Origin of the sequence: Aeromonas sp. 600774, assembly GCF_049175075.1 — a bacterium.
Classification (GTDB): domain Bacteria; phylum Pseudomonadota; class Gammaproteobacteria; order Enterobacterales; family Aeromonadaceae; genus Aeromonas; species Aeromonas veronii_A.
This window is the reverse complement of the sequence record NZ_JAAKUJ010000007.1, coordinates 173,015-225,095: the sequence shown is the minus strand read 5'-3', so window position 1 is coordinate 225,095 and position 52,081 is coordinate 173,015. Positions and strand designations below refer to the sequence as shown.

Here is a 52,081-nt window from a genome sequence, read left to right as displayed (position 1 = left end):
GAAGGATTCGAACCTTCGAAGGCAGAGCCGTCAGATTTACAGTCTGATCCCTTTGGCCGCTCGGGAACCCCTCCACAAGTGCGAGGCGCATACTAACAGATCTTCTGATTTTGGAAACCCCCAAGCAGGATTTTTCCATTAAAAGAATTGGATTTGTGGCCGATAACCAATGAAATCGCCATTTTCTAGAGTTATCTCATGCTGCCCAGTTCAATCCGTAATCACCTGCTCGTTGATGAGGGCCAGTTGGGGCAGCGCCTCAACCATGACCTGCAGCATGGTGATCGGGCGGATTTCCGGTTGCATCTGGCCCTGCTGACTGATGCGGTGGAGGAGCAGCCCTGGTTTGATGCCAAACCGGCGGCCAGTTCCCAGAGCCGTGACTGGCGTCTGCACTTTGCGCTGAGACCGGCCGAGGTGCTGGTGGCTGAAGGGGCGGGGAGTGACTGCAGTGCCATCAATGAGCGGTTGCAGCAAGGGGGAAGCATGGTGGATGTGCGGCTCTGGCTGGCGCTGCAAACACCGCCGCTGGCGGTCAAACAGCCACTGCTCGATGAGGCTGTCTACGACAACCTGTCACCGCTGGCGCGGGAGCGGTTGCAAGGAAAGCTGGCCGATATGCCACGCCAGGAGGATCCGCTGATATTGCTGCCGATCCTCGATCGTTTGCAAGAGGGGGTGGATACCCGGTTGCACTGGCTCAGTTGATGGCGCCTGTTCACTGGTGTAACGCGATGCTTGTCGGCAAATCACAGGCAACAAAAAGGCGGGTAACCCCGCCTTTATGCTCTTTAGAATTTTTAGCCTTGCGGCATGCTATCAAGCGTCAGCTTCATCCGGTTGCGGCTGCTCTTTGAGCGCGGCATTGGCACGACGGGCAATCGGCTTTTCGGTGTGACGGTTGAGTTGGCGCTCCAGTTTTTGCCCCAGTTCGTTGATGGCGGCGTAGAGATCCTCATGCTCTGCCTGAGCAAACAGTTTGCCGTTGGGGATGCCAGCACTGGCTTCGACAGTGAACATCAGACGCTCTTTGGAAACAATCACATGGGGTGTGATGAGAGGCACCTGAAGACGTTCGAGCTTTTCAAAACGGGATTCGATGCGCTCGCGGATAGCCGGGGTGATGTCGATGATTTTGCTGGTAATTTCGATTTTCATATTGGCCCCCTTCGGGTCGTCTTGCTTGTGTCTTCACCTTCAGATTACTCATTGGCAAAGATTGAAATGTGATCTATGTCACATAAGCTTCCCTTGGCTATTCAGCAACTTATAAATTGTGATCTTTTCCGGTTTCGTGCCAAAAACAGCTTGAGCTCCATGAAACTGGCAGGCAGTATGACGGGAATAGGATCGTTTCTGTCCCTTCTTGGCAGCACTTCGTGTCGACCTCATGTCCGGTTTTCACTGCTTGATATCGCATGTTTGTACTCTTCCCTCGCAACCTCTGCTCTGATGAGCGGATGCAGGGGGCGTTGCTATGCCTGATTGGACATCAAACGTGGTTGGTTGTTGTGTTGGAGTGGTAAATGAAGCAGCAAGCCACGCAAGTCATGTGGTTTTTCGATCGGCAACATGATCAGTGGAGTCTCTCTGATCAGGGGGCCTACCAGCAGTGGCAAGGGGAGGGCAATCATCCCTGGGCCGCTCGCCTGTTACCGGAAGATGAGGAAGGCTTTGCCGATTTTCTTGTCCGGCTTCATGAATCACATCTGCCTGAACAGTTCATCGGTCATCTGAAGGATGATCGGGGGCAGCTCAACCATGTGCTCTGGAGCGGGCAGTTTGTGCCCACCCAGCAGATCTGCTGTGGCTGGCTGGCCCCTCTTGATACCGCCAACAGTGCGGTCTCCTCTCTCAACCTCTCTTTGCCGTTGCTGCAAACCACCCTGCTAACCCAGTTGGCGCAGGCGCTCTCTGCCCGCACCGGGCTCGATTTCTTCAATACCCTGGTCAGTCAGCTGGCCCATATCCTCAAGGTGGATGCGGTCTGGGTGGGGGAGTTGTGCGGTGCCGACCGGGTCAAAGTGCTGGCTGCCGACGGGCTGACGCTTAAAGACTACCCGCTGGCGGGCTCCCCCTGTCAGGAGCTCTACAAGCAAGGGGCCATCTGTTTCGAGGTGATTGACGAGTCGCAGGAGTATCAACCCTGGCTGGCGGCCGGGCAGACTTATTATGGTCAGCCGCTATTTGATGCTAGAAGCCAACTTCTGGGCCATCTGGCGCTGCTCTATTCGGCCCCGGCAGATACCAGCAACCTCACCTCGGTGCTCAATACCTTCTCGGTACGGATGGTAGCCGAGCTGGAGCGACTGCAATCCGATGCCCAGATGCGCCTCTCTGCCGTTGCATTCGAGACCCACGAAGGGATCATCATCACGGATCCGGGGTTCAAGATCCTGCGGGTCAACAACGCCTTCAGCCAGATCACCGGTTTTGACAGCCACTCCGTACTGGGTCTGCAGCTGGAAGAGGATCTCTGGCCCAATCTTGGAGGGCTGGGCTACGAGCTCAACCCTCTCAACCGCTGGCAGGGAGAAACTCTGCGTCGTCATGCCGATGGTCACACCTACCCCCAGTGGGAGATAGTGACGCCGGTGCAGGATGAAAAAGGGGTGATCAGCCACTTTGTCATCTGCTTCGAGGATATCTCCGAGCGCAAGGCGGCCGAGCGACGCATTCAGGATCTCGCTTATTACGACGAGCTGACCGGGTTGCCCAATCGTCGTCAATTGCATGAAACCCTGGTACAGACGTTCAATGAGGCGATCCGAAACGGCCTGATTGGCGCGCTGCTCTTTATCGATCTCGATCACTTCAAGACCATCAACGACTCCCTCGGCCACGCCACCGGTGACTGGCTGCTCAAAGAGGTCGCCGCCCGTCTCAAACGGCTGGTGCGGCAAGGGGATTGCCTGGCGCGTCTCGGCGGTGACGAGTTTGTACTGCTGCTGCCATCGCTCTCTGCCAGCCCGCCCCAGGCAGAGATGCAGGCCGATATCATTGCCGAGCGTCTCATCACCGAGATTGCCGCTCCTTATACCTATGCAGGTCAGGTGCTGCACATCGGCGCCAGCGTCGGTATCACCCTGTTTCCGGATCGGGAGCAGGGGGTCGATGATCTGCTCAAGCAGGCAGATACTGCCATGTATCAGGCCAAGTCCGCTGGTCGCAAGACCCGTCGCTTCTTCGATGCCTCGATGCAGCAACAGGCGGATCGCCGTCTGCTTATTCACAACGAATTGCGCAACGCCCTCAGTCAGCAGGAGCTGACCCTTTACTATCAGCCGCAGCACATGGTGGACGGCGGTGACATCATTGGTGTCGAGGCGCTGATCCGCTGGCAACCTGCCGGTCGCTCGCTGGTCTCGCCAGCCGAGTTTATTCCCATCGCCGAGGAGACGGACCTGATTGTCGACATCGGCAACTGGGTGCTTTATGAGGCCTGCGCCCAGTATGTGCTGTGGGAAGAGAATGGTATCCACATTCCGCAGATCTCGGTCAACGTGAGCGCCAAGCAGTTCCACGCCACCGATTTTGTCGAGCGGATCCATGATGTGCTGGCGCAAACCGGCATGGATCCGGCCTGCCTCAATCTGGAGATCACCGAATCCGTGGTACTGGGTCATGCCGAGGACACCATCAGCAAGATGACCGAGCTCAAGGGACTCGGCATCAGCTTTGCCATCGACGATTTTGGTGCCGGCTACTCCTCCCTGAGCTACCTCAAGCGGCTGCCTGCCGATGAGCTCAAGATCGACCGCTCCTTCATTCAGGACATCCCGAAAGATGGTGACAACATGGCCATCGTTGAGGCGGTGATCGCCATGGCGCGACATATGGGGTTCAACGTCACGGCGGAAGGGGTGGAGTCCCGTCAGCAACTGGAGTTTCTCAAGGCGCAGGGGTGCAGTTTCTATCAGGGCTATCTCGCCTCCAAGCCGCTGCCGGTGCCCTATCTGGAGAAATATGTACAGCGGCTGACCAGACCGGAGCAACTGCGCGAAATGCAGCTGAGCGAGGCAGAAAAATAGTCCCTGCTCCCCGCTGTAGCGCTGCCCGGCAACGGGTAGAATGAGAGGCAGTAGACCCACCGCCAGCGGGCGGTGTATTGCCCTCAATGGAGATGTTCAGTGAAAGCTGTATGGGGAATTGTTTTGTCGGCGCTGTTCGTGCCGACCCTGATGGCGCAGACTGCCGACCAGACGCTCTACCGTCAGGCGTATGACGCCGTACGGGCCAATGACCAGGCCCGTTTCCAGCAAATTCGTGCCCGTTTGACCCATTATCCCTTGTTGCCCTATCTCGACTACTATCAGCTCGCCTTTCGTCCGGGGGCGGCGGATTACAACGATGTGACCCGCTTTATCCGCCAGCATGGGGATACTCCCCAGTCCAACCGGCTGGAGCGCAGTTATCTGACCTATCTGGCCCAGAGCCAGCAGTGGTCACAGTTCCTGCGCTTCTATCCGGCCAAGCCGAGCTCCACCGACCTGCTCTGCATGCACTATCAGGCGCTCTATTACACCGGCAAGCCGAAAGAGGCGTTGCAGGGGGCGGGCAAGATCTGGATGAGCGGCCAATCCCGTCCCGATGCCTGCTCACCGCTGTTCCAGCTGTGGCAGGCATCCGGTCAGCGTACCCAGGAGAAGATCTGGCAGCGGATGACGCTGGCGTTCGAGGCGGAAAATCCCAATCTAATCCGCCACCTTGGCGCGACCCTGGGTAGCGGCTTGCAGAGCTATGGCGATCAGATGGTGACCCTGTTCGAGCAGCCCGCCAAGGCGATGAACCCTGCCTATTTCAGCAGCAACCCCTATTCCCGCAAGCTGCTCTCCCTCGGTTTGACTCGCTACGCCAATCAGGAGCCGGAGTCGGTGCTGCGCCAGCTGGCGCTGTTTCGCAGCCGTTTTGGCCTGACCCAGGCCGAGGTGAAACCGGTAGAGCGTGCCATTGCCCGCCGCCTGCTGCTGGATCGCTCCATTGCCCAGCGCAGCTGGGTCGATAGCACGGTGAAAAAGCTGGCGGATCCCGACATTACCGAGCTGCGGGCGCGACTGGCCATCTGGGAGCAGGATTGGCGTGGCCTCTCCGGCTGGGTGAAGATGATGCCGATGGCCCGTCAGAAAGAGGATCGCTGGCGCTACTGGATGGCGCGCTCCCTTGAAGTGCAGGGGCAGCAAAAACCGGCGCGGGATCTCTATCTGGAGACCGCCAACCTGCGCGGTTTCTACGGTTTCATGGCAGCCCAGCGCACCGGGGTGCCTTATCGCATCAAGAACCAGAGCGTCAAGCATGTACCGGACTGGCGTACGGCCAGCCAGCGCTGGCCCTTCTTGTTGCGGGTGCGCGAGCTGCTGTCGATGAACGAGATTGCGGCGGCCCGCTCGGAGTGGATCCACAACATGGATCGCAATCCGGTGGCCCAGCGTATCGAGTTTGGTCATATCGCCCTCAATCAGGGGTGGCACGAGCTGGCCATTCTCGCCAGCATTCGCGCCGAAGCGTGGGATGCCCTCGACCTGCGCTTCCCGCTGCCGCTCAAGCGCACCTTCTCCCAGATGGCGCAAGAGCGCACCATGAACACCAGTTTGCTCTATGCCATTTCCCGTCAGGAGAGTGCCCTCTATCCGCTGGCCCAGTCGCCGGTGGGGGCGCGCGGTCTGATGCAGCTGATGCCGGCCACCGCCAAAGAGACTGCCGGCAAGCTGGGGGTGCCCTATCGTAACGAGCAGCAACTGTTTGATCCGACGATGAATATTCGTCTGGGGAGCGCCTATCTCAAGCGCTTGCTGGATGTCTATGACGGCAACCGGATCTTGGCGGCGGCCGCCTACAACGCCGGGCCGGGACGGGTAAAACGCTGGCGAGAGCAGAGTGACAACAAGCCGATGGATGTCTGGGTCGAGAGTATTCCCTACAAGGAGACCCGCAACTACGTGCAAAACGTGTTGTCGTTCGATCTCATTTATCAGCACAAGCTGCAGCAGCCGCTGCGCTTCATGTCAGAGCGGGAGCTCAATCACGCCTATTGAGTCGGGGGCCGCCAGCCGGCCCCTGTTTTCAAATTCCCCTGCCGCCGGGTATCATCGGGTAAGGTTTTGTTACCAAAGGAAACATGCCTGGTGACCTGGCTCCGGGAATTGCATCAGGCCGCAGGGTATACTCGGGCGTCGGCACCGACAGGTTCCCCCACAATAAAGGAATGGATAGTGGCAACGATTAAAGACGTTTCTCAGCTGGCAAATGTGTCTATCTCCACCGTGTCGCGGGTTATCAACAACACGGCACAGGTAGCACCGGAAAAGCGTGAGGCCGTACTGGCGGCCATGAAGGAACTGAATTTTCGACCCAACAGTTTTGCCCAGGCACTGGTCAGCAAGCGTTCCAACTGCATTGGCGTGCTGGTTGGCGACCTCTGCGGCGGCCCCTTCTTTGCCCAGATGATGCGTGGCATCGAAACCATGGTCGATCAGGCCAACAAGTTCACCATCGTCATGTCTGGCAACCACGATATCGCCCGCGAGCGTCACGCCATTCAGGCGCTGCTGCAGCGCCAGTGCGATGCGCTGATCCTCCACAGCAAGGCGCTTCCGGACGAGGAGCTGAGCGAGCTGGCGGCAGGCTCTACCCCCATCGTTTTCATCAACCGTCAGGTGCCGGGCTTTGAGGATCGCTGCGTCTGGCTCGATAACCAGGCGGGGATCACCACCGCGTGCCAGCACTTGCTGGATGCCGGTCATCGCAACATCGCCTTTATCACCTCCGATGATGAAGAGTTTGTCGATGGTCAGCAGCGGATGGCCGGTTACACCCAAACTCTGGCCAGAGCCGGGATCGCCTTTGATCCTGCACTCGTCAGCCGCGCCTATGCCGACGAAAATGGCGGCTATGTGGCGATGAGTGAACTGTTGGCCCGTGGTGTCGAGTTCACGGCCGTGCTCGGTTTCAACGACGGTATGGTGGCCGGCGCCATCTCTTGCCTGCTGGAGCGGGGTTACAAGATCCCGCAGCAGGTGTCGGTGGTGGGGTTCGACGATATCCCCTACGCCCGCTACATCTATCCCAAGCTCACCACGGTGCGCTACCCCATCGAGGAGATGGGCAGCCGCGCTGCCGAGCTGGCGCTGCGTCTGCTCGATCACAAGCCGGTGGACGGCCTGGCGCTCAAGTTTGAAGCCCAGCTGGTGGAGCGGGAGTCAGTCGCCTGACGAGTGTCAAACAGCGAACAACAAGGTGGCCCCATCGGGGCCACACTCTTTTCTGCGTTATCTGAATAATCCGCCATTTATCCCGCCAGGGCGATCCGCTGCTGACGGCGCGCCTCAACCCCTTCTGCCACCATATCGAGCAGTTGCCTTGTCTGTTCCCAGCCGATGCAGCTATCGGTGATCGACTGGCCGTAGCGCAGCGGTTTGCTGCCAATCTCCTGACGCCCTTCGCAGATAAAACTTTCCACCATGATGGCGGCGATGGCATGGCTACCAGCACCCAGCTGGTCGGCAATGTCACGGGCAACCAGCAGCTGGCGGGCATGTTGTTTCTGGCTGTTGCCGTGGCTGCAATCGATCATCAGCCGGGGTGACAGATGATGCTGGCGCAGCAGCTCGCCAGCCTCTGCCACATGACTGCTCTGATAGTTTGGCTGGCGGCCACCGCGTAGGATCAGGTGGCAGTCGGGGTTGCCATGGCTGCGCACCAGTGCCAGCTGGCCATCACCGGAAGGCTGGGTATAGAGGTGGGCCGCCCGGCTGGCGAGGATCGCCTCTACCGCGATCCGGATATTGCCATCGGTGCCGTTTTTAAAGCCGATGGGGCAGGGAAGGGCCGAGGCCAGCTGGCGGTGGAGCTGGGATTCGGTGGTGCGAGCGCCAATGGCACCCCAGCTGATGAGATCCCCCAGATAGAGCATGCTGGTGAGATCGAGAAATTCGGTGGCACAGGCGAGCCCTTCCTGTCCAAGGGCCAGAAGTAACTCCCGGGCCTGGGATAGGCCCTTTTCCAGTCGATCGCTGCCATCGAGGTCGGGATCGAAGATAAATCCTTTCCAGCCGAGCGTCGTGCGCGGCTTTTCGAAATAGGTGCGCATCACCAGTTGCAGCTGCTCCCCGTATTGGCCCTGCAGTTCAGCGAGCCGGCCACCATAGTCGCGGGCGGCTGCCGGATCGTGAATGGAGCAGGGGCCGATCACCAGCAGCAGGCGATCAGCCTCTCCCTGCAGAATATGGCGGGCTTGCTGGCGGCTGCGAGCGATCTGGCGAGTGAGCCGTGCCGGACAGGGTCTGGCCTTTAACATCTCGTCAGGGGTGGGCAGGGTGGCAAGGGGTGAAGCATTCAGAAGTGAGGTGAACATGAGCGATCCTGATGAAAATGGAAATCTGCATGCTCTTTGCTGTCCAGTGGGGATCTTCCCCTTATTCTCTTGGTTAACAGAGCGCGGGCATGGGCCCGCGCTCTGTTATATCGGCCTTGGCTACCTTAGAAGCGGGCTGAGCCGCTGACGTAGTAGCTGCGACCCGGTTCCACGTTCTGGAAGACAGTATCTTTCTCTTGCAGGCGCACGTCGGTCAGGTTGTTGATCCCCAGTCGCAGGTCAAAGTTCTCGGTGACCTTGAAGCCGGTGCCGAGATCGAAGGTCTGATAGCTGGGCAGCTTGTGCAGTACGACAACCTTGTTGACGGTCTGCTCGGCAAACTGGGTGCCGGTGTAGGTGGTGCCGACAAAGGCATTAACCCGCTCGGTGGCCTGCCAGGTGATCTTGGCATTGGCCTTGTGCTCAGGCCGCTCGGGCAGAGCCTGACCCTGATCGCCTTCAGCCTTGAGGTAGGTGTAGTTGGCGCCGAGGTTGATATCGTCGGTCAGATCGAGCTTGCCGGTCAGTTCCAGCCCCTTGGTAGTGGCTTTCTCCAGGTTGTACCAGGTGCGGTCAGTGGAGTTCGGCAACTGCTTGAAGGTGAGCATGTCGTCGATGTCGGAGTAGAACAGGGTGGCGCTGGTCTCCCAGATCCCTTCTCCTGCGATGACTCCCAGCTCGTAGTTGGTGCTGGTTTCCGGCTTGACCTTGTCGCTGCCATAGATGCGGCAGCTGCCGCCGCAGCTCTCGATGCTGTAGCCGTTGGAGTACTGGTGTGGTGCCGGAGCCTTGAAGGCCTGGCTGACCCCGCCCTTGACGGTCACCACATCGTTCATCTCATAGACCAGATAGCCGCGCGGGGTGAAGTGGCTGCCGTAGATCTCGTGGTGATCGTAACGGCCGCCCAGCGTGAAGGTCAGGCTGTCGGTCAGGCCGATCTCGTCCTGAGCGAACAGCGCCTCCTGGGAGTGACTCTCCTTGCCGCCGATATCCTTGTAGCTCACCGCATCCACCAGCTCCCGATCCAGATATTCACCACCCAGGGTCAGGTAGTGGTTGGCCAGCGCCAGGTTGGTATAGCCCTTGAGGGTCAAGGTGTTCTCTTCCAGCTCCCGCTGCTGTGGGGCAGAGTAGCTGGTGTTGAAGTCGTCGATCTGGGAGGTCTCGTAGTTGGCCATGACGGTGGTGTCACCCCAGCTCCAGTTCCCCTTGTGAGTCAGGCCAAACAGGTTGCGATCATTCTGCTGCTGGCGGCTGTGAACCTTGTTGCCGGTCTTGCGGAAGATATCGAGAGGCCGCTCATCCTGGTTGTAGAGATAGTCAAACTCGAAGCGTTGCTGCTCATCCACCAGCCAGCTCAGGGTGGAGGCAAAGTTACGGGTCTGTTTGGCTTCGATGAGGGGGATGCCGTCGGCCGCTTCGGGCGGAGTCCAGGCCTGACGGTCGTACACTTCGCCATTCATCCGGATCAGCAGGTTATCGGTCAGCGGGCCGGTAAAGCCCAGGTTGGTTCTGTGCTGATCGCCGCCATCCTTGCCTTCGATGGCCTTGAAGTCGGCATCGGCTGCCCCTTGCCAGGTTTTGCTCGGCTGCTTGGTGATGATGTTGATGACACCGCCGATGGCATCGGAGCCGTAAAGTGCCGACATGGGGCCGCGGATCACCTCGACCCGCTCGATCATACCAAGGGGCACGGGGGTGTTGTCGAAGTTGCCACCGCGCCACAGGGCATTGGAGGAGGAGAGGCGTTTGCCATCCACCAGCACCAGGGTGTATTTGCCCGACATGCCGCGAATGCCGATATCGCTGCGGCCATTGGTATCGGTCTCGGCCTGGATGCCCACTTCGTGGCGCAGCAGGTCGGCAAGGTCATTGACCGGTGCGGCCTTGATCTGTTCGGCACTGATAACCGAGATGGAGGCGGGGGCCGAGCGGGTATTGTGCGCCGTGGTGGTGACAGTGATCACCTCATCAGCTTGAGGGGCGTTGCTGGCGGCGATGGCTTGCTGGGTCAGCAGGGTGACTATGGTGGTGGCCAGCAGGCTGGGGGCAATAAAACGGGAGGTTGAGGATTTCATTATTTACATCTTCCATAACATTCAAATGATAAGCGTTATCATTATCAAATTGAATTTGCTCCGATCGCAACTCTTTTTTATCGGTGATGTTCGGTTTCGTTCGCCCCTCTCTTTTGACTAAAAAGAAGTTAATGAAATTGATTATCATTTGTATTGATCGTTTTTTCACTCCTTGTTAGGATGCCGCTCACTCTGCGACAGGGTGGGTCAAATGACTCACATTCTGTCGTTTCAGGTAGTGATTCATTCCAAGGAGTAGCACCGTCATGTGTGACCATGCACTGGAAGGAGAGTGGCCCGCCACTGCGGCCGGGCTGGATAAAGTGTGCTGTTTTGCCAGCGGTGACAGGGTACTGGTCGCTTCCGGTATCCACGACAGTTTTACCGGCATCCCACCGGAAAAACTGCTCGCCCATCTGCGTCAGTTGCGCCAGCAGGGGATGGTCAATCCCATCGCCATCGGCGCCATCCCGTTTGATACCCAATCCCCCTGGCATCTGGTGATCCCGGCGCAATCGCAGTGGGTCGCAAGGGATGCCCTGTTGCCCGCCCGCTGTTGCCAGCTCCATGGTGAGGTGAGTGAAGTGACCGGCGCTGCCCACTATCAGGGGGCGGTGCGGGCGGCGCTGCAGCAGTTCAGCGAGGGGCAGCTTGAGAAGGTGGTGCTGTCGCGCGCCATCGACGTGCAGAGCGCAGAGCAGAGCTCACCTGCACACGCCTTTGGCTCTCTGCTGGCCCAGAATCCGGGCGCATATGTGTTCCAGATCCCGCTGCCGGAGGGAGAGACCCTGCTTGGCGCCAGCCCCGAGCTGCTGGTATCACGCAGCGAGATGGCGGTGGTGAGCAATCCGCTGGCGGGCTCCCGTCCGCGCCACGCGTTTTCCGATCAACAGACGGCCAGTGCCGAACTGCTGGGGGCGCAAAAAGATCGCTATGAACATGCGCTGGTGGCCGATGCGGTCGCTGCGGCCCTCGCTCCCTTCTGCCGCGAGCTGGATGTCCCTCTGGAGCCGCAGGTGATCGCCACTCCTACCATGTGGCACCTCTCGACCCGTATCGCCGGGCGGCTCCATGAACCCTCTCCCGTGCTGGCACTGGCGCTGGCGTTGCACCCGACGCCGGCGGTATGCGGCACGCCGCTCTCGGCTGCGCGTCAGGCCATCTCCCGGCTTGAGGGGTACGATCGCCGCTTCTACTGTGGCGCCGTCGGCTGGATGGATGCCGATGGCAATGGCGAGTGGGTAGTCACCATTCGCTGTGGCGTGCTGGCCGGCAAGCAGCTGCGGCTCTATGCCGGTGCCGGGGTGGTGGTGGGCTCCTCGCCGGAAGCAGAGTGGCAAGAGACCGCCGCCAAGCTCGGCACCATGCTGCGCGCCTTCGGCCTCGAGAGCCGGGAGCCGGAGGTGACAACATGAAGCCGCTGGTGCCCTTTACTCCCTGGCCCGCCGAGCTGGCGGCCCACTACCGGGCACAAGGTTGGTGGCGCGGACAACCGCTCACCGCCCTGCTCGATGAATCTGCCGAACGTTATCCCGAGCGCACGGCCCTGATCTGCGGCGAACGCACCCTCAGTTATGGCCAGTTAAAGCGTGAGGTCGATGCGCTGGCGGCGCGGCTGGCAGCGCGCGGGCTGGGCCATGGCGATACCGCTCTGGTGCAGTTGCCCAACTGCGCCGAGTTCTATATCTGCTGGTTTGCCCTGATCCGCTGCGGAGTGGTGGCGGTGCATGCCCTCTACAGCCATCAGCGGCGCGAGCTGGTGGCCTTTGCCCGCCAGATTGAGCCCGCCTTGCTGGTACTCAGCTCCTCTCACCCCGGCTATGCCGGTGAAACGGGAAGCCTTGTGGCCCTTGATGAGCGGGTATCGCCTTCCTGCCAGACACTGCTGTTCGAGCAGGTTGAAGGCACCGATCTTCAGTCTGGATTTGCATGGCGTCGGCCTGACCCCATAGCTCGTGCTGATGGTTCGCCGCTGGCGGCCACTGCGCCAACTCCTACCCCAGCCGATCAGGTCGCCTTTTTCCAGCTCTCCGGCGGCAGTACCGGCACCCCCAAACTAATCCCCCGTACCCACGATGACTATGGCTACAGCGTGCGCCAGAGCGTGGCGGTGTGTGGTTGGGATGAGCGGGTGATCTATCTCTGCGCCCTGCCGGCGCCTCACAACTTTCCCCTGAGCTCCCCCGGGGCACTCGGGGTGTTTTATGCCGGTGGCTGCGTGGTGCTGGCAAAGGATCCTTCCGCGGCAACCTGTCTGCCGCTGGTGCAGCGCCATCAGGTTAACTGGGCGGCCCTGGTGCCACCGGCTCTGGCGCTCTGGCTGGAGGCGGCCAGTCACTATCCACAGACCTCTCTGGAGTGTGTGCAGGTGGGCGGTGCGCGCCTCAGCCCGGTTCACGCCGAGGCGGTAGCGAGCCGCCTTGGCTGCCGCTTGCAGCAGGTGTTCGGCATGGCCGAGGGGCTGGTCAACTACACCCGCATCGAGGATGACCAGTGGCACATCGTCAATACCCAGGGCCGTCCGATGAGCCCGGGCGACGAGGTGGAGGTACGGGATAGCGACGGGCGCCCCTTGCCCGATGGTGAGTGTGGAGAACTCTGGACGCGTGGTCCCTACACCTTTCGCGGCTACTTCAAGGCCGAGGCCCACAATCAGCGTGCTTTTGACCGGGACGGTTTCTACTGCACCGGCGATCTTGTCTGCCGCTTGCCCGGCGGTCATCTGATGGTGGTGGGGCGCAACAAGGATCAGATCAACCGGGGCGGGGAGAAGATCGACGCCCTCGAGATTGAAGAGCTGCTGCTGACCCACCCGGAGGTGCGGCAGGCGGCGCTGGTCGCCATGCCTGATCCCATGCTCGGGGAGCGCAGCTGCGCCTTTCTGATGTGCCGCGAGCCCCTCAATTTGCCCCGCTTGCGCCGTTTCCTGCGCGAGCAGGGGGTGGCCGATTACAAACTACCCGATCGCCTGGTGCTGGTGGAGCTACTGCCCCACACCCCGGTCGGCAAGATAGACAAACAGAGGCTGCGCGAGCAGCTCGCCAAGGAGTGTGCATGACCATTCAATCCCTCGCCGCCTATCCGCTGCCCACCGCTGAGGAGCTGCCCACCGGGCGGGTGAACTGGCCCTTCGAACCGGGCCGCGCCGCCTTGCTGGTCCACGATATGCAGCACTATTTCGTTGACTTCTACGGGCCGGACAATCCGCTGATCAATCAGGTCATCGACCATATCGCCACCCTGATCCGTCAGGCGCGTGCTCTCGGCATGCCGGTGGTCTATACCGCCCAGCCCGCCGAGCAGAGTCAGGCCGATCGGGCGCTGCTCAATGACATGTGGGGGCCCGGATTGACCCGAGCGCCGGAGCGTCAACCAATCGTTCCTGCGCTGGCGCCCGAGCCGCAGGATACGGTGCTGACCAAGTGGCGCTACAGTGCTTTTTGCCGCTCTACGCTGGCAGAGCTGATGGCCGGATGGGGGCGGGATCAGCTGGTGATCTGCGGCATCTACGGCCATATCGGGGTGATGCAGACGGCGGTCGATGCTTTTATGCGCGATATCCGCCCCTTCCTGGTAGCTGATGCCATCGCCGACTTCTCCCGCGAGGATCATCTGCTGGCGCTCTCCTACGTCAGCCGCAATGCCGGTCGCGTGATTACCGTGGCCGAGGTGATGGCGGCCAGCAAACGCCCTCTGACTCGAGAGTCACTGCGTGCTCAGGTGTTGGCGCGGCTGCCCGCCGAGATGCAGCAGGAGCAGCCCACCGAGGATGACAACCTGCTCGACTACGGTCTCGACTCGCTGGCTGTGATGGGGCTGGTGGAAGAGTGGCGCCAGCAGGGGCTGGTGGTGGCGCTGGTCGAGCTGGCCCGCACGCCGACTCTGGCTCACTGGTGGGTGCTCCTCTCCCGTCAGCTTAATGTCAGTCAGGCCAAGGCTCGTCAGGTCAACGAAGTTCACGTCAGCGAACCGGAGTGCACCCCATGAGCGAGTGGCAAGGCAGAACCGTCTGGGTGACCGGCGCGGCGCAGGGTATTGGCCATGCGGTGGCGCGCACCTTTGCCGAGGCGGGGGCCAGCGTGGTGGCGTTCGATCTGCAACTGGCCGAGGCGCTGCCCGGCAACGTGAAGGGCGTGGTGCTCGACGTGAGTGACAGCGAGGCCGTGACCCGCTGCTGCGAACAGCTGCTGGACGAGGGGCTGGGGCCCGATGTGCTGGTCAATGTCGCTGGCGTACTGGCGATCGGCAGGCTCGATGAGGTGGATGACGCCCTCTTGCAGCGCACTTTCGCCATCAATACCTTCGCCCCCTTCTACCTGATGCGGGCCCTGACCCCCTGGTTTCAGGGGCGGCGCAGGGGCGCCATCGTCAATGTCTCCTCCAATGCTGGTCGGGTGCCGCGAGTGGGGATGGGCATCTATGGCGCCTCCAAGGCGGCGCTGACCAGCCTCACTCAAACGGCAGGGCTGGAATTTGCCCCCTACGGCGTGCGCTGCAATCTGGTGTCGCCGGGCTCGACCCGAACCCCGATGCTGTACGGCATGTGGCAGGAGGGGGAGGCGGCGCAGCAGGAAGGAGAGCTGCGTACCATCGCGGGCCTGCCCGGGCAGTTCAAGCTGGGTATCCCCCTTGGCAAGCTCGGGACCCCCGACGAGGTGGCTGCCTGCGTGCTGTTTCTCGCCTCCGATGCCGCTAGCCATATCACACTGCAGGATCTGGTGGTCGATGGCGGTGCCACCCTGGGGGTTTAGCCAGCGCACTGCCGATCTGGCAGGCGTGACACTCTCTTTATGGAGGAGGCCTTGCCTCCTCGCTTTTCAGCCATGCGGGCAGGGGCAAGCCGCTGCCCGCTCGATGTTTGCGCAAGGACATTCCCATGGAACAGACAATGGCGATGCGCGCCACTCACCAGCGTGGTGAGCAGCCGCGCTGGCCGCTAACCACCGCTCAGGCGGGTATCTGGTTTGCCCAGCAAAAATACCCGCAGAGTCCCGCCTGCAATACCGGCGAATACTGGCTGCTGGAGGGGGCGCTGGCTCCCCATCACTTCACCCGCGCGGTGCGCCAGACCATCGACGAGATCCCCGGTCTGCACTGCGCCTTTGTGGCTACTGCCGATGGCCCGCAGATGGTGGCCAACCCCGCCTGCTGGCAGCTGACCGAGCGGGATCTGCGCAGCGAAGCTAACCCGCTTGCAGCCGCGCAGGCCGAGATGCGTGCACTGCTGGCAGTCCCCTTCAATCTGGCCGGGGGGCCGCTGTTTGCCACCACCCTCTATCGCCTTGGCGAGGGGCGGTGGGCCTGGTTTATTGCCGTGCACCATATCGCCATCGACGGCTTTGGCCTGAGTTTGCTCTGCCAGCGGGTGGCGAGCTGGTATGAGGCGCTCTGCATCGGCGAGCAGCTTGCTCCCTGTCGTTATGCGACCCAGCAGGAGTTGTTGGCCGAGGAGGCGGCCTATCTGGATTCGCCGCGTGCCGCGCGGGATCGCGATTTCTTCGTGCAGCAGCTGGCCGGGGTGGAGAACCCGGCGTCGCTCTCCCGCCGTCCGGCGCAAGGGCCGGGCCCCACATATCGTCTTGAACAACGGCTTGCTGGCCGCCAGTGGCAGGCATTGGTGGCGCGGGCGAGTCGTTCGGCCTGTCACCCCTACAGCCTGCTGCTGGCGGCGGTGGCCAGCTATGTGCAGCGGATGAGCGGCGCTGGCGAGGTGGTGCTGGGTATTCCGCTGATGGGGCGGCTGGGCTCAGCGGCGGCCGATACTCCCTGCATGAAGGTCAATGTGGTGCCTCTGCGCATAGAGCTGAGCGGCACCAGCCGGGTAGGAGAGTTGCTGGCACAGGTCGAGCGGCAATTTGCCGCCCTGCGCCGCCATCAGGGCTGCCGTCAGGAGTGGTTGCAACAGCGTCAGCCGGGCCAGCAGCTGTTTGGCCCTCAGGTCAATATGATGCCCTTTGCCCGTACACTCAGCTTTGGTGAAGGGCACAACCAGATTCGTGGCGAGGTGCAGGTGCTGGCGGCAGGGCCGGTGGAGGAGTGCGCCTTCTACTTTGCCGAGGAGGCAGGCGCGATGACCCTGACCCTCGAAGCACATCAGGGGTGCTTCAGCCAACAGGAGAGTGAACGTCATCTGGCCCGGCTGCTGGCCTATCTGGCAGCCTGGAGTGAGGCGGGTGACGAGGCCCTGGCGGTGCGTTTGCCGCTGTTGCTGCCCTGCGAGCAGGCTGAGCTGGCGCACTGGAACCAGACCGATCATCCGCTGCCGACCACTACCCTGAGCGCTCTGCTGGCCGAGGGGCTGGCGGCGGCAGATCAGAGCGCCATCGCGCTGGAGTGTAGCGCCGAGCGCTGGAGTGTGGCCGAGCTGCGCCAGCGAACTCGCCAGCTGGCCAGCTATCTGGCGGGGAGGGGCGTGGGCCCCGGTTGCCGGGTGGCGGTGGTGATCCCGCGCTCTCCCGAGCTTATTCTCGCCCAGCAGGCCATCATGGCGGTAGGTGCCGTCTATGTGCCCGTTGATCCGGACTATCCGGCGGAGCGGATCGGCTACATTCTCGCCAGCAGCGATCCTGCGCTGGTGCTGACCAGCCATACGCTTCAGATGCCGCTCGATGTGGCGGCGCCACTTGTCTGCCTCGATGCCCCCGGTGTGGCAGAGCAACTGGCGACGATAGACGTGGCGGCGATAGCACCTTGTGATCTGCCAGCCCCCAAACCGGAAGATGCGGCCTACATCATCTACACTTCCGGCTCGACCGGTCGGCCAAAAGGGGTGGTGGTGAGCCATGGCGCCATCGTCAATCGGCTGCTCTGGATGCAGCACATGTATCCCATCGGCCCGGCGGATCGGGTGCTGCAAAAGACCCCGGCCGGTTTCGATGTCTCCATCTGGGAGTTTTTCTGGCCCTTTATGACCGGGGCGCGGCTGGTGCTCGCCAAACCGGGCGGCCACAAGGATCCCGCCTACCTTGCCGAGCTGATTGAGCTGGCGGGGATCACCACCTTGCACTTTGTCCCCTCCATGCTGCAGATCTTCGTCGCACAAGCCGAGCCAGCCCGTTGCTGTGCCCTGCGGCAGGTCTTCTGCTCCGGTGAGGCGCTGTCCGCGGATCTGGTGCAGCGCTGGTATGGGACATTCTCCGCCCCTCTGCACAACCTCTATGGCCCGACCGAGGCGGCGGTGGACGTCACCTGGTATCCCTGCCGGGCAGACGAGGCGGTGACAAGCGTGCCCATCGGCTATCCGGTCTGGAATACCTGTATCCACATTCTCGACCCCTGGTTGCAGCCGGTGCCCCTCGGGGTGGCAGGCGAGCTCTGGATCGGCGGCGTGCAGGTGGCGGAGGGCTACTTTGGCCAGCCCGAGCTCACCGCCGAGCGCTTTATTGCCAACCCCTTCGGAGCGGGACGGCTCTATCGCAGCGGCGATCTGGCCGCCTGGCGCGAGGATGGCGCCATCGAGTATCTGGGGCGCCTCGATTTTCAGGTGAAGATCCGTGGCCAGCGCATCGAACTGGAGGAGATCGAGCAGGTGCTGCTGCGCCATCCCCGAGTGGCGCAGGCGGTAGTGTTGGCCCCCGAATTTGCCCCCGGCGATCGCCGTCTGGTGGCCTATGTGGTGGCCGCAGATAGCAGCGAGCTGACGCTGGCCGAGCTTACACCTGCCCTTGGCGCTGCCTTGCCCGACTACATGGTGCCGGGGCTCCTGGTCACTCTGGCTGAGCTGCCGCTCACTCCCAATGGCAAGCTGGATCGCAAGGGGCTGCCACTGCCCGACATGGCGTCGGCGGTGGGTCAGTCACTGCCGAAAACCCTGCTGGAGGAGCGGCTCTGTCGCCTCTTCGCCGAGATACTGGGGCTGGTGCGGGTCGGCGCCGACGATAACTTCTTTGCCCTCGGCGGCCACTCCCTGCTGGCGGCGCAGCTGGTGGTGCGCATTGAAGAGTCGACCGGACAGGCGCTCACTCTCGCCAGCCTGTTCGAAGCGCCGAGCCCCGCCCAGCTGGCGCGCCGTCTTGGTGGCGAGCGGGAGGCAATGCCCATGCTGTTGCCCCTGCGGGCGCCCGGTGCGCAGTCCGGCGTATCAGGCCCCACCCTCTTTTGCGTCCATCCCGCCGGCGGGCTCGGCTGGTGTTATGCGCCGCTGGTGCCCCATCTGCCGACCGACATGGCTGTCTATGCCCTGCAGGCGCGGGCGCTCTGTCAGCCGGATGCGCCGCTGCCCGCCAGCTTCGACGAGTTGGCGCTCGATTATGTGACCGAGCTGCGTCGTCAACAGAGCGAGGGGCCCTACTGGCTGCTCGGCTGGTCGCTCGGGGGCATGCTGGTGCACCGGATGGCCGCCATGCTGCAAGAACAGGGACAAGAGGTGGCCATGGTGCTGCTGCTCGACGCCTACCCCTGCCTGCAGTGGCAGACCCAGCCGCTGCCCGACGAGCAGCGGATGCTTGATGCGCTGCTGCGAATGGGGGGGATTGCGGTTGCGGATGAGGCGCTCGACTCTCTCACTCGCGACGAGGTGGTGGCCCGGCTGGGGGCAGAGGGGAGTGCGCTGGCCATGCTCGACGAGCAGGTGGTGAGCGCCATGATTGAGCTGGTGGGCCACAACAACCGGCTCATCCGTGAGCCGGTCGACTACTGCTACCACGGGGAGGTGATCTTTATCGAGGCGTCAGCCTCTCGCCAGCCCTGGCTGGATGGGCGCGGCTGGGAGTCGCTGACAAAAGGGGAGATCCGCTATGAGCGCTTCCCCTGTCTGCATCAGGAGATGGTGCATCCCGACTGGCTGGCAAAGATCGGCGCCCTTATTTGTGAGCGGGTCGATGGGGTCGGGCAGCAACCGCACATCCGGCAGAAGGGGGACGCATGACCCCGGTTGCCGCCATCCGGGAAGCCTTGCTGGCGGGCAAGTTGGTGGGGCTGGGGGAGCCGCACTGGCACCCGGGTTTTATCCGGTGCCAGCACGCCTGGCTCTGCGATCCGGCGCTCTGGGGAGTCATGACTGATCTGGTGCTGGAGTGCGGCAACCACCGTCATCAGGGCTTGCTCGATGCCTGGCTGACGGGGCAGGAGAGCTGGCAGGGGGAGCCGCTCACGCTGGCACGGCTCTATCCGGTCTGGCTCGACTCCTGCGCCTTCCCCGCCTGGATGGCCCCCGAGTTTCCGGCCCTCTTCGCCGCCCTGCGCCAGAGCAATCTGGCGCGCCCTGAACATATGCGGCTGCGGGTGCATCTCTGCGAGCCCTTATTCGAGTGGCAGGAGATGAGCCCGGAACAGTGGCAGCAGCACAACAGGGGGCGGGATCTGGAGCTGGCCGACTATCTTCTTGCACTTCCCCCGCGTGGCGTGGTGGTGCTGGCGGGGGCGCGCCATCTGCTCAAAGCCGCAGGGGATCCCCACTTTGCTCAGCCGACGCTGGGCCAGTTGCTGGAGGCAGCACGGCCGGGCTGGCTACAGGTGCTTCACCCCTGGCCAATGGTTGCTGGGAAGGGAGATGAGGAGGAGGTGCGGGTGTGCGAGCTGGCCGGGATCGCGACTGCCGACCTCTATCCTCACTGGCCGGTGCATCCGCCGCTGGAGACCCTCATCGATCGGTTGGTGCGCGTGGCTGACCGGGGACGGGAGATGCGAATTTGCCCCACCTTGCTGGCCGAGCCCTGGCGCAGCCGCTTGCTGAGTCGCGCTCACCTGCTGCCAGTTGGCATGGCCCGCCAGCTGCAACACTGGCTGGCGTAACTGCTGGTTGGTGTAACCGCTGACTTGAGTAACAGAAGGGGGGGCAAGGCTCCCCTTTTTCACATTTTGCATCCTGCATTCAGCGCTGCAAAGTTGCACCATTTACGGCATACCTTGCCACTCATCGCCGAAAATTCAGCTCCTTCGCTACTTTAAAGAAGTTTCTACTGGTCTTACCTGAGTAAATCCCTTTGCTTTTTGTTTAACAAGGTATTTACATCTAGGTGTCACCAGCATCGGTGACGCTCACAACGGCAAGGAGCCAGTTATGACCCATGTCGACATCCCTTTCCTTCGTTACCTCGATGCGGAAGGGTGCCCGGTCGCCACCTTACCGACCTGGCTGGACAAGGCGATACTGCACACCTTTTACCGCAATATGGTGATGGTGCGCAGTTATGACAAAAAAGCGATCGCGCTGCAGCGAACCGGCAAACTCGGTACTTTTCCCTCCCATCTCGGCGCAGAAGCCGTGGGGATTGGCATTGGTCTCGCCATGCAGCCGCAGGATGTCTACGTTCCCTACTATCGGGACATGCCCACCCTCTATGTGCGGGGCGTACCGATGGAGAAAAACCTTCAATATTGGGGCGGTGACGAGCGGGGCAGTTATTTTCTCAAACCCGATGGAACCCCCTCTGAAGATCTCCCCATCTGCGTCCCCATCGCTACCCAGATCACCCACGCATGCGGTATTGCCTCGGCCTTCAAACTGCGTAATCAACCGCGTGTCGCCGTGGTCACCATCGGCGATGGCGGCACCTCCAAGGGGGATTTTCTGGAGGGGCTCAACTGCGCCGGTGTCTGGCACCTGCCGATGGTCATCATCGTCAACAACAACCAGTGGGCCATCTCGGTGCCACGCAAACTGCAATCGAGCGCTCCTACGCTGGCCCAGAAGGGGATTGGCGCCGGGGTGCGCAGCCTGCAGGTGGATGGCAACGATGTGGTGGCGGTCTACGATGCCGCCCGCAGTGCCGTCGAACGGGCCCGCAGCGGCAAGGGGCCGACCCTGATCGAGGCGGTCAGTTATCGCCTCGGCGATCACACCACGGCCGACGATGCCACTCGCTATCGCGATGGAGCCGAGGTCGAGGCCGCCTGGGCGAAAGAGCCGGTCAAGCGGCTGCGCCAGTTTATGCATAGCAAAGGGTGGTGGGATGAAGAGCAGGAGCAGAGCCTGCTGGCGGAAGCCACCCGAGAGGTGGAGCAAGCGGTCGCCCGCTATGAGGCGATGGCACCCCAGCCACCGGAGGCGATGCTCGATTATCACTACGCCAGCCTGCCCGCCGAACTCTTGCCCCAGCGCGAGCGAGTAATTGCCAAGGGGATGAAGCAGGAGGTTGGCCATGAGTGAGATCAGTTTGCTGGAAGCGGTCAACATGGCCCTTCACTACGAGATGGAGCACGACCCTGATGTGGTGGTACTCGGCGAGGATGTGGGGGTCAACGGCGGGGTGTTTCGCGCCACGGTTGGCCTGCGTGACAAGTTCGGTTTCAAGCGGGTGATCGACACGCCGCTGGCCGAGGGATTGATCGCCGGGGTGGCGGTCGGCATGGCGACCCAGGGGCTCAAGCCGGTGGCTGAGTTCCAGTTTCAGGGTTTCATCTTCCCCGGGATGGAGCAGATCATCTGTCAGGCGGCGCGGATGCGAAACCGCACCCGTGGCCGCCTCTCCTGTCCCCTTGTCTATCGCTCCCCGTATGGTGCTGGCATTCACTCGCCCGAACACCACAGCGAGAGTGTCGAGGCGCTGTTTGCCCATATTCCGGGGTTGCGGGTGGTGATCCCCTCCAGCCCGAGGCGCGCTTATGGTTTGCTGCTCTCGGCCATCCGTGATCCGGATCCCGTGATGTTTTTCGAACCTGACCGCATCTATCGCTCGATGAAATCCGAGGTGGTGGATGACGGTGTCGGCTTGCCGCTGGATGTCTGTTTCACCCTGCGACCGGGCCGGGATATCACGGTAGTGGCCTGGGGGGCCTGCATTCAGGAGGTGATGCGGGCGGCGAACCTGTTGGCCGAGCAGGATATCCAGTGCGAGGTGCTGGATCTGGCCACCATCAAGCCGCTGGATATGGAGACCATCCTCACCTCGGTACGCAAGACCGGCCGTTTACTGGTGGTACACGAGGCGTGTGGCAGCTTCGGGGTCGGGGCCGAAATTGTGGCGCGGGTGACCGAGCAGGCACTTCCCAGCCTCAAGGCGCCACCAAAACGGTTGACCGGGGTGGATGCCGCCGTCCCCTACTATCGTAACGAGGCGTATTACCTCATCACCGAGCAGGATATCGCCGATGCCGCTCACCAGCTGATGGAGAACCAGTGGCTATGAAATTTTTCAAATTACCGGATCTGGGTGAAGGGTTGGCCGAAGCCGAGATCGTCGAATGGAAGGTGAGTGCCGGTGATACCGTCGCGGTCGATCAGGTGCTGTTGTCGGTGGAAACGGCCAAGGCGCTGGTGGATGTACCCTCTCCGGTAGCCGGGGTGATTGCCCGTCTCTGCGGCGCCGAGGGGGATATCCTCCATATCGGTGCGCCGCTGGTGGAGTTCGAGGGGGGCGAAGATGATGGCACAGTGGTGGGCAAGGTGAGCGCCCATCAGCAACATATCGAGGATCACTTCGTGGTAGGAGCCATTGCCCCGGGTGGTGCGTTGGTGCAAGCCATGCCAGCCGTGCGCCAGCTGGCACAAAAACTGGGTCTGGATATCGACCGGATCAAGGGAAGTGGCAGCGGCGGCATGGTGACCGAACTGGATGTGCAGAAGGCATTCGATGCCCAGCAGAGCAGTGGCAACGAATTCCTCAAAGGGTCACGGCGGGCCATGGCCAAGGCGATGGAGCTCTCTCATCGGACAGTAGTGCCGGTCAGCATCACCGACGAGGTGGATTTGCGTTACTGGCGCCCTGATGAGGATGTGACAGTGCGCCTTATCAAGGCCATTGGCGTGGCTTGCCGCGCCGAGCCCTCGATGAATGCCTGGTTCGATGGCGATACCCTGTCACGGCGGCTGTTCAAAGAGGTCAATGTAGCCATCGCGGTGGATTCAAAGCATGGCCTCTATGTGCCGGTGATGGAGAACGTAGCCGAGCGGGAGGGGGCAGATATCCGGCAGGGGCTGGATCGGATGATCGCCGATGTGAAGGCGCGTGCTGTGCCCCGCGAGATGTTGCAGGGGGCGACTATTACGCTCACCAACTTCGGCGCCATCGCAGGCCGTTATGCCAGCCCTATCGTGACGCCGCCGCAGGTGGCCATCATAGGGGCGGGCAAGTTGTTCGAGAAAGTGGTGTTCATCCATGGTGAAGCGCGTCCCGTCAGGGCATTGCCGCTGTCGATGACATTTGACCACAGAGCCTGTACTGGCGGGGAGGCGGCTCGTTTTCTCAGAGCGCTGGTGGAAGCGTTGGAAGCTGCCACCTTATAGCGGTTTGTGCCCTGTCATTGGCGGGGCATAAATTTGTTTGCGTAATCTATAAAGCCACGTATAATCCAAATCAGCTTGAAAGGGCGATAGTTATGTCAATGAATACGATGTTTTACATCTTGTCCTGTTGTTCATAAGTTAATCCCGTTTTTTGAGCTTTATCCGCTGAAAAGCATAAGTAATTATTTTGAATACAGGTTTAAAGATATGTCTAACATGATCACCGGTACCGTTAAGTTTTTCAACGAAACCAAAGGTTTTGGCTTCATCCAGCAAGAAAACGGCCCGGACGTTTTCGTTCACTTCAGCGCCATTCAAGGTAACGGTTTCCGTACCCTGGCTGAAGGTCAGCGCGTACAGTTCTCTGTGACCCAAGGTCAGAAAGGCCCGCAGGCTGAGAACGTAACTGCTCTGTAATCCTTACAGAATTTAAGAAAGCCGTGGTACCTCTGGTGCCACGGCTTTTTGTTTGTCTTGCTTCTGATGTGCTAAATCATGCTGCTATCGCTCATGCTTGTTGCCACTCTGACAGCGACTTCTGATGTGCCGGTACCGGTTCAATCCGCGATGGAGGCGCAGGTGATCTGCCAGCAATTTGTCCAGGTCCGGATGGGCACTGCACAGCAACCCGATGAGGTGAATGCGCGACAGGTGCCTGAAAGGGAGGGGGAGTGGCTGGTGAATGGCAAAGTAAAAGGACCCGAAGGTCCTTTGCTGTTTGCCTGTCATCTTCACCAAGGGGAGCGCTGGGAGCTACTCAACTTTGCACTCTGGGCACCACAGCCGGTCAAAGCGGTTTGAGTGCGACCAGCAGATGTTGCAGGTGTTCAACCATGGTCATGCCAAACGGGGTGAGATAGCCGCCATCTTCTGCGCTGATGAGCCCCTGTTGATGCAGACGGGCTGCCGCCTGGCACAACTCTTCAGACATATCGCTGCGTAATTTAATCCCCAGGCTCATGTTGGCCGGATCAAAGCATGCCAGTATTTTCAAATCGTTCACGAATTCGTTAGAAACCTGGTCGATCCCAATCATGGATTTACTCCTTACGCTAAAGATGTATGCAAACTAGCATCCCCGTATCCACTTTAGTGGGCGCTGGCTCAAATTATTGATCTTTGGCTGGATGCTGCGTTTCAAATGCTGTTTTTTTCGGCGTAATCAGATGGTTGGCTGACAGCTTCGTCAAGGGTCGAACTGGGCCAAACGTGGTAGGATAGGGGAATTCTATATATCGGACGGTCCATTGGCGGCTGTTCGCCCAGTCCAAGGTATTGCTCATGGTCAAGATCACGCTGGTATCTCTGCTGCATTCACACACCGCCACTTTCCCTGTTTACCCAGTCTCCTTGCTGACCTCCTTGTTAGAGGGCCATGAGGGAGAGGTGTGGCTACCTGCCCGCAAGGGGGGCGACATTACCCAGCTTCGCAAACATGCTAAAGGGGCTCGCGCCCGCGAGCTAGCAAATCTCGATGCCGGTTGGTGCGATTTTATATCTGGTCAGGAAGGGGCGACTGCGGAGCTGGATGCGCTGGCCAACTACGACACCGAAATGATGGACAACTTGCAGATGTACTGGCACAGCGCCGCCAAGATCAACAGCCCGATCACAGATAATTTGTTCGAACTTCGTCGCGAAGTGGTGGATGAGGCCCATGGCGAAAAGCTTGCCACTCTCTGGGAGCAACAACAACAGCAGCGATTTGAGCAGTTGATGAAAAGTGCGGCTGACGGTCGGGATCAACTCTGCTTCGTCGAAGTAGAGTCTGCCTACTGGCTGCGACAGAAGTTGAGCGAACAACCTGATGTAGAGCTGATCACCCCGACCTTTTAATCAGGTCTGGAAGGTTGGTGAGACGTTTTATTCGGCGCCCTGCTCTATCCTTATGAGCGTTGCTGTTTCCCCGACGGGAGTCAGGAGGCGGCAAGCTGGACAAGCTGACCACAAGATGTGAACATGGCGCCCTTTATCGAGAGAGAGACTTGGCCAATGAGCTATGAACTGAGCGACACCGAGCGCAATGCCGCGCTGCAACTGAACGCTGATTACCGTTACGATCACTTCATCAGCAAGCTGGTCGAGCATGAAGAGCTGTTCGTCCTGACTGACGAGCATGGCGTCATGATGCTGACCACCGACGATGAAGATTGCATCCCGGTATGGCCGCACCCGGAGTACGCCAAGGCGTGGGCCGAAGGCGAATGGGCCGATTGCAAGCCGCAGTCCATCACCCTCAAGGTATGGCTGGAGCGCTGGGTTGACGGTATGGAGCAGGACGAGCTGTGTGTGGCCGTGTTCCCGACTCCGGATCAGGAAGGCATCGTACTGGAGCCGGCTGACGTGGCTGACGCCATTGCCGAGAAGCAGGCCAAACGCGGCTGATCACCGCTCGATTCGCAACACCGGTTGCCAACAAAGACCCCGCTATCTGGCGGGGTCTTTGTTTTAGGTCTGTTTGCCAAATGAGTTGTCGCTATCAGGGCTGGCGATAGGTGGTGTCGATGATGGGCTCGGCCGGGAAAGTCTTGCCACTCTTGATGGCTGCCCTGGTCTCGGATTTTAGCTCTTCATCAATCCACAGCAGACCGCCATAGCTGTAACCGCTGTTGTCGCCACCGAGGGGCCAGTAAAGTTGCTCGCTCTTGGGCGTTGCAGGTACTTTTGGCAGTTTTATCCAGCGCCATGCCCCTTCCCGGGTATAGGGCACCTGATAGGCAGGCACGAAGCTCGCCAGCTCATAGAGCCGCTGCTGGATCTGCCGTGACAGGGCCGCCTTTTTGGCAAAGTCGAACTCCTTGTCATACTGCTCCACCAGCGCTGTGATGGCATCGTCATCGATGTTCATGATGTTGTTGGTCTGGGGCTTGTTGGCGTTGACCTTGTGGAAGAACTCCCAATAGGCGGGATAGCGGCTGCCCGCCCAGGCCATCCAGGCGCTCTGGTGCTTTTTCTCCAGCATCGATTTGAACCCGGCCGAGGCATCCATCAGGTTGAGCTCCAGATTAAGCCCCGCCTTCTTGGCCTCTTCCCGTAGCAAGGTGAGCCGCTGGGCGTGCTCCGCCGTGGTGTAGGTGATAGCGAGCGTCAGTGACTGCCCCTTGTCGTTTTGCAAAATTCCCTGCGGCCCCACTTTGTTAAAGCCTGCCTTGGCAAAGTATTCCCGTGCCAGTTTGGGATCGAACGGACGGGCCTTGATCTCGCTGTTGGTAAACTCACCCTGACCTGAGCCATAACTGTTGAGTCGCTGGTAATCCCCCCGCAGCAGGGTGGTGAGCATCTTGTCGAGGTTGAGGGCATGCTGGATCCCGAGCCGCACATCTAGATTATTCAGCTGCGGATCTGCGGTGTTGAGATAGAGCCCCATCGGCGATTGCGGGGTCTGGTTGTAGAACCAGGTGCGCCCGATATACCCCTTCTCGAACTCCGCGGTTTTGGTCTTGTCGTGCCACCAGTTGGGCATCACCAGCGGGAAGGTGTCGAGATCGCCGCGCAGGAAGTGCTGCCAGGCGATGTTCAGATCCCTGAGCACCTTGATCTCGATCCGTGCAGGATTGAAGCGATGCTGGAAGTAGCGCTCTTCATCCCCCCACCAGTTTTCAACCCGTTTGAAGGTGACCGATTTGCCCTTTTTCACCTGATCGAGCTGATAGGGGCCGGTGACCGGCAACACCTTCCAATTGTACTCCTTGACCCAGTTGGCGGTGAGCTTGATGGCGTGGCTCGGCTCCGGGCTGATGGGCAGTGACTCGAGCAGATCCTGGCGGCTCTTTTCGGTGCCGCTGGTGATAGCCAGGGTGTGATCATCAAACTTGGTGATGTCGGTGATCTGGGTGCTGTAGTAGTTGTTGTACCAGGGGTCGTTGATCTCCTTGCTGCGCATCATTTTGAGGGTAAAGAGCCAGTCATCAGCAGTGACCGGCTGGCCGTCTGACCAGCGCGCTTTGGGATTGATGCGAAAATAGAGGGTCTTGTTGTCGGCGCCGAAGGCCCACTCGTTTGCCAGCATCGGCATGGGGTTGCCGGTGACGGGATGAGTGCTCAGCAGTGGCAGGTTGGTTTCCCGCACGTAACCGGCAAAGCCGCCGTTGGAGTCGGGGCCATATTTGCGCAAGGTAAGGGGGAAGCTGGTCATAAAGGTGCGAAAGGTGCCGCCGCGCTTAGCGGCCGGATCGGCATAGAGAGGATCCTGGTTGTTGCTCTCCCACTTCAAGTCGGCGGGCAGCGTGGCACTCCAGCCAAACGGGCTCCAGCACAGGGCCAGGGTGATGGCGGTGGCGCGAATGATAGGGGAGAGTCGGCGTTCCCCGGCGGTGATGGTCGATGGCATGTCCTTGCTCTCCTGAAAGTCTGCTTCCTGCAGCTCACGCTTCGGTGATGTCAGTCCCGATGGGGACTGGCTCATCATGGAAATTTTATCCTGTCAGGTCAATGAAATAGCGCAAATTGGCAACAGCTCATCATGTCGCGCTCTGTGGTTTGAACCAGCGCAGTCGGCTACCCAGCAGATGGACCACAAAGCCGAGCAGCACCAGAGCTGAGCCTAGCCACTGCAAGGCGGTCGGATGTTCATCGAGCAGAAGGGCGGCCGCCACCATGCCGACACAGGGGATCAGCAGGGAGAGCGGCGCCACCTGCGCCACCGGATAGCGCATCAGCAGTCGTCCCCACAGGCCGTAACCCAGCCAGGTCGCGACATACGAGAGATAGAGCACGCACAATAATCCCTGCCAGCTGAAGTTGAGCAGGCTGCTGGCCATCAGCTCCGGCCCCTCGAACAGCCAGGAGAGGGCAAAAAACGGCAGTATGGGCACCAGACCGCCCCAGGCGATCAGGCTCGGCAGCGTGGTCTGGTAGCGCAGCCCGATCTGGCGATTGATGACGTTGCCAAGGCCCCAACAGGCGGCGGCGCACAGCGTCAGGATAAACCCGAGCAAGGTCAGGTTGCCTTCACCGTGAGTGGCGATGAGATAGAGGCCGAATCCCGCCAAGGGCAGCGCCACCCAGTGGTGGGGTTGCCAGCGCTCCCCCAGCCAGATCATGGCGAACAGCAGGGTGAACACCACCTGGGATTGCAGCACCAGTGAGGCCATGCCTGCCGGCATACCGAACTTCATGGCACTGAACAAAAATGCGAATTGACCGAGGCTGATGGCGCCGCCATAGGCCAGCAGCCAGCGCCAGGGCATGGCGGGCTTGGGCACCAGCAAGATGGCGGGAAAGACCACACCGATAAAGCGCAGCGCACCCAGCAGCAGGGGGGGGATCCCCTCCAGCCCCCACTTGATGGCCACGAAGTTGAGTCCCCAGCAGAGGATGACCAGAGCGGCCAGAAACTTGTCTTTGGTGTGCATGCGGTGTCCTTCGGTCTGTGGCCTCTGGCATGAGAGGCCAAAAGAGGACGAGCATACCCCCGCCAGGGTGGGCGCCGTCAAGCCGACCGACGGGGGAGCAACCCGGCAACGGGGGCAAGGTGCGATTCAGGCAGAGACGCAGTGCACTGTGATGCCGTGTGTGGCCAGGGTGGCCCGCATGGGGGCGGGCAGGGCATCGTCGGTGACCAGCACCTTGATCTGGCCCGGCGTACCGAGCGGGCTCGGGTGGATGGCGCCGAACTTGCTGCTGTCGGTGATGACCACATTGGTCACCCCCTTGGCCAGCACGCTGTTGACCACGTCGGCGCGCATCATGTCGCGGCCGGTGAAGCCCATCTCGGGATGAAAACCGTCGACCCCGATAAAGGCCTTGGAGAAGTGCACCTGCTCGATGCAGAGGCGCGTGAGCGGCCCCACCACGCTCTCGCTCTGATGCTGGAACAGCCCGCCGAGAAGCACCACCTGAGCTGGGGTGTCTTTGAGCAGATGGGCGATATAGCTGCTGATGGTGATGATGGTGACCCGTTTGTGCAAGGCTAGATGGCGCGCCAGCATGGCGTTGGCGCTGCCCCCCTCGATAAAGACCGTCTCGCCATCTTCCACCAGCTGGGCGGCCCGCTCGGCGAGGCGCTCCTTGAGCAGGTAATTGATGTTCATCCGGGCATCCGGGTCATCGGTCTCCAGCGCCATGGCCGAGCCGTGTACCCGTCTGAGCAGTCCCTGTTTCTCCAGCGCGGTGAGGTCGTTGCGCACCGTCACCTCAGACACGCCGGTATGTCGGGAGAGTTCACTCACGCTCATCTTGCGAGCCTGATGGACCAGAGTGAGGATCAGTTGGTGGCGTGGATTCATGGTGCGCTCGCATGCAAGGTGGTGGATAGCGGAAAGCCACCCGAGGGTGGCTTGCCAATCATATGACGTCACAGGCGCCATGGGGAGCGCCCCGTCAGAGACTGTGCTCGGTGCGGGCGATGATATCATCTTGCGCATCCGGGGATAAGGCTGTGAAGAAGGCTGAATAGCCCGCCACCCGTACCACCAGATCCCGGTATTGATCCGGATTGGCCTTGGCTGCCAGCAGGGTTTCCCGCGAGACGATGTTGTACTGCACGTGCCACCCCTTGTGCACCTCGAAGAAGGTGCGCAGCAGGCTCATCAGCTTGGCCTTGTCCCGCTCGTTCTCAAGGCTCGCCGGACTCAGCTTCTGGTTGAGCAGCACCCCGCCGAGGATGGCCGCCGTGGGCAGCTTGCCGATGGAGTTGAACACCGCCGTCGGGCCGAGACGATCCGAACCCGACGAGGGGCTGGCCCCTTCCGCCAGCGGCGTGCGGGCGTGGCGGCCATCCGGGGTGGCCATGGTGGCGGCACCGAAGGGCACGTTGGCCGAGATGGAGGAGGTGCCGGCATAGTAGGTGCCGCCTATGGGGCCACGGCCGAAGCGGGTGTTGTGCAACCCCTTAAGCTCGTCGATGTAGCTCTGGTAAGCCTGCACCAGCAGCAGGTCAACCTCGTCCAGATCGTTGCCATATTTGGGGGCTGCATTGGTGAGGCGCTGGCGCAGCTGCTCCCCCGCCAGTCCTGAAAAATCTTGCTCGAGTGCTTCGGCCAGCTCTTGCTGATCCACTATCCCCTGTTCGAACACCAGTTTCTTCAGGGCCGCCAGACTGTTGCCGAGGTTGGCGATCCCCACCTGCAGACCTGAGACCCAGTCATAGACGGCGCCCCCCTCCTTGATGGTCTTGCCGCGCTCGATGCAGTCATCCACCAGGGCGCTGCAGAGGATGTCGTGGGCCTGAGCCTCCAGCACGCTGTCGACCACACAATCGATCTCGATGGATTTGCGGGTGAAGTAGCGCACCTGCTCGTCCCAGCGGGCCATCACCTCGTCAAAGTTGCCAAAGCTCCCGTCTCGCAGCGACTGGGGCTGGGGCAGGAATACCTTGCCGGTGGTGGCATCGCGGCCGCCATCAAGGGAGGCCAGCAGGATGCGGGCGAAGTTGATAAAGCTCATGCCGGTGCAGCGATAGCCCCACTTGCCGGGCACGGCTGTCTCGATGCAACCGATAGCGGCGTAGTGGTGGGCATCCTCCACGCTCACCCCGAGCTTGATGAACTCGGGGATCACCACCTCGTCGTTGTTGAAGGCGGGCATGCCAAAGCCGCAGCGGATCACCTGAATACAGGCATCGAGGAAATCCTCGCTCATCCCGGCATGGTAGCGCACCGAGAGGTTGGGCTGGGTGGATCTCAGCTGGCCGCAGGACTCCAGAATCGCGTAGGAGAGGCCGTTGACCGCGTCATGGGCACTGCCATCCCGCCAGTTCTGGCCGCCGATGGTGACGTTTTGATAGAGCGGGCTGCCGGCGGATGCCTTGGAGTGGGTGCCGGAGCGGATCTTGTTCACCTCCAGCAACTTGAGCCAGCACCCTTGCAGCAGCTCGATGGCGCGCGTCCGAGGCAGGGATTCCGACAATTCCACCTCGCGGCGATACCAGGGGTAGAGGTACTGATCCATCCGGCCAAACGACACCGAGTGACCGTTGGATTCGATCTGCAGGATGAGCTGGATAAAGTAGCAGAGCTGCAGCGCCTGCCAGAAGGTCTCGGGGGGCTGGTGGGCGATGTGGGCGCAGTTGAGCGCGATGGTCTCAAGCTCGTTTCGGCGCTCGGGGCGAGATTCTTGTGCTGCCATATCATGGGCAAGTGCGGCGTAGCGCGCGATATGAGCGCTGACCGCATCCAGAGTGATGGCGACGGCGTGCAGGAACTGCTCGCGCTGCAGATCGGCCCAATCCGCCAAATCCAGCCGACTGCGGCGCTCGGCCACCTTGGCCTTGAAGCCATCGAGCCCCAGCGTGAGCAGCTCCTCATAGTTGACCGCGAGGTGGGCATCCCCCGAGGTCATGTTGCCCTCGGCCTTGATGATGCCGCTCTCCAGCAGCGCTTTCTGCTCGTCGGTAAAGAGGCCGAAGCAGCGATCCTGCACCGTCTGGCCGCGCCAGAAGGGGGTGAGGGCGTGGATGATCGCCTTGTCGGTTTCGCTGACTGCAAAACCGGCGCCGGGTCTGTCCGCCAGCTCGTCGACCTCCTTCTCAATCCAGCTCACCGTGTATTCCGGAAACAGCGGCGCCGCCCGCACCTGACTGGCCTGATTGCCGACGATAAGCTCGTCGTGCTTGATCCAGATGGTGCGCTCCTTGAGGTGATGAGCCAGCGCAAGAGCGCGGCGCACCGGCAGCGGCCGGGCGAGATGAGCCTGATAGGCCTCGGTGTAGTGGCTGGCACGCTCGGTGCAGACCGGCGGCTGAACGATGTGGATCAGGCTCTCTTTGTGGGCGCGGATCCGCGGGCTGAGGGTATTGAGGTCGAGCTGGGTCATGATCTTATCCTCTGGTCACAGGGGGCCGCCCCTGACGTTGGGCGTATGCATGGGCAAAGTGGAGTAAATCGGGGTCCTCGAGCGGTGTCTCTGGCGCCTGATAGGGCAGATCCAGCAGGGCATATTTGCCCATCCCCAGGGTGTGGTAGGGGAGGAAGTGGATCTCCTGCACGGTGCCGAGACTGGCGGCGGTGTCGGTGATGGCTTCGATCGATGCTCGGTCGGCATTGAAGCCGGGAATGAGCGGCACCCGGATCTGCATCGGCACGCCGTGCTCGGCGAGGCGCTTGAGGTTCGCGATGGGCAGCTCCACCTTGCCGCGGGTCCAGTGGAAGAAGCGTTCTTTATCGACGTGTTTGAGATCTGCCAGCACCAGATCCAGTGAGGGGAGGCTTGGCTCAATCTGGTGCCATGGCACATGGAGGCAGCTCTCGACCGCGGTGTGCAGCCCTTCGGCCTTGCAGCGGGCCAGCAGGTTGGCAGCAAATTCGGGCTGCATAAACGGCTCGCCACCGGAGAGGGTGACGCCACCGCCGCTGCGCTCGAAGAAGGGACGATCCCGCAAGATGGTGTCCATCAGGGTGTCCAGGCTCTCCTCCCGACCGCACACCTGCAGCGCTTCGCTTGGGCAGAGGCCGCGCAGCCGTTCCATATCATCGGCCTTGAGGGCAGAACGGCTGAGCTGGATGCCCTCGCTGTCACGCAAGATTGCCGGACACGCCTGGCTGCATAGCTGGCAGCCCTCGATGCACTGGCGTCGGTCGAGTAGTATGTCCGGCTTGGGAGAGCGGCTTTCCGGGTTTTGACACCACAGACAGGCCAGCGAGCACCCCTTGAGAAACACCAGGGTGCGAATGCCGGGGCCATCGTGAGTTGAATATCGTTGCAGGTCGAAAATCATACCGCCTCCTTTTGTATTTGCATTCTATTTGCTTTCATTCGAAAGTTGATTTGATTTCGATCAAGCTATTTGCAGATGTTTTATCGCTAGAATGGCGACATATTGAACATCCCGTTAAGGAGTTAGAGATGGAGCTGTATCTCGATACCGCCGATGTGGCGGCAGTGCGTCGCTGGTCACGGATCCTGCCGTTGGCCGGTGTCACCACCAATCCTTCCATTACCGCCACCGGGGGATTGCCGCTCTGTGAGCTGCTGCCCGCCCTGCGCGACGTGCTGGGCCCCAAGGTGCGCCTGTTTGCCCAGGTGATGGCCAAAACCGAAACCGAGATGGTGCGTGAGGCGTTCGCCCTGCGTGAGCTGGACCCGGATCTGGTGATCAAGATCCCGGTATGCGCAGAGGGGCTGGCTGCCATCAAGAGCCTGACCGCCAACGGCGTGCCGACCCTGGGCACCGCTGTCTATACCCCGCTGCAGGGCTGGCTGGCGGCGGTGGCGGGGGCGGAATATGTCGCGCCCTACGTTAACCGGCTGGATGCTCAGGGGGGCGATGGCATCGCCACCGTGCAGGAGCTGCAACAGCTGCTTGCGCTGCACGCGCCGAACAGCAAGGTGCTGGCGGCGTCATTCCGCACTCCCCGTCAGGCCCTTGACTGCCTGCTGGCCGGTTGCCAGTCCATCACCTTGCCGCTCGATGTGGCGGAGCAGTTGCTGAACGTGCCGGCGGTAGATGCGGCATTGGCGAAGTTTGATCAGGATTGGCAGCGCGCCTTCGGTCGCTGATCCCGGTGACAAGCTGATTGCCGTGATTGAGGGGGAGGGTGAAGAAGCGCGGGTGATGGGGATTGACCGACTAGACTGGAAAGAGGTGGTCACGTTCGCGGGCCGCCTTGCAGTCTACCGGAGGTATCCCATGAGCGACCATCTGCTACTCCCCCATGGTGAAGATTTGCGTCGTGCGGTGCGTTGGCTTAGCGAGCATCACCAGCACGATATCTCTGCCATTGAAGAGGCCAGCCTGCGTTTTGATCTCTCGCCGCTGGATGAGGAGTTTCTGATCCAGCACTGGCTCGACAGCCAGCGCCAATCATGAATATCCGAGGTGAGAGATTTAGAAGAAGTTGGCGAGGTTGATGCCAAACTCTTTGGGGTCGACCGTGTTTTCGATGCTCTCCTGCACCCCTGACTTGGCCAGATCCAGCCACTGTACGTCGAGGTAGTGACGCTGGGTGGCGTGATAGATCACCTTGACCACCGGCTTGAGCGGCTGCTGCTCGTTGCGCTGCATCACGATAGCCAGGCGCTGGTTTGAGAGCTGTACCAGGGTTCCCACCGGATAGACTCCCATGCACTTGATGAACTTGGTAACCAGTTCGGCATCAAAGTGCTGATTGATCCCCTTGAGCAGAATGCGGAAGGCCTGGGTCGGCTGCATACCCGCTTTGTAGACCCGATCTGCAGTGATGGCATCATAGACATCGACGATGCCGCTCATCCGGGTATAGAGAGAGAGCTGCTCTCCCTTGAGTCGCTGCGGGTAGCCGGAGCCATCGAGCCGCTCGTGGTGGTTGGCGGCCACTTCCAGCATGGTGGGGGTGATGCCAGGGGTATTGCTGAGGATCTCGTAACTGTGCACCACATGCTGGCGCATGATGGCGAACTCCTCGTCGGTCAGCTTGCCCGGTTTGTGGAGCACCTCGTCCGGGGTCATGATCTTGCCCACGTCGTGCAGCAGGCCACCCAGGGTCAGCTCCTTGAGCACGCTGCGCTCCAGTCCCAGATAGCGGCCAAAGTTGGCCAGCAGAATGGCCACGTTCATGGAGTGCTCCATCAGGTAGGCATCCTTGGCGCGAATACGGGCCAGACAGAGCATGGCATCGCCGTGGGTGAACATGGTATCCACCATCTCTTCGGCGACTTCGGCCAGCGGAGTGATGTCGATGGGCTCACCCGCTTTGAGGTGGCGAATGAACTTGCCTTGCAGCTCGCGCGCTTCCTGATAGAGGCGGCGGATTTTAAGCTCCCGTCCTTCGCCGTTGGCACTGGCCCGGCGTCCCACCTGGGCGCTGTTGGCATTGAGATCGGGGGAGGTAACGGCGTCACTCTCGGCACTGCCCAGCTTGCTGCGGGCCAGATCGATGCGTACCGTGAGCACCCCCTGACGCACCAGATTGGCAATTTGCGCCACGCTGGTCACCAAGCCCATCTGGGCGATCTCCATCCCACCTGTCTGGCTGGCGATAGCAATGACATACATGCCGGGTTTCAGCTGGTTGACGGGAATGACGGGATAGGATGCTTGAGACTTCATGAGGGCTTCCTGACTCTTATTATTATGAGTATCGTTCGGATGGGTCACACCGGAGAAGTGTAACATCGGATGACCAGTTCGTCATAATTGGCAACCCCTTAACAGTGGCGTTGTCGCCCCCGCCCGATATAATGACGCCCCTTTACTTGTTGGACTCCGAGGTTGTGCATGCGGCTTGATAAATTTCTGTGCGATTGTTCCGATTTGACCCGCTCGCTGGCAGGCAAACTGATCCGTCAGGGTGAGGTCATGGTGGATGGCATTGTGGTCAAGCAGCCCGCCTTTCATATCAATGAGCAGAGCCAGATCGAGTTTGACGGCGTGCTGCTGACGCTGGAGCAGCGCAACCGCTATTTCATGCTGCACAAGCCGGAAGGGTATGTCTGCTCCAACGAGGATCCGGATCACCCGACTGTCTTCTTCCTGATGGATGAACCGGCGATGGGCAAGCTGCATGTAGTGGGTCGCCTCGACCTCGATACCACGGGTCTGGTGCTGGTGACCGATGACGGTCAATGGTCCCACCGCATCACCTCGCCGCGCCACGAGTGTGCCAAGACCTATCACGTCTGGCTGGCCGATCCGGTGAGCCCGGATGCAATCGAGCTGTTCGCCGAAGGAGTCTACCTGCGTAACGAGACCGATAAAACCCGTCCTGCCCAGCTGGAAATTCTCGGCGAGTGCGAGGCCCGCCTGACCATTCACGAAGGCAAGTACCACCAGGTCAAGCGGATGTTTGCCTCCATCGGCAACAAGGTCGTTGGCTTGCATCGCGAGCGGGTGGGCGGCTTGACGCTAGATGAGGCGCTAGCTCCCGGTGAATACCGTGAGCTGACCGCTGAGGAGATTGCCCTGTTCTGATCAGGGATGGTGCCGGGGGTCAGTGAGTGCTGAAACCCAGCACCAGTGCTGTGCCCAGGGTGGCAATCAGTGCACCCGCCCAGGCGGCAATGGATGGCCGCTCCCCCGAGTGCCACCACAACAGCGGCAGCAGCAGTACCGGCGTGGTGGAGGAGAGAATGGCCACCATGCCCACCTCGCCCTGCCGCAGCGCCATCAGGATCAGCGTCATGCCCAGCCCCATCGCCAGAAAACCGTTGGTGGCAATCATGGCGAGGATATGGCGATTGACCGGTTTGAGCGGCATGGCCAGTGGCAAACGCCCCAGCCGAAGGACGTAGTGGGCCAGCAGGGCACTGCCCATCCGGATACCCGATGCACTCACCGCATCCACCTCACCACTCATCATCACCGGCTTGGCGATGATGGCTCCCACGCTTTGACACAATGCCGCCGTCAGGCCAAGGCCAATTCCCAGCGCCAGATTGCCACGGATCTGCTCCCACTCGTTGCTGCTACTGCGTCTGCCAAACAGGATCGCCAGCATCACGCCGGCAAAGACCAGCATGGCCCCCAGCAGTCGCCAGCCCGTCAGCTGTTCATTAAAGAGCCAGAGCCCAAGCAGGGCGGAAAACAGCGCATGGCAGGAAAAAAGCAGGGCACTGCGTCTTGGCCCCAACCGGTTCATGCAGGCAAACAGCGCCGTATCGCCCACGAAGATGCCGACCAGCCCCGAGATGGCGAGCAGGGGCAGGGCGTTTGCGGTGAGGGTTTGCCAGCCACCGGTGAGCAGACTCATGGTGCCGAGCATCAGGCTGACCAGAAACATGCGCCAGCGGCTGTAGGCAAATGCGCCGAGATGACGGGCCGGTTTGACCGAAATTAGCGCTGCAACTGCCCATAAACTGGCCGACGCGAGGGCCAGCCACTCATAACCCATAAAAACTCCTGAAAAAATTAACCCGAAAGACTCCATCTCCCGGGCAAGCCCGATACAATACGGGGCGTTTTCGGGGATAACAAGAGCGGCATCAGGCATTCATCAGGCGCGCCGTCGGCCTTCCCCTCCTGCAGTGGTGTTATTCGAGGTTTTGTCATGAGGTATGGTTTCTTCCCCAAGCTGGCGCAACGCTGGCTCTCCCCGCTATTGCTTGCCGTGCTGGCTGGGCCCCTGGCCCATGCCACCACCGTTGAGCAGCAGCCTCTGCTTGCCGATCGGCAAACCCTGGTCAAGGGCAACGGTGCCGAGCCGGAGTCACTGGATCCGGCGCTGGTGCGATCCGGTTTTCCGGGGGAGGCGGTACTGGTCGATCTGTTTGAAGGGCTGGTCAGCGAAGATGGTCAGGGGCATATCGTCCCTGCTCAGGCACAGCGCTGGGAGGTGAGTGAAGATGGGCTGGAGTGGCGATTCTTCCTGCGCCCTCAACTGAAATGGTCCAATGGCGAGCCGCTGGTGGCCGCTGATTTCGTCTATGCCTGGCGCCGTCTGCTCGATCCGGCCATCAACTCTCCTTCTGCCGGATTGCTGCTGGCGACGGGGATCAACAATGCGCAATCCATCTATGCCGGCGCACTGGAGCTCGACAATCTTGGCATTGAGGCGCAAAGCGATCAGATCCTGAAAGTCACCCTGGAGCGGCCGGCTCCCTATTTCCTGCAACTCATCAGTCAGCGCCCCTTTGTGCCAGTCAACCAGAAGGCGATAGCCAAATTTGGCAAGCAGTGGACCGAGCCCGGCAAGCTGGTGAGCAATGGTGCTTATCGGCTGGCAAGCTGGACGCCGAACGAGCAGATCGAAGCCGAGCGCAATATCGACTACTGGGATGACCTTCACACCCGTATCGGACGGGTCACCTATCTGCCTATCACTTCGCAACATGCCGAACGGCTGCGCTATGAGGCTGGTGAAATACAGCTTACCAACAAGGTCTCCCTCGGCTATTACCAGAAGATGAAGCGCGAGTCTCCGGAGCGGCTCTGGGGCTTGCCGCTGTTTGGCACCTATCTCTATGCGTTCAATTTGAAGCGACCCGAACTGCAGGATGTGCGGGTGCGTCAGGCGCTCTCCATGGCGGTTGATCGACAGCAGCTCATTGGATCGGTGAGCGGGCAGGATGAACAGGCAGCATGGTCGCTGTTGCCGGAGATGCCGGGTTACCCCCGGGTGATATTGCCTGTGGCGCTTGAAGATATGCTAACCCGCCAGGCCAAAGCGGCAGCGTTGCTGTCAGCGGCAGGGTATAACAGTGCCAATCCACTCAAGCTGAGCATTACCTACAACAGCGCAGAAACCCACAAGCAGATGGCGATGGCCATTGCCGCCATGTGGCAGAAGCTGGGGGTACAGGTCACCCTCAACAGTCTGGAGTGGGGTGCCTATCAGGTGGCCAAGGATAGCGGTGATTTCCAGGTGGCCAGAAGCTTCCTGTTTGGCGATTACGTGGAGCCGTCTGCCATGTTGGGCAGCTTCCGTTGTCAGGATCTGCGCAACGAGAGCGGCTACTGCAATCCCGACTTTGATCTGTTGCTGGAGCAGGCTGCCAATACGCTGGACAGCGCGAGCCGGGTTGAACTCTACCGGCATGCCGAACAGTTGCTGCTTGAGGAGGCGCCGATCCTCCCCGTGTATCATTACAATCAGATGAGACTGGTTGACCCCACCCTGCGGGGACTGCCCAGCCAGAATTTGAAAGGGACGATTGCCACCAAGGATCTCTATTTCAGCCCGCAGTGAGGAGCATTTCATGAAACTTGCCATCATTTCCGACATCCACGGCAGCATCATTGCGCTGGAGCGGGTGCTGACCCAACTTGAGCCCTGGCAGCCGGATCACTATCTGCTGCTCGGCGATCTGCTCAACCATGGCCCGCGTAATCCTCTGCCGGAGGGATATAACCCGGCTGCGGTGGCCGATCGGCTCAACGAGCTGGCGCCACAGATCATCGCGGTGCGGGGCAATTGCGATTCCGAAGTGGATCAGATGCTGTTGCGCTTTCCCATCACAGCCCCCTACAACCAGTTGCTGGTCGATGAGCGGCGCTGGTTTGTCAGCCATGGCCATCTTTATCGCCCGGACGAGGTACAGCTACCGCCGGGTAGTCTGTTCCTGAGCGGCCACACCCATGTGCCGGTGCTGGAGTGGCAGGGGGAACGGATCTTGATGAACCCGGGGTCGATCTGTTTCCCGCGCGGCGAGTTGCCTGCCAGTTACGGGAGCTATGAGGACGGGATACTGCGCGTCAATGCGTGTGAGGATGGGCGAGAGTTGTTGCGACTGGTGCTTTAAAACTGCGAGCAAAAATGCAAGGCCTGATAAGAGATGTCAGGCCTTGATACCGTAGGAGCGGGTGCCAGAGCGAGTATTACCCTTGGCGTCATAGGTCAGGCTGTTGCGATCGCGCAGTTGACTCAGAAAGGTTGCCAGACGACGGTTTGAGACGATGCTCAATTCAAGCAATCGACCGTTGATATCATTTTGTGCCTGGCAGGCATCCAGTTTTGCACGAAGCTGCGCCATCTCGTCTGGATAGGCTGCCAGCTGTAGTGCCAGTTCCGGCATCTCTGCGAGGGTCTTGTCCAGCGTTTCTATCGCAGCAAGCAGCTGCTGTTTGCGCTCGGTCAGTGCAGGCAGGGCCAGTGCCTGATGCTGTTCGAGCAAGCTGAATTCCTCTTCCAGAATGCATTGCATCTGGCTGAGGTAATTATCTTGGGTGTGCAGTAACGAAGGTAAATCTATCATCCCAGAACTTTGTCCAGATTGGCCTCGAAACTGAACATCTTCTTGGCCACAGCGTCGCTGTTAACCTGATATTCGCCACTCGCGACGGCTTTCTTCAGTCGTTCAACCTTGCTCTCGTTGCCGGTTGAGGCGGTATTGAGGTTCTGTTGCATTTTTTGCAATTGTTGCGCCTCACTGGTCAAGGAGACTGAGTCCAGCTTGACAGTGGTCGCTTTGTTTTCGGGCGATGAGGTGACTGACTTGCTGCCTGTCCCCTGGCTATTAGCGGTATTTTGCAACCGATTATTCGCCAAGTTGTTGATATTGTTGATGGCCATTTTAGTTACCTTCGTCTGCTTTAAGGTTTGCTTACCTGTTTATCGGTGCGGCAGGTCAAAACTTTAGAAAAAATTGTTCAGGCTCCGGATATCAAAAAGTGACCGATGCGGCACCGACAGCTGTGACTTTACCTTCCACCGTTTTGCCGGAGCGAATATTGACGAGTTTGATGATCTCTCCGAAACTGCCATCTTGCAAGGCTCGGGCCATGGTTTTGATCTGGAAATTGCTGTTCTCGGCAGTCAGGGTGACCTGATCCCCTTTACATACCACGCAAACTTGGCTCAAACGGATGGGCTGTCCCGGTTTGATCTCCCGCTTGCTGCGGACTCCGATAAGAGGGGCTGTGTCAGTCAGGTAGTCGCCGCGGATCAGGGTTTGATCCTGAAACGCTACTACCAGCTGGCTTTCACTCAGCAGATCCCCTTTGGCTATCGGAGCCGTGACGGTAACAAAGGGTTTTTGAATACTGACCCTTACAGGTAAGTAGACATCCCAGGGTTTGTCTTCTTCACACTTAATGTAAACTGTTGTATTACGGCGAATTTCCATTTTTGCTGGTAAGCTGATGGTCAACAGATCTTCGCAACGGGTCAGTGGGAGTCTCTCATCAAGGGTCGCAGCTGTGACCTCTGCTCTGGCATCCAGCTGCAGATCGAGTTGGCTATAAACGAACTCTTCTGCCCGCTCCCTCAGATAGGTTGTGACCTCCGAGGCATCGCTGGAAGATATGCAGCCAAAAAAGAGGCTGATGAGTAAAAGTCGGTTAATCATTTTCGCTCGTCGGTCGATAAGTTGTTCACGCATATCACCATATTTAACTATGATTGCTTCAGAATCTGTTTGTTGTCACATCGATAGTCTGACGCAATCCATCACGCATGCATGATTAATGCCAAGCGTTTTTAGGGAGTGTTTATGGCCAGTATCCTGGACTCGGTCAACCAACGTACCCAGCTAGTGGGGCAAAACCGGCTGGAATTGTTGTTGTTTCGTCTTAATGGACGTCAAAGATTTGGCATCAACGTATTCAAAGTGCGTGAAGTGTTGCAGTGTCCCCCGTTGACCGTGATGCCCAAGTTGAACTCCTGTATTCGCGGGGTTGCTCATATTCGAGGCCAGACTATCTCGGTCATCGACCTCAGCATGGCGATGGGCAAGCGTCCAATTGAAGATTTGAGCAAGTGCTTCATTATCATCTCCGAGTACAACCGTTCTATTCAGGGTTTTTTGGTTCACTCTGTGGAACGCATTATCAATATGAATTGGGAGTCTATTCTGCCTCCCCCCAAGGGGGCCGGCCGTATCAACTATATGACGGCGGTTACCGAGGTTGATGGTGAGTTGGTCGAGATCCTCGACGTTGAGCGCATTCTCAACGAAATCTCTCCTGTTTCTACCGAGGTCAGCCAAGAGCTGGTGGAAGCCAGTGTCGAGCATCCGACCTTGGGGCGTCCTGTGCTGGTTGCTGATGACTCGTCTGTTGCACGCAAACAGGTACAGCGTGCGCTTGAGGCAATCGGTGTCGAATGTGTGCTGGCAAAAGATGGCCGCGAGGCATTGAATATGTTGCTGGAGATGACCAAAAATGGCCCTATCAAGGATCAGATTGCGCTGGTGATTTCTGATATCGAAATGCCTGAGATGGATGGCTATACCTTCACTGCCGAGATCCGGAATAATCCCAATCTCAAAGATTTGCATGTTATTCTGCATACCTCGCTCAGTGGTGTATTTAACCAGGCAATGGTACAAAAAGTTGGTGCAAACAACTTTATTGCCAAGTTCCAGCCTGATGAATTGGCCAAAGCCGTACAAAACGCACTCTAATTAAAGAAGAACAGCTGCATGAAGACACTTTCGGACGACTTATACAAACAGTTCAGCAACTTTCTTGCGGTACAGAGCGGAATCGTGCTGGGTGATAACAAACAGTATCTGGTGAAGAGCCGTCTCTCACCGTTGATGGCGCAGTTTGGCATCGAGAGTCTGTCTGAACTGGTCACCCGTGCAATGAGTGTGCGTGAGCGTGACCTGAAAATGGCGGTTGTTGATGCGATGACCACTAATGAAACACTCTGGTTTCGCGATACCTATCCGTTCCAGCTGTTGACCGACAAGATTTTTCCTGAGCTGGGTAAAAGTGGTCGTCCTGTCAAGATTTGGTCTGCCGCTTCGTCTTCGGGGCAGGAGCCCTATTCTATCGCCATGACTGCGCTGGAGCAGCAGATGAAGAAACCTGGCACCTTGCCTGGTGGGGTGCAGATTGTCGGGACAGACATATCGACTACTATGCTGAATCAGTGTAAGGAAGGGGTATATGACAGTCTGGCATTGGCCCGCGGATTGTCGCCAGAGCGCAAGAAGATGTTTTTTGAGCCCTATGGTGATAACAAAATGCGGGTGGTAGAGCGAGTCAGAAAATTGACCACCTTCCGGCCGCTTAATCTGCTGGAAAGCTATAGTCTGCTCGGTAAATTTGACATCATTTTTTGCCGTAATGTGCTTATCTATTTTGCACCGGAAGTGAAGTCAAAAATCCTCAACCAGTTTGCCTCCAGCCTCAATCCTGGTGGGTACTTGATGCTGGGAGCTTCAGAATCACTTGCGGGACTGACCGACAGATTCGAGATGATACGCTGCAATCCCGGAATTGTTTACAAGGTCAAATAGCGTTGCAGCCCTTGGTATTCGAGGGTGTCGGGATTGTTGACACTGTTTATAAGAGGGGAGGCACTGCGCCTCCTTCTCTTTTTTCGGCTCCATTCATGATGGCATTGTGCCATGTTCCCATATACCCGCACTGCAGAGCTTTTCATTCCATCCACAAGGTTGAGCATACCTGGACTCGACAGCCAGCAGTGTCTTGTAAATCGTCTGGCACATCTCTTGCAGGCAAAATATACCAAGCAGGAGGTGTGCTATGGCTTTTTCATTTGACAAGGCATTTGGTATCCATCAATACACGCTGGGTGTTCGCGCCAAGCGTGCCGAGGTGTTGTCCAGTAATATCGCCAATGCGGACACGCCAGGTTTTAAAGCAAGAGATATCAACTTTGCACAGGCGTTGCAGGATGCCCAGCATAAACAGGGTTTTGGCCTGGTAACAACCAGTGAAAAGCACTTTGCCTTGAATATGGATGCCCCCGGTACTGTCCAATACCGCAATCCGTTGCAGCCCGATACGGGTGATGGCAACACGGTGGATGTGCAGCAGGAGCGGAGCGAGTTCTTGCGCAACAGTCTGGAGTACCAAACCTCCCTGGAATTTATGAACCGCAAGATCAGTGGCTTGCTTAAAGCCCTGAAAGGAGAGCAGTGATGAGTTTGTTCAAGGTCTTTGATATTGCCGGCTCGGCCATGAGTGCGCAGTCTGTGCGTCTCAACACGGTTGCCAGCAATATGGCCAACGCGGACAGCGTCAGCTCCAGCGTGGAAAACACTTACCACGCCAGGCGGCCAATTTTTGCCGCTCAGCTCGATCAAGCCATGTCAGATAAACAGGGGTCGGTCGGCGTTGAGGTGAAGGGCATTGTCGAAAGCAAGGCTCCACTGCTCAAGGAGTACAACCCTAACCACCCGATGGCGGACAAGGATGGCTTTATCTTCAAACCAAATGTCAACATGGTTGAAGAGATGGCTGACATGATCAATGCCTCGCGCAGCTACCAGACCAACGTACAGGTTGCAGATTCGGCCAAGAAGATGCTGCAGCAGACGCTTCAGCTTGGCAAATCCTGATAGGAGGGATGCAACATGGTCGATACCACCAACAGTGTGAACGGCATTGGCCGTACCACGGCCCAGACTACTGGCACCACCACTACGCCGAAGAAAGAGCTGGATCAGGCTTCGTTTATGAAACTGCTGACCATGCAACTGTCATATCAGGATCCCTTCAAGCCGGTGGACAATGCCCAGATGCTCTCCCAGATGGCTTCCATGTCGACCTCGGAGGGGATCAACAGTCTGTCTACCCAGATGGGCAAGCTCAATGAGCAAATGATCTCCAGCCAGGCTCTGCAAGCCTCTTCTCTGGTTGGCCAGAATGTGCTCTTGCCCAGCAATGTTGGCTATCTAGACAAGGAGGGCCCTATCTCAGGCGTAGTGCAGGTTGGCACTGCCAATAAATATGCGGGAATAAAGATTACCGTGGAAGATGAAGCTGGCCAGGTTATCAAGGAATTTAGCCTGGAAGGAGAGCAGAAGGGCAATGTGGAAATCGCCTGGGATGGCACTGACAAGGCAGGTAACCGGGTCAAACCTGGAAAATATGTGCTCAAGGCCAGTGGCAGTGTGGATGGAAAGGCGGAAACTATCCCTACATACGCTTATGGCAAGGTCGATAGCGTTGCCTTGGGGAATGCAACAAACCCCACACTGCTCAACTTGAAGGGATTGGGCAGTACCCTGCTGAGTTCCGTCCTTCAAATATCAGGAACCAATGCAAACCAGACGGTTACTCCGTCAAAAACCACGTCGACAGCATCGATCTAAGGAGCTGGATATGTCATTTAACAATGCCTTGAGCGGTGTTAACGCGGCACAAAAAGACTTGAACGTCACCGCTAACAACATTGCGAACGTTAATACTACGGGCTTTAAAGAGTCCCGTGCCGAGTTTGCGGATGTCTACGCCAACTCCATTTTTGTCAATGCCAAGACCCAGGTTGGTAACGGTGTGGCGACCGGTGCGGTGGCTCAGCAGTTTCATCAGGGGGCTCTGCAATTTACCAATAACGCGCTGGATTTGGCTATTCAGGGGAATGGCTTCTTTGTGACCTCTGACAGCTTGACTAACCTGGATCGCACCTATACTCGGGCTGGCGCGTTCAAGCTCAATGAAAACAGTTATATGGTTAACAATCAGGGCCATTATCTGCAAGGTTATGAAATTAATGCTGACGGTACGCCGAAAGCTGTGAGTATCAATGCGACCAAGCCGATCCAGATACCGGATCGAGCGGGTGAGCCTATAAAGACCAGCAAGGTTGAAGCGAGCTTCAATTTGCCTTCCAAGGCGACCCCCTTGTCGGCGGGAACAATGCCGGATCCTCTTGCGGTGCCTCCTGTGGTTGGCAGTCTGTCGAGTTTTGATCCAAAAGACTCGAAAACTTACTCGTCTTCCACGTCTGTTGTGGTGTACGACTCTTTAGGTGAACCCCATACCATCACCCAGTATTTCGTCAAAGAAGCAAGCGATGCGGATCCTACCAAACCGGCAGATCCTACAGCATGGCGTATGTATTTATATGAGGGCGACAAGCCTATTGATATTGATAGCGGGGTTCAAACCCAGATGGCAACAGGTGTGAATCCTGTACCGTTAGCTGCTCGTTTTACCTTTGGTGCCGATGGTAAAATGATCACCCCAACTACCCCTGCAACAATTCAAACAGTGGCGTTGGGGGCAGGCGGCGCAGGCATCATCACTAATGGTGCTGATCCCACTCAGACCTTTGAGATTTCGTTGGGCACAATAACCCAATATGCCTCACCGTTCGAAGTCAACAAGTTGTCACAGGATGGTTCCACAGTCGGCCGTTTGACCAAAGTCGAGATCACGCCGGATGGCATTGTGTCCGCGACTTACAGTAACGCGACAACCATCAAGGTGGCCATGGTGGCCATGGCAAAGTTTGCCAACTCACAAGGGTTGACCCAGATAGGAGATACCTCCTGGCGGCAATCCCTGCTCTCTGGCGATGCATTGCCGGGAACGCCCAACTCCGGCACCTTCGGTACCATCAAATCGTCGGCGCTGGAGCAATCCAACGTGGATTTGACCTCCGAACTGGTTGACCTGATCACTGCCCAGCGTAACTTCCAGGCCAACTCCCGCTCTCTGGAGGTAAATAGTTCGCTGCAGCAGACCATCTTGCAGATCCGTTAATTCCTCTCCGGCAACGGGGCACCTTGGGTGCCCCGTTTTTTTATAGATCTCTGCTGCCGAATGGTGCGGCATTCCCCCTTCTGTTGGCATCCAAATTGCAGCTCTGCTGTCAGAGTCATCTGTTTGACGGAGAATCCCATGGATCACCTGCTTTATATCGCCATGTCCGGGGCCAAAGAGAACATGAACAGCCTGGCTGTTCGCGGTAATAACCTCGCCAATGCCAATACCACCGGCTTTAAATCAGATTTCGAGCAGGCCCGCAGCATGCAGGCTTTTGGTGAGGGGCTGCCCAGTCGGGTATTTGCCATGACGGAACGTCCCGGCCAGAACTTGCAGCATGGCATGTTGATGACCACGGGGCGGGATCTTGACGTGGCGGTGGATGGTCCCGGCTGGATTGCAGTGCAAGATCCCAAGGGGGGGGAGGCCTATACCCGTATGGGAAATCTGCAGGTCAATGCGACTGGTAACCTGCAAACCTCGACCGGTCTGAACGTCGTGGATGACGGTGGTCAACCCATCGTGCTGCCAATGCCGATGGAGAAACTCGAAATCAATCGGGATGGCACTATCAGTGGTCGTCCTGAAGGGGCAGCTGCGAACTTGTCGGAAGATTTTCAGCGGATCAAGCTGGTTAACCCGGCTGCAGATGCGGTAGAGAAGGGGCAAGATGGTCTGTTCCGGCGCAAGGATGGCCAGAATGAACCCGCCTCGGCCAATGTTGGCCTGATTGCCGGCTCCCTGGAGGGGAGCAACGTCAATGTGGTGGATGAGATGACCAACCTGATCAGGTTACAACGACAGTTTGAAACCCAGGTCAAGATGATGAAAACGGCCGAAGAGAATGACGAGGCCCAAACCCAGTTGCTGCGTATCAGCTAATCGAGGAGTTACCTATGAATCCTGCACTCTGGATCAGCAAGACCGGGTTGGATGCTCAGCAGACCAATATTTCGGTCACATCGAACAACCTGGCGAACGCCAGCACCGTTGGTTTCAAGAAATCGCGGGCCATTTTTGAAGATTTGCTTTATCAGAACATTAATCAGCCCGGTGGCCGTTCGTCGGCCGATACCGAGCTCCCCTCCGGCTTGATGCTCGGTGCTGGAGCCAAGGTCGTGGCCACCCAGAAAAACCACAGCCAGGGCAACGTACAGACGACTGACAATTCGCTGGATCTGATGATCAGTGGCCGTGGCTACTTTGAAATCCAATTGCCCGACGGCAGCCTTGCCTATACCCGTAATGGGCAATTCACCCTTAACAGTGAAGGCACCATAGTGACACCGGGTAACGGCTATCCTCTGCAGCCAGAAATCCAGATTCCGGAAAATGCCCAGAGTGTCACTGTCGGCACTGATGGTCAGGTCTCGGTACAGCTCAAGGGGGATGGTGCCTCTCAGGTGGTCGGACAGATCACCCTGTCAGACTTTGTTAATGCCAGTGGCCTGCAGCCGATGGGTGAGAACATGTTTCTGGAAACCCAGTCCAGCGGTGCCGCCATTCAGGGGACTGCGGGGGCGGATGGTATGGGAGTCATTAAGCAAGGGATGCTGGAGAGCTCCAACGTTAACGTCACCGAAGAGCTGGTGAATCTTATCCAGGCTCAGCGAGTCTACGAGATGAACTCCAAAGTCCTCTCAGCGGTGGATGGCATGATGTCCTTCCTGATCCAGCGGACCTAATGGGGAGAGCCATGATGAAAAGCGTATGGATGCTGGGGTTGCTGGTGTTGGGGGGGTGTAGCAGTACTCCCAATACACCCAGGCCTGATGACCCCGAGTTTTCCCCCGTATACGGGGAGTCGGAACCGGTCTCGGTGAGACCGACGGGTGCTATTTTTCAACCGGATCAGGTTAATGGCATCTACTCGGACATCAAGGCGCACAAGGTGGGTGACATCATCACCATCGAGTTGTCGGAATCAACATCTGCATCGAAGAAGGCCAATACCCAGAGTGGCAAGGACAACAAGTTTAATCTGGAACCAGTGACGCTGGGGGGCGTACCGGTTACGGCCAGCCCCTATGATCTCTCCGCATCCATCGGTCAAAACAGTGCGTTCAAGGGGCAGGCAAAAGCAGATCAAAGCAACAGTTTGCAGGGCAATATTTCGGTCAGTGTTGCCAAGGTATTACCCAATGGCAATCTGCTGGTACGAGGTGAGAAGTGGATCATGCTCAACAATGGCAATGAGTATATCCGTATCACCGGCCTGATTAGACCGGAGGATGTCACCTCGGATAACAGTGTGTCATCCCAGAAAGTCGCCAATGCCCGCATTTATTACGGTGGTACCGGCGATCTGGCCAATACCCAGGAACAGGGATGGCTTACCAGCTTTTTCAATGGTCCCTGGTGGCCGCTCTAGGAGATGTTATGAAGTCACTCCGTCTCGTGACTCTGCTCTGCTGTCTGCTGCCCTTGGGGCTGGCGAATGCCGCCCGGATCAAGGACATCAGCTCGGTGGAGGGGGTGCGTAGCAACCAGTTGATCGGTTACGGTCTGGTCGTGGGCCTGCCAGGTACCGGCGAGAAGAACAACGCCTTTACCGAGCAGACCTTCCGCACCATGCTCAACAACTTCGGCATCAAGGTCCCGGACAACATCAAACCCAAGATCAAGGATGTGGCGCCGGTGGCGATCCATGCGGATTTGCCGCCGTTTGCCAAGCCGGGCCAGACTATCGACGTCACTGTCTCTGCCATCGGTGAGGCCAAGAGCCTGCGCGGTGGTACGCTGCTGCAGAGTTTCCTGAAAGGGCTGGATGGGCGGGTCTATGCAGTCGCACAGGGCAGCCTGGTGGTAGGCGGGCTGGGTGCCGAGGGGGCTGATGGCTCCAAGGTAGTGGTCAATACTCCGACCGTCGGCCGGATTGCCAATGGTGCAACCGTAGAGCGAGAGGTGCCCAACTCATTTAGTCAGGGAGATACGATCACCTTCAACCTCAACCGCCCCGACTTTACTACTGCGCGTCGGCTGGCTGACGTAGTCAACGATCTGGTGGGGCCCAATACCGCTCAGGCTCTGGATGCCACCTCGGTCAAGGTCTATGCCCCGCGGGATCCGGGCCAGCGTGTCTCCTATCTGGCGACTATCGAGAACCTGGAGGTGGACCCGGCCAACGAGGCGGCCAAGATCATCGTCAACTCTCGTACAGGCACCATCGTTATCGGCAGTCAGGTGAAGCTCAAACCGGCTGCTATCAGTCACGGTGGTTTGACGGTGACCATCGCCGAAAACCAGCAGGTCTCTCAACCCAACCCGCTGGCGGGGGGCGAGACCACGGTCACCAACAACTCGACCATCAATGTCCAGCAGGAGCCTGGGCGGATGTTCAAGTTTGATACCGGTGCGACCCTGGACGATCTGGTCCGGGCGGTCAATCAGGTTGGCGTCGCCCCCGGTGATTTGATGGCTATTCTTGAGGCGCTGCAGCAGGCCGGCGCTATCGAGGGGCAACTGGTCATATTGTAACTGGCGGCAAGTGATTGCCACGGGTGGCAATGAGGTAAACAAAATGGCGGAGTTTGACACCAACAGCGGCATTAATCTCGGGGTGGTACAGGATATCAAGAACCTGGACCGTCTGCGCCAGATGAGCCACAGCAAAGAGGGGCAGGCCGAGGCACTGCAGGGAGCTGCGCGCCAGTTCGAGTCAATCTTTACCCAGATGCTGTTTCAGAGCATGCGTCAGGCCAACGGGGTATTGACTCAGGACAACCCGATGAACAGTAGCTATACCCAGTTCTATGAAGGGATGCTGGATGAACAGAGAGTGGCAGACATGTCCAGCAAGGGGGGGCTTGGATTGGCTGACATGGTGGCTAGGCAGCTCTCACCGGAGACATTTGTCCACCAGGATGGTCGGGTGCTGAAGATGCCGCAGCGTACGGAACGAGTTTATAAACCCTACGAACCACCCACGACGGCAGCCACTGATTTGATCTCAGCATCAAAAGTTGGCAAAGATTTTGCTGAAAAAGAGATGGAAAAGGGGAAAACCCCGCTCGTCATGCCCACGCGCGCCCACCGTAGTGTACCGCCAATGGTGCCTGTGGCTCACCATCGTAGTCATGGGGAGGGGAGCGCACAGTTTGATAGTCCGGAAGCGTTTGTGCAGCACCTGATGCCGTTAGCCAAGAAGGCTGCGGACAAGTTGGGATTGAGTCCGGCGGTGCTGGTGGCTCAGGCGGCATTGGAAAGTGGTTGGGGCAAGCGGGTGATCAAGGATGGTGAGGGGCAGATGACTCATAACCTGTTTGGCATCAAGGCCGACCCTCGCTGGGAGGGCCCCAGGGCGGTCGTCAGCACCCTGGAATATGAAGAGGGCGTCGCATCCCGCCAGAAAGCGGCATTTCGTTCGTATGGCTCGTTTGAAGAGAGCTTCAATGACTATGTGGACTTTCTCACCTCGGGTTCGCGCTACAAGGGGGCCCTGGCCAAGGTGGACAGTCCGGATCGCTACTTCGAGGCATTGCAACAGGCAGGTTATGCCACCGATCCGCACTACGCCAGAAAACTGAAACAGGTATTGCGCAGTGATGCCATTGCCCGATACAACGAGATGGAGCTGTAAATATGGCAAGCGATCTGCTTGGAATTGGATCATCGGGCGTGCTGGCCCAGCAGCGTCTGTTGCAGAGCACCAGTAACAACATCGTGAACGTCAATAGCCAGGGCTATGTGCGCGAGCGTACGCTGGTGTATACCAATGCCATCGGTCTTGGTACCGGTGATATCAAGACCGAGCGAGTGATCAACAGCTATATGCAGGGAGAGGTGCGTCGCGATACCTCTGCCTTTTACGCATCTCTGACCCATTACGAACAGCTGGCCGATGTGGATCGCCTGCTGGGAGACACCAGCAACAGTGTGGGTGAGACCATTACCTCTTATTTCAAGTCCTTTCATTCGGCAAATGAATCGCCCGCCGAGATCGGGGGCCGCAAGGTAGTGATGACGGAGTTGAGTGGTATGGTAAACCGATTTCACACACTATCGGCCCAGCTCGACAAGCACAGCGATACCATCAATACCCGTATTGAAGATGAAACCAAGCAGGTCAACAGCTTGTTGACCAGTATCAATGATCTCAACCAGGCGATCATTCGCACTCAGGGATCACCCGAAGAGAACCTGATGTTGTTTGATCAGCGTGACGAGGCAATAAGACAGCTTTCCGAGAAGATGGATATTCGCACCGTTGCTCAACCCAACGGCAGCATGCTGGTCAATATGAGTACTGGTCATTCGCTGATCCTGGATGGAGGCGTTGCCCAGTTCAAGGTGGTGGCAGGAGACCCTGATTCCCGTGATCAGGAGTTGCAACTGACCCTTGGCGACAATCAGGCTCTCATTGATCACGATACGTTTGGGGGAGCCATAGGAGGGTTGTTCAAGGCGCGTACCGACCTGGAGCCGACCAAGCGTGAGCTGGGGCAGTTGGCCGTTGCGATGGCAGATGCCATGAATCAGCAAAACCGTCTCGGGATGGATCTGGACAACGAGTTGGGCAGCGATATTTTCACCCTGCCAACCAGCAAGGGATTGCCTTATGGCGACAACACGGGGTCGGTCGGGGCGAATGTCAGCTTCGTCGCAGGCAAAGGAAGCTCAGTGACCCCTTTCGATTATGAAGTACGCTTTAGCAGTGCGACCGGATATGAGGTGTTCTCGCTGGACAAAGCAGGAAATCGAACTTCTGTGGCAACAGGCACCACGCCGCC

General features: G+C 59.0%; 48 protein-coding genes (1 of these 48 only partly in view). 34 read left to right on the top strand and 14 right to left on the bottom strand.

From position 1 onward, the window contains the following. Positions 1–198: 198 nt before the first annotated feature. Positions 199–708 carry a VC2046/SO_2500 family protein gene (locus tag G5171_RS09955; protein WP_421260115.1) on the top strand — a complete coding sequence of 170 codons (510 nt, stop codon included), beginning with the start codon at positions 199–201 and terminating at the stop codon, positions 706–708. A gap of 111 nt (positions 709–819) precedes the next feature. Here G5171_RS09955 and hpf read toward each other — a convergent pair whose 3' ends face one another. Continuing rightward, the gene (gene hpf, locus G5171_RS09950; protein WP_005334257.1) at positions 820–1,158 is read right to left on the bottom strand and encodes a ribosome hibernation-promoting factor, HPF/YfiA family; all 339 of its coding nucleotides are present in this window, start codon (positions 1,156–1,158) and stop codon (positions 820–822) included. A 368-nt stretch (positions 1,159–1,526) separates the two neighbouring features. Between hpf and G5171_RS09945 the strand changes: the two genes are divergently transcribed. From G5171_RS09945 to G5171_RS09935, 3 genes are all read left to right on the top strand, one after another. Next, positions 1,527–4,031 (top strand): putative bifunctional diguanylate cyclase/phosphodiesterase, encoded by a 2,505-nt coding sequence (locus tag G5171_RS09945; RefSeq protein WP_421260114.1) that lies wholly within the window; start codon positions 1,527–1,529, stop codon positions 4,029–4,031. 99 nt (positions 4,032–4,130) lie between these two features. Then, positions 4,131–6,032: a transglycosylase SLT domain-containing protein gene (locus G5171_RS09940; protein ID WP_040066126.1), complete on the top strand. Its 1,902-nt coding sequence runs from the start codon at positions 4,131–4,133 to the stop codon at positions 6,030–6,032. Between the two features lie 177 nt (positions 6,033–6,209). Continuing rightward, complete coding sequence (locus G5171_RS09935; protein WP_069527099.1) at positions 6,210–7,208, top strand: LacI family DNA-binding transcriptional regulator; 999 nt, start codon at positions 6,210–6,212, stop codon at positions 7,206–7,208. A 77-nt stretch (positions 7,209–7,285) separates the two neighbouring features. On the opposite strand, the gene G5171_RS09930 is transcribed toward G5171_RS09935, so the two are convergent. Next, entirely contained in the window at positions 7,286–8,350 is a 1,065-nt protein-coding gene (locus tag G5171_RS09930; RefSeq protein ID WP_421260113.1) for a 3-deoxy-7-phosphoheptulonate synthase, read from the bottom strand. Positions 8,351–8,475: 125 nt separating this feature from the next. Beyond that, a complete protein-coding gene (locus G5171_RS09925; protein ID WP_421260112.1) occupies positions 8,476–10,428 on the bottom strand; it encodes a TonB-dependent receptor domain-containing protein in 1,953 nt (650 codons plus the stop codon). Between the two features lie 266 nt (positions 10,429–10,694). Here G5171_RS09925 and G5171_RS09920 point away from each other — a divergent pair, with 266 nt between their 5' ends. The 11 genes from G5171_RS09920 to G5171_RS09870 all read left to right on the top strand — a co-directional run bounded on the left by G5171_RS09920 (position 10,695) and on the right by G5171_RS09870 (position 24,394). Further along, a complete protein-coding gene (locus G5171_RS09920; RefSeq protein WP_421260111.1) occupies positions 10,695–11,843 on the top strand; it encodes an isochorismate synthase in 1,149 nt (382 codons plus the stop codon). Further along, entirely contained in the window at positions 11,840–13,486 is a 1,647-nt protein-coding gene (locus tag G5171_RS09915; protein ID WP_421260110.1) for a (2,3-dihydroxybenzoyl)adenylate synthase, read from the top strand. The genes G5171_RS09920 and G5171_RS09915 overlap by 4 nt, the downstream gene beginning before the upstream one ends. Next, a complete protein-coding gene (locus G5171_RS09910; protein ID WP_421260109.1) occupies positions 13,483–14,415 on the top strand; it encodes an isochorismatase family protein in 933 nt (310 codons plus the stop codon). Before G5171_RS09915 ends, G5171_RS09910 begins: the two co-directional genes overlap by 4 nt. Next, positions 14,412–15,179 (top strand): 2,3-dihydro-2,3-dihydroxybenzoate dehydrogenase, encoded by a 768-nt coding sequence (gene dhbA, locus G5171_RS09905; protein WP_421260108.1) that lies wholly within the window; start codon positions 14,412–14,414, stop codon positions 15,177–15,179. The genes G5171_RS09910 and dhbA overlap by 4 nt, the downstream gene beginning before the upstream one ends. Before the next feature lie 125 nt (positions 15,180–15,304). After that, positions 15,305–19,294 (top strand): amino acid adenylation domain-containing protein, encoded by a 3,990-nt coding sequence (locus G5171_RS09900; protein WP_421260107.1) that lies wholly within the window; start codon positions 15,305–15,307, stop codon positions 19,292–19,294. After that, a complete protein-coding gene (locus tag G5171_RS09895) occupies positions 19,291–20,160 on the top strand; it encodes a hypothetical protein (RefSeq protein ID WP_421260106.1) in 870 nt (289 codons plus the stop codon). The genes G5171_RS09900 and G5171_RS09895 overlap by 4 nt, the downstream gene beginning before the upstream one ends. Positions 20,161–20,428: 268 nt before the next feature. Further along, positions 20,429–21,517 (top strand): pyruvate dehydrogenase (acetyl-transferring) E1 component subunit alpha, encoded by a 1,089-nt coding sequence (pdhA, locus tag G5171_RS09890; protein WP_064338306.1) that lies wholly within the window; start codon positions 20,429–20,431, stop codon positions 21,515–21,517. After that, on the top strand, positions 21,510–22,496 hold the full coding sequence (locus G5171_RS09885; protein WP_021231077.1) for an alpha-ketoacid dehydrogenase subunit beta: 987 nt from the start codon (positions 21,510–21,512) through the stop codon (positions 22,494–22,496). The genes pdhA and G5171_RS09885 overlap by 8 nt, the downstream gene beginning before the upstream one ends. After that, positions 22,493–23,593: a dihydrolipoamide acetyltransferase family protein gene (locus G5171_RS09880; RefSeq protein ID WP_421251233.1), complete on the top strand. Its 1,101-nt coding sequence runs from the start codon at positions 22,493–22,495 to the stop codon at positions 23,591–23,593. The genes G5171_RS09885 and G5171_RS09880 overlap by 4 nt, the downstream gene beginning before the upstream one ends. Positions 23,594–23,800: 207 nt before the next feature. After that, positions 23,801–24,010 carry a cold-shock protein gene (locus G5171_RS09875; protein ID WP_005302803.1) on the top strand — a complete coding sequence of 70 codons (210 nt, stop codon included), beginning with the start codon at positions 23,801–23,803 and terminating at the stop codon, positions 24,008–24,010. Between the two features lie 78 nt (positions 24,011–24,088). Then, positions 24,089–24,394, top strand: coding sequence for a hypothetical protein (locus G5171_RS09870; protein WP_421260105.1), 306 nt, complete (start codon positions 24,089–24,091; stop codon positions 24,392–24,394). Here G5171_RS09870 and G5171_RS09865 read toward each other — a convergent pair. After that, on the bottom strand, positions 24,381–24,629 hold the full coding sequence (locus tag G5171_RS09865) for a TIGR02647 family protein (protein WP_005334209.1): 249 nt from the start codon (positions 24,627–24,629) through the stop codon (positions 24,381–24,383). The genes G5171_RS09870 and G5171_RS09865 overlap by 14 nt on opposite strands. A gap of 245 nt (positions 24,630–24,874) precedes the next feature. Here G5171_RS09865 and G5171_RS09860 point away from each other — a divergent pair, with 245 nt between their 5' ends. Both G5171_RS09860 and G5171_RS09855 read left to right on the top strand, forming a co-directional pair. After that, a complete protein-coding gene (locus tag G5171_RS09860; protein ID WP_421260104.1) occupies positions 24,875–25,429 on the top strand; it encodes a hypothetical protein in 555 nt (184 codons plus the stop codon). Between the two features lie 156 nt (positions 25,430–25,585). Then, positions 25,586–25,978, top strand: coding sequence for a DUF2750 domain-containing protein (locus tag G5171_RS09855; RefSeq protein ID WP_005334204.1), 393 nt, complete (start codon positions 25,586–25,588; stop codon positions 25,976–25,978). A gap of 94 nt (positions 25,979–26,072) precedes the next feature. Here G5171_RS09855 and G5171_RS09850 read toward each other — a convergent pair whose 3' ends face one another. From G5171_RS09850 to G5171_RS09830, 5 genes are all read right to left on the bottom strand, one after another. Beyond that, entirely contained in the window at positions 26,073–27,923 is a 1,851-nt protein-coding gene (locus G5171_RS09850; RefSeq protein WP_421260123.1) for an extracellular solute-binding protein, read from the bottom strand. 130 nt (positions 27,924–28,053) lie between these two features. Further along, entirely contained in the window at positions 28,054–28,947 is an 894-nt protein-coding gene (locus tag G5171_RS09845; RefSeq protein ID WP_005344494.1) for an EamA family transporter, read from the bottom strand. 126 nt (positions 28,948–29,073) lie between these two features. After that, positions 29,074–29,820, bottom strand: coding sequence for a DNA-binding transcriptional regulator YciT (locus G5171_RS09840; RefSeq protein ID WP_421260103.1), 747 nt, complete (start codon positions 29,818–29,820; stop codon positions 29,074–29,076). 94 nt (positions 29,821–29,914) lie between these two features. Continuing rightward, the gene (locus tag G5171_RS09835) at positions 29,915–32,347 is read right to left on the bottom strand and encodes a formate C-acetyltransferase/glycerol dehydratase family glycyl radical enzyme (RefSeq protein ID WP_421260102.1); all 2,433 of its coding nucleotides are present in this window, start codon (positions 32,345–32,347) and stop codon (positions 29,915–29,917) included. A 4-nt stretch (positions 32,348–32,351) separates the two neighbouring features. After that, the gene (locus G5171_RS09830) at positions 32,352–33,248 is read right to left on the bottom strand and encodes a glycyl-radical enzyme activating protein (RefSeq protein ID WP_421260101.1); all 897 of its coding nucleotides are present in this window, start codon (positions 33,246–33,248) and stop codon (positions 32,352–32,354) included. A 128-nt stretch (positions 33,249–33,376) separates the two neighbouring features. Between G5171_RS09830 and fsa the strand changes: the two genes are divergently transcribed. Continuing rightward, positions 33,377–34,030: a fructose-6-phosphate aldolase gene (fsa, locus tag G5171_RS09825; RefSeq protein ID WP_421260100.1), complete on the top strand. Its 654-nt coding sequence runs from the start codon at positions 33,377–33,379 to the stop codon at positions 34,028–34,030. A gap of 130 nt (positions 34,031–34,160) precedes the next feature. Beyond that, positions 34,161–34,340 carry a hypothetical protein gene (locus tag G5171_RS09820; protein ID WP_021231068.1) on the top strand — a complete coding sequence of 60 codons (180 nt, stop codon included), beginning with the start codon at positions 34,161–34,163 and terminating at the stop codon, positions 34,338–34,340. A gap of 18 nt (positions 34,341–34,358) precedes the next feature. Here G5171_RS09820 and G5171_RS09815 read toward each other — a convergent pair whose 3' ends face one another. After that, positions 34,359–35,558, bottom strand: a complete 1,200-nt coding sequence (locus G5171_RS09815; protein WP_005350638.1) for an HD-GYP domain-containing protein — start codon at positions 35,556–35,558, stop codon at positions 34,359–34,361. A gap of 168 nt (positions 35,559–35,726) precedes the next feature. Between G5171_RS09815 and rsuA the strand changes: the two genes are divergently transcribed. Further along, positions 35,727–36,419 carry a 16S rRNA pseudouridine(516) synthase RsuA gene (rsuA, locus tag G5171_RS09810; RefSeq protein WP_019446126.1) on the top strand — a complete coding sequence of 231 codons (693 nt, stop codon included), beginning with the start codon at positions 35,727–35,729 and terminating at the stop codon, positions 36,417–36,419. Between the two features lie 19 nt (positions 36,420–36,438). Here the strand turns inward: rsuA and G5171_RS09805 are convergent, their stop codons facing one another. Next, a complete protein-coding gene (locus G5171_RS09805; protein WP_216979077.1) occupies positions 36,439–37,338 on the bottom strand; it encodes a DMT family transporter in 900 nt (299 codons plus the stop codon). A 156-nt stretch (positions 37,339–37,494) separates the two neighbouring features. On the opposite strand from G5171_RS09805, the gene G5171_RS09800 reads away from it, so the two are divergent. Both G5171_RS09800 and yfcE read left to right on the top strand, forming a co-directional pair. Then, the gene (locus tag G5171_RS09800) at positions 37,495–39,132 is read left to right on the top strand and encodes a peptide ABC transporter substrate-binding protein (protein ID WP_421260099.1); all 1,638 of its coding nucleotides are present in this window, start codon (positions 37,495–37,497) and stop codon (positions 39,130–39,132) included. A 10-nt stretch (positions 39,133–39,142) separates the two neighbouring features. Next, positions 39,143–39,685, top strand: a complete 543-nt coding sequence (gene yfcE / locus G5171_RS09795; protein ID WP_216979075.1) for a phosphodiesterase — start codon at positions 39,143–39,145, stop codon at positions 39,683–39,685. A 36-nt stretch (positions 39,686–39,721) separates the two neighbouring features. Here yfcE and G5171_RS09790 read toward each other — a convergent pair whose 3' ends face one another. The 3 genes from G5171_RS09790 to flgA form a co-directional block, all read right to left on the bottom strand. Continuing rightward, entirely contained in the window at positions 39,722–40,138 is a 417-nt protein-coding gene (locus tag G5171_RS09790; protein ID WP_421243990.1) for a flagella synthesis protein FlgN, read from the bottom strand. Next, positions 40,135–40,455 (bottom strand): flagellar biosynthesis anti-sigma factor FlgM, encoded by a 321-nt coding sequence (gene flgM, locus G5171_RS09785; RefSeq protein WP_005344518.1) that lies wholly within the window; start codon positions 40,453–40,455, stop codon positions 40,135–40,137. The genes G5171_RS09790 and flgM overlap by 4 nt, the downstream gene beginning before the upstream one ends. A 91-nt stretch (positions 40,456–40,546) precedes the next feature. After that, complete coding sequence (gene flgA / locus G5171_RS09780; RefSeq protein ID WP_216980329.1) at positions 40,547–41,230, bottom strand: flagellar basal body P-ring formation chaperone FlgA; 684 nt, start codon at positions 41,228–41,230, stop codon at positions 40,547–40,549. Positions 41,231–41,374: 144 nt separating this feature from the next. Between flgA and G5171_RS09775 the strand changes: the two genes are divergently transcribed. From G5171_RS09775 to G5171_RS09720, 12 genes are all read left to right on the top strand, one after another. Further along, on the top strand, positions 41,375–42,286 hold the full coding sequence (locus tag G5171_RS09775) for a chemotaxis protein CheV (RefSeq protein ID WP_005344523.1): 912 nt from the start codon (positions 41,375–41,377) through the stop codon (positions 42,284–42,286). Positions 42,287–42,304: 18 nt separating this feature from the next. Further along, positions 42,305–43,129, top strand: a complete 825-nt coding sequence (locus G5171_RS09770) for a CheR family methyltransferase (protein WP_005344525.1) — start codon at positions 42,305–42,307, stop codon at positions 43,127–43,129. A gap of 250 nt (positions 43,130–43,379) precedes the next feature. After that, positions 43,380–43,778, top strand: coding sequence for a flagellar basal body rod protein FlgB (flgB, locus tag G5171_RS09765; RefSeq protein WP_005344526.1), 399 nt, complete (start codon positions 43,380–43,382; stop codon positions 43,776–43,778). Further along, positions 43,778–44,197, top strand: coding sequence for a flagellar basal body rod protein FlgC (gene flgC / locus G5171_RS09760; RefSeq protein ID WP_005344527.1), 420 nt, complete (start codon positions 43,778–43,780; stop codon positions 44,195–44,197). The genes flgB and flgC overlap by 1 nt, the downstream gene beginning before the upstream one ends. Positions 44,198–44,212: 15 nt before the next feature. Further along, positions 44,213–44,953: a flagellar hook assembly protein FlgD gene (locus G5171_RS09755; RefSeq protein WP_005344528.1), complete on the top strand. Its 741-nt coding sequence runs from the start codon at positions 44,213–44,215 to the stop codon at positions 44,951–44,953. 10 nt (positions 44,954–44,963) lie between these two features. After that, a complete protein-coding gene (gene flgE, locus G5171_RS09750) occupies positions 44,964–46,349 on the top strand; it encodes a flagellar hook protein FlgE (RefSeq protein WP_216979074.1) in 1,386 nt (461 codons plus the stop codon). A gap of 138 nt (positions 46,350–46,487) precedes the next feature. Then, positions 46,488–47,234 (top strand): flagellar basal-body rod protein FlgF, encoded by a 747-nt coding sequence (gene flgF, locus G5171_RS09745; RefSeq protein ID WP_005344530.1) that lies wholly within the window; start codon positions 46,488–46,490, stop codon positions 47,232–47,234. A gap of 14 nt (positions 47,235–47,248) precedes the next feature. Then, complete coding sequence (flgG, locus tag G5171_RS09740) at positions 47,249–48,037, top strand: flagellar basal-body rod protein FlgG (protein ID WP_005344532.1); 789 nt, start codon at positions 47,249–47,251, stop codon at positions 48,035–48,037. A 14-nt stretch (positions 48,038–48,051) separates the two neighbouring features. Then, entirely contained in the window at positions 48,052–48,723 is a 672-nt protein-coding gene (flgH, locus tag G5171_RS09735; RefSeq protein WP_236346693.1) for a flagellar basal body L-ring protein FlgH, read from the top strand. A gap of 8 nt (positions 48,724–48,731) precedes the next feature. Continuing rightward, complete coding sequence (locus G5171_RS09730) at positions 48,732–49,829, top strand: flagellar basal body P-ring protein FlgI (RefSeq protein WP_005344534.1); 1,098 nt, start codon at positions 48,732–48,734, stop codon at positions 49,827–49,829. A gap of 43 nt (positions 49,830–49,872) precedes the next feature. Then, positions 49,873–50,931: a flagellar assembly peptidoglycan hydrolase FlgJ gene (flgJ, locus tag G5171_RS09725; protein WP_216979073.1), complete on the top strand. Its 1,059-nt coding sequence runs from the start codon at positions 49,873–49,875 to the stop codon at positions 50,929–50,931. Between the two features lie 2 nt (positions 50,932–50,933). After that, a protein-coding gene (locus G5171_RS09720; RefSeq protein WP_421260098.1) for a FlgK family flagellar hook-associated protein crosses the window boundary here: on the top strand, positions 50,934–52,081 show its 5' portion. 856 nt of this gene lie beyond the right edge of the window; 1,148 of the gene's 2,004 nt are visible here — the first part of the coding sequence; the start codon lies at positions 50,934–50,936; its stop codon lies off the right edge, out of view.

Bases quoted from the DNA above. Each gene is read 5' to 3' on its own strand.
- G5171_RS09955 (WP_421260115.1), top strand. From the start codon at position 199: ATGCTGCCCAGTTCAATCCGTAATCACCTGCTCGTTGATGAGGGCCAG.
- hpf (WP_005334257.1), bottom strand. From the start codon at position 1,158: ATGAAAATCGAAATTACCAGCAAAATCATCGACATCACCCCGGCTATC.
- G5171_RS09945 (WP_421260114.1), top strand. From the start codon at position 1,527: ATGAAGCAGCAAGCCACGCAAGTCATGTGGTTTTTCGATCGGCAACAT.
- G5171_RS09930 (WP_421260113.1), bottom strand. From the start codon at position 8,350: ATGTTCACCTCACTTCTGAATGCTTCACCCCTTGCCACCCTGCCCACC.
- G5171_RS09925 (WP_421260112.1), bottom strand. From the start codon at position 10,428: ATGAAATCCTCAACCTCCCGTTTTATTGCCCCCAGCCTGCTGGCCACC.
- G5171_RS09920 (WP_421260111.1), top strand. From the start codon at position 10,695: ATGTGTGACCATGCACTGGAAGGAGAGTGGCCCGCCACTGCGGCCGGG.
- G5171_RS09915 (WP_421260110.1), top strand. From the start codon at position 11,840: ATGAAGCCGCTGGTGCCCTTTACTCCCTGGCCCGCCGAGCTGGCGGCC.
- G5171_RS09910 (WP_421260109.1), top strand. From the start codon at position 13,483: ATGACCATTCAATCCCTCGCCGCCTATCCGCTGCCCACCGCTGAGGAG.
- dhbA (WP_421260108.1), top strand. From the start codon at position 14,412: ATGAGCGAGTGGCAAGGCAGAACCGTCTGGGTGACCGGCGCGGCGCAG.
- G5171_RS09900 (WP_421260107.1), top strand. From the start codon at position 15,305: ATGGAACAGACAATGGCGATGCGCGCCACTCACCAGCGTGGTGAGCAG.
- G5171_RS09895 (WP_421260106.1), top strand. From the start codon at position 19,291: ATGACCCCGGTTGCCGCCATCCGGGAAGCCTTGCTGGCGGGCAAGTTG.
- pdhA (WP_064338306.1), top strand. From the start codon at position 20,429: ATGACCCATGTCGACATCCCTTTCCTTCGTTACCTCGATGCGGAAGGG.
- G5171_RS09885 (WP_021231077.1), top strand. From the start codon at position 21,510: ATGAGTGAGATCAGTTTGCTGGAAGCGGTCAACATGGCCCTTCACTAC.
- G5171_RS09880 (WP_421251233.1), top strand. From the start codon at position 22,493: ATGAAATTTTTCAAATTACCGGATCTGGGTGAAGGGTTGGCCGAAGCC.
- G5171_RS09875 (WP_005302803.1), top strand. From the start codon at position 23,801: ATGTCTAACATGATCACCGGTACCGTTAAGTTTTTCAACGAAACCAAA.
- G5171_RS09870 (WP_421260105.1), top strand. From the start codon at position 24,089: ATGCTGCTATCGCTCATGCTTGTTGCCACTCTGACAGCGACTTCTGAT.
- G5171_RS09865 (WP_005334209.1), bottom strand. From the start codon at position 24,629: ATGATTGGGATCGACCAGGTTTCTAACGAATTCGTGAACGATTTGAAA.
- G5171_RS09860 (WP_421260104.1), top strand. From the start codon at position 24,875: ATGGTCAAGATCACGCTGGTATCTCTGCTGCATTCACACACCGCCACT.
- G5171_RS09855 (WP_005334204.1), top strand. From the start codon at position 25,586: ATGAGCTATGAACTGAGCGACACCGAGCGCAATGCCGCGCTGCAACTG.
- G5171_RS09850 (WP_421260123.1), bottom strand. From the start codon at position 27,923: ATGCCATCGACCATCACCGCCGGGGAACGCCGACTCTCCCCTATCATT.
- G5171_RS09845 (WP_005344494.1), bottom strand. From the start codon at position 28,947: ATGCACACCAAAGACAAGTTTCTGGCCGCTCTGGTCATCCTCTGCTGG.
- G5171_RS09840 (WP_421260103.1), bottom strand. From the start codon at position 29,820: ATGAATCCACGCCACCAACTGATCCTCACTCTGGTCCATCAGGCTCGC.
- G5171_RS09835 (WP_421260102.1), bottom strand. From the start codon at position 32,347: ATGACCCAGCTCGACCTCAATACCCTCAGCCCGCGGATCCGCGCCCAC.
- G5171_RS09830 (WP_421260101.1), bottom strand. From the start codon at position 33,248: ATGATTTTCGACCTGCAACGATATTCAACTCACGATGGCCCCGGCATT.
- fsa (WP_421260100.1), top strand. From the start codon at position 33,377: ATGGAGCTGTATCTCGATACCGCCGATGTGGCGGCAGTGCGTCGCTGG.
- G5171_RS09820 (WP_021231068.1), top strand. From the start codon at position 34,161: ATGAGCGACCATCTGCTACTCCCCCATGGTGAAGATTTGCGTCGTGCG.
- G5171_RS09815 (WP_005350638.1), bottom strand. From the start codon at position 35,558: ATGAAGTCTCAAGCATCCTATCCCGTCATTCCCGTCAACCAGCTGAAA.
- rsuA (WP_019446126.1), top strand. From the start codon at position 35,727: ATGCGGCTTGATAAATTTCTGTGCGATTGTTCCGATTTGACCCGCTCG.
- G5171_RS09805 (WP_216979077.1), bottom strand. From the start codon at position 37,338: ATGGGTTATGAGTGGCTGGCCCTCGCGTCGGCCAGTTTATGGGCAGTT.
- G5171_RS09800 (WP_421260099.1), top strand. From the start codon at position 37,495: ATGAGGTATGGTTTCTTCCCCAAGCTGGCGCAACGCTGGCTCTCCCCG.
- yfcE (WP_216979075.1), top strand. From the start codon at position 39,143: ATGAAACTTGCCATCATTTCCGACATCCACGGCAGCATCATTGCGCTG.
- G5171_RS09790 (WP_421243990.1), bottom strand. From the start codon at position 40,138: ATGATAGATTTACCTTCGTTACTGCACACCCAAGATAATTACCTCAGC.
- flgM (WP_005344518.1), bottom strand. From the start codon at position 40,455: ATGGCCATCAACAATATCAACAACTTGGCGAATAATCGGTTGCAAAAT.
- flgA (WP_216980329.1), bottom strand. From the start codon at position 41,230: ATGATTAACCGACTTTTACTCATCAGCCTCTTTTTTGGCTGCATATCT.
- G5171_RS09775 (WP_005344523.1), top strand. From the start codon at position 41,375: ATGGCCAGTATCCTGGACTCGGTCAACCAACGTACCCAGCTAGTGGGG.
- G5171_RS09770 (WP_005344525.1), top strand. From the start codon at position 42,305: ATGAAGACACTTTCGGACGACTTATACAAACAGTTCAGCAACTTTCTT.
- flgB (WP_005344526.1), top strand. From the start codon at position 43,380: ATGGCTTTTTCATTTGACAAGGCATTTGGTATCCATCAATACACGCTG.
- flgC (WP_005344527.1), top strand. From the start codon at position 43,778: ATGAGTTTGTTCAAGGTCTTTGATATTGCCGGCTCGGCCATGAGTGCG.
- G5171_RS09755 (WP_005344528.1), top strand. From the start codon at position 44,213: ATGGTCGATACCACCAACAGTGTGAACGGCATTGGCCGTACCACGGCC.
- flgE (WP_216979074.1), top strand. From the start codon at position 44,964: ATGTCATTTAACAATGCCTTGAGCGGTGTTAACGCGGCACAAAAAGAC.
- flgF (WP_005344530.1), top strand. From the start codon at position 46,488: ATGGATCACCTGCTTTATATCGCCATGTCCGGGGCCAAAGAGAACATG.
- flgG (WP_005344532.1), top strand. From the start codon at position 47,249: ATGAATCCTGCACTCTGGATCAGCAAGACCGGGTTGGATGCTCAGCAG.
- flgH (WP_236346693.1), top strand. From the start codon at position 48,052: ATGAAAAGCGTATGGATGCTGGGGTTGCTGGTGTTGGGGGGGTGTAGC.
- G5171_RS09730 (WP_005344534.1), top strand. From the start codon at position 48,732: ATGAAGTCACTCCGTCTCGTGACTCTGCTCTGCTGTCTGCTGCCCTTG.
- flgJ (WP_216979073.1), top strand. From the start codon at position 49,873: ATGGCGGAGTTTGACACCAACAGCGGCATTAATCTCGGGGTGGTACAG.